The sequence below is a fragment of the Devosia sp. MC1541 genome (assembly GCF_012847305.1).
Classification (GTDB): Bacteria; Pseudomonadota; Alphaproteobacteria; order Rhizobiales; family Devosiaceae; genus Devosia.
On the sequence record NZ_JABBDZ010000018.1, the window covers coordinates 1 to 57671 of the forward strand.

Consider the following 57671-nt stretch of genomic DNA (forward strand, 5'->3'; position numbering starts at 1 on the left):
CCTGATCACCAGCCCCGCCTATGTGGTGATCAAGGCGGCCAATGAGTTCCACACCAAGACCAGCCGTCCCAACCAGATGTGGCAGACCGACTTTACCTATTTCAAGATCATCGGCTGGGGTTGGATGTATCTTTCCACGGTGCTGGATGACTATTCCCGCTATATCATCGCATGGAAACTGTGCACGACCATGCGGGCTCAGGACGTCACCGAGACGCTGGACATGGCGTTGGCCGTTTCAGGCTGCGATCAGGCGCGTGTGCAGCATCGGCCGCGCTTGCTGAGTGACAATGGCCCCAGCTACATCGCCCAGGATCTAGCCGACTATATCGCAGCCAATGACATGGATCATGTCCGAGGCGCTCCGCTTCATCCCCAGACACAGGGCAAGATCGAGCGCTGGCACCAGACGCTGAAAAACCGGATCCTTCTAGAGAACTACTTCCTGCCGGGTGACCTCGAAAGCCAGATCGAGGCCTTCATTGAGCACTACAATCATAAGCGCTATCACGAGAGCCTCGACAATGTGACACCCGCAGATGCCTACTTCGGCAGAGCACCTGCCATCATCAAAAGGCGTGAAAACATCAAGCGCAAAACAATCCAGCATCGACGCTTGATGCACCATAGGCTTGCAGCATAACATCAACCGAACGACGAGCAGTGCTCTCCGCTAATCAAGGCGCAGATCTGAGCCAAAGCATCTGACGACGGACAACTGTACTTACAATGACTTAGCTGTACGTGACATGTGCAACACAGCGGAAGACTGCCAAGTTGCGGATGAAGCATAAGTAATTGATTTCATTGAAGAAATAGATGGCTGGGGAACCTGGACTCGAACCAAGATTGACGGAGTCAGAGTCCGCTGTTCTACCATTGAACTATTCCCCAGCAGGCCCAAAGGGCTGGCAGCGTGGCTGCTGGTCAGTCGGATGAAATTCGTAAACTTCACTGTCCCGCTGATGGATGTGTCTTAAAAGCGGAGTGGGCTTTGGGTCAAGCCTTCATTGGGTAATCAGTTCGCGAGTTCGCGAAATCCTGTTGATTTCTTCTCGTGGTCCGTATCGGGAAGAGGGCCATCTCGCTTTGGGCGAGATGGCGGTTTGGGAGGCTAGAGCAGAGCCTGCTCATTTTTGCCCATCAGGCGGAACGCGATGTAGACCGCAATGCCACTGATCAACAGCAGAATGGTCGACATAGCGGCCGCCACCCCGAAGTCACCATCGAGAATGAGAACGTAAATGCGCACCGGCATGGTGATCGTCGATCCGACATAAAGCACGAGCGAGGACGATAGCTCGTTGATCGCAGTGACAAAGCTGAGCATTGCACCGGCGATGATGCCGGGAACGATCAGCGGCACGGTTACGCGTAGGAATGCCTGGAATGGGCTGTATCCCAGTGAGACCGCTGCTTCCTCAAGACTGGGCGAGATTTGGCGCAGTGCCGAACTTGTCGTGCGCACCGTATAGGGCAGCCGACGAATAAAGATCGAGAGGATGATGATGGCTGCCGTGCCAGTCAGGACGAGTGGGCCCGTGTTGAACGCGGCAATATAGGCGATACCGATAACAATGCCCGGCATCACATAGGGGATCATGAACGCCCCATCGAGCAGGGAGGTGTTGATGCTGGTGCGGCGAGCGACGAGCACGCCGATTATGGTGCCAGCGACAACGATCAAGGCCACGGCGATAGCGGAGAAGGTGAGCGAATTGCGCACGACATCGCCGAGGTTGAAGATGATGCGCTCATAGCTTTGTAGCGCGAAACCATCCTGAAACACAGGGCCGTTGGTCTTGCGCAGCGAGTAAATGACCGAAATGATCACCGGCATGGCACCGCACAGGCCGATGAAATAGACAGCGAAGTGCGCCAACCAATTGCGCCAGCCTCGGAGCTGGATTTTGATCGGCTTGTTGATCATGTTGCCGTGGTAGACGTTCTTGCGCGACATGAAGCGCTGGATCATCACAAAGGCCATAGAGACCATGATCAGCACCACCGAAATGGTGGTCGCCATGGACATGTTGGACCCAACTTCAGCCGAGTAAAGCGCATAGGCTTCGGTGGCGAGCACGTTGTAGCCACGGCCGAGCAGACGTGGCGTGCCGAAGTCCGCGATAGACTGGATGAGCGCCAGAAGACCGCCTGCCGAGAGCGCTGGCAGAACGAGCGGAAACGAGATCTTGAATGTACGCTGTAGTGGGGTCAGGCCAAGGCCTTCTGCTGCCTCTTCAAGCGAGCGGTTGACGTTCGATAGTGCGCCCGAAACCATCAGGTAGACGAAGGGATAGAACTTCAGCGCGAAGACGATGAGAATGCCGCCCAGCCCATAGATTGGAGGCATGTTGATCCCGATTTCGCGGGCCCAACTGCGGACGACACCGCCAGCGCCGAACAACACAATCCACGAGTATGCGCCGATGAAGGGCGGTGACACGAGGGCGAGGATCGCGAGGAGCGAGACGAACTTGCCGCCCTTAATCTGGAAGCGCGAGATGCAGAAGGCCATGATCGAGCCGAGCAACATGGCGCCAAAGAGTCCGCCAAAGCCCACCACGAGCGTATTCAAGAAAGCCCGCTGATAGCGGGGCTCCATAACGAACGCCAAATAGTTGGCGAGCCCGGTGTTGCCGGAACGATCGACGAAGCTCGAAATGAGTACCGAGCCGACCGGTATAATCAACAAGAGCGCAAGGATCGCCCACGTCGCGAAACTTACGATTTTCCAAAAGTCGAAACGCGCTGTCATGGTCAGCCCCCCAGTGCCACGCGCTTCTTATCTGCGTCGAACGCCATAAGGTGCTCGCGAGCAATAAGAATACGGACGGCATCGCCTGGAGTGTAGATTTGCTTCAGTTCGGCGGCGCCGAGCTGAACGGTGATCTCGCCCGCGGGTGTCTTCACGAGAATATGGGCTTCGCGGCCGAGGTAGGTGTATTTGACGATCTCGCCGTCAACAGCCACAGCGCCTAAACCGGCGGCCTCATCTGCTGCCAGAAGACGCATGCTTTCTGGGCGGATGGCCCAAGTTGTTGCGTTTGCGGCCACAAGGTTGAGCTGACTGAGAAGCTGCGTGAGCCCCGCCGAGTCAGAGAACGTATTCAGTGTCCCGACGAAGTTCGCGACGAACAGGGTCTGCGGATTTCCGTAGATTTCCTGAGGGGTGCCGATCTGTTCGATCTGGCCCGCGCTCATCACACAAATGCGGTCGGAGATCGCCAGCGCTTCTTCTTGGTCGTGCGTAACATAGATCGTCGCGATATTGACGCGCTTCTGAATGTCACGAATTTCTTCACGCAACTCGATACGCAGCTTGGCGTCGAGGTTGGAAAGCGGTTCATCCATAAGCAGAAGGCATGGATTGATGACCATGGCGCGAGCGAGGCCGATGCGCTGTTGCTGCCCGCCAGACATGGCGGCCGGAAGGCGTTCGGCTAGCGCGCCCAAATGCACGGCGTCGAGAGCCGCAGCGACGCGGGTTTTGATTTCTGCGGCAGGAACCTTGCGGGGCTTGAGGCCAAAAGCGACGTTATCAAACACGCTCAAATGCGGAAAAACGGCGTAGTCTTGGAAGACCATGCCGATATCACGCTGGTGAGGGGGCTGCGCGCGCAGGTCTTTGCCCGCCAATGTGATGCTGCCCGACGTCAGATCGTTAAATCCGGCGATGGCACGCAGAAGGGTGGTTTTCCCGCAACCAGACGGTCCCAGCAGCGTGAAGAATTCCCCTTCCTCCACTGAAATCGAAACGCCATTGAGCGCGCGGAAGCCCACGAACTGCTTCACCCCGTCGGTGACTGTCAAATAAGCCATTCCAGCCCCTCATTTCCCTCGTTCTCTGTGCGTTGAAAGCAAACACAATTTTCGTATTGCAACAAGTGCAATGTCGCTCCATGATCAGAAACGATCATAAGTTTGATCAAAAGGGAACAGGAGGAACAAATGAGTGTTGCAAAACGGACATTGGTCGGATTTGCCTTCGCACTAGCAGCAACGACTGCAATGAGCCCCGCAATGGCAGCCGAAGGCTCGGTTGTCGTGTACACTGCGCACAAGTCATCCATCGTGGACCGCCTTCTGCCAGTATTTGAGGCTGACACAGGCCTTAAGGCCGAAGTTATTCAGCTCGGTTCGGGCGACATCTTCCGCCGCGCACGCGCTGAAGCAGGCGCACCAGCAGCAGACGTTATCTGGTCGGTGACCGGTAGCTTGCTGACCGAAAATGCTGATTTGCTCGAGCCTTATCAGGTTAAGGATCACGCAGCGCTCAACGCTGAGTTCGTTCGGAGCGATGCTTGGACCCCGTACACTGCGGTTGTTTATGTCCTCGCCGTGAATACCGACATGGTCTCGCTCGAAGACGCACCTAAGAACTGGGCTGACCTGGTCGATCCTAAGTGGCACGGCCAGATCGCATCTGCTCGCGCAGATAACTCGGGTTCGGCTGTGCAGCAGCTTCAGACCGCGCTCACCGTTTTCGGTGATGACGGTTGGGCCAAGTACACAGAAATGGCGAAGAACTTCGTCTTCACCGATAGCTCGGGTGCCGTTCCACGTTTCATCGCTGACGGCGAAACCTCGATGGGCTTGACCCTCGAAGACAATGCCATCGAATACCGCAATGGCGGCGCGCCAATGGCTGTCGTACTTCTCGCTGACGGCACAGTCGCGGCGCCAGATGGTATCGCGCTCGTCAAGGGTGGGCCAAACCCAGATGGCGGTAAGGTCTTCCTCGACTGGGCAATGTCCAAGTCGACCCAAGAACTCCTCGCCAATGAGATCGGCCGTCGTGCAATCCGCACCGACGTTGCTCCACCTCCAGGTGCACCAGACCTGAACACCGTCAAACTGATTGAGATCAAGTCGCTCGACGATCTTGGTGGCACCGAAGAAGTGCTCGCCAAGTGGCGCACGGCAATCGGCGAATAATCTGACTATCTATAAGACTGACGGGATTTGTTTGAATGAAGCACATGGAAGCCTTTTCGCTCGGCAAGAAGTTCGCCGATCCAGGGGCCAATGAAGATAGTCTCGTCATTCTACCAAATAGGGGTTACGCCGTTATCGACGGCGTAACCGACCGCAATGGGACGCGGTATAACGGCATGTTGTCGGGCCAGTTTGCCTCACGCACCGTCCAAGCGGCCATTGAGAAGTTCCTTCTGGCACAGGGCGATGCTCGCCAGCCGAACCTGCAATTTGCAGGGGCCGAGCATTTCATCGACTACCTCGGGCAGGCGATATTCGCCGAATATGAGAAGGCCGGCGCTGTCGACGCCGTTACAGCGGACTGGAAGCTGCGTGGCGGTTGTACCGTCATCGCCGCGCTGATCATCGGTGATCGCCTAGAGATCATCGCTGTTGGCGACAGTGGCGTGCGCATTAATGGCGAAGATGTTCTGCAGGTCCTCAAGCCTTTGGACGATGTTACGGCCATCATGCGCCGCGAAACGTGGAGCCATTTCCGCGCTCTGGGGTACGATAGCGTGCGTGCAGATGCGCTAGCAGCCAACATCACGTGGCGCGGCACCAAGCATCAGGAAGCTGGTACAGACACGGCCGATCCTCAGTTCCTCGCTGACATCGAGCAACGCGCGCTGGCGGCGTGCACGGCGCATTTGCCGAATGTTCCTGAGGCTGAAATTCAGGCGCTCATTCATGGTGGTATCTGTTTCGCGCAGGGCGATTTCCAGAACGTAACCGACTTGGTGCTGGGCTACGGCGGGCTCGACGGTTTTGCTGTGCCTTCACGCTACATCGAAACCCGTAGCTATGCCCTCAAGGATGTTCACACCATCGAGCTGTTCTCCGATGGCTACTTCAAACTTGGCGATCGTTTTGGCGTAGCCTCATGGGAGGCCGGTCACGAAGAGGTGGAGGCAGAAGACTTCCACAAAATCGCCCGCTATATGAGCACAAAGGGTACGACTGATACCCAACTCACCGATGATAGAACCTATCTAGGGATAAAGCTCTAATGAGTGGCCGGACGCGTGTTGAAGGATTGTTGTCTCAGCGCGCGGACTCTCCGGCCGCTTCTAACGGCCTGAATGAGCGGCAAGAGCGAATTCTTGTCGCCATTGGTGCCAATGGCGCAGCATCTGTTTCTGAACTTGCTGAGCAGTTTAACGTCACCACCCAGACTATTCGGCGGGACTTAAAACTGCTCAACGAACGGGGCCTGCTGGTCAAAGGTTTTGGCGGCGCTTTCGCGGCCCCGGGTGTCGCGCGATACACTTATAATGAGCGCGGTAGCACCGAAGTCGACATCAAACGCCAGCTCGTCAATGCGCTCAAGCCGATCCTGTTTGACGGCGCCACGGTCTTCGTGGGCCTAGGGACGACCTTCCATGGCCTCCATCAAGTTGTTGCCGAATTTCCTGGCATGCTCTTGGCGTCGCCCAATCTGGAAGTGATCTATAGCTGCGCGATGAATACCGACGCCACCGTCTATGTTTACGGCGGCTATGTGCGCAATAAGGACACTTCCATCCTCACCCTCGCCGACACTAGTCGACAAAAGTTCAAGTTTGATATCGCCATCATCGGCGCAAGCGCGATTGATCGGGAGGGCTCTGTGCTGGAGTTCGATCCGATGGAGGTCGATCTGGTGCGTGACGTTCTCGCTTTGAGTCGGCGGGTCGTACTCGTCGCTCATGACGGAAAATTCAGCCAGAACGCGCCCCATGTGGTCACGCATCTCTCCGAAGTCGATGTGCTTGTCACAAACGGTGATCCCGCCACATATTTTGACGACGCTACGACCTTGAAAGGTCTCGATATCATCCGCGTGTGAGGATGAGGCGGATGCTTTTGATTGCGCTGGGGCATGCCATGCTCTACCTTAGTCTCAACAACGCAACAAAGGTGCGTTCGGGCGCGGCCGGCTTTCCGGCCTTGGCGACCGCGCACTAAGGAGACATCCCGTGGCCGATCTTACTCGGTCCGCCGCTGTTTCGGTCTTAAAAGCCGAGGCAGGGGCCGGTGTATCTTCCGGTCAAAGCCGGAAGGATAGGGCAGCCATTGCGCCGCCCGGATCGCCGGATCCGCGGACCCTAAACGCCCCGAATCCCCGTCGACACCGCGGCGCCATTTACGCTGCGCTCGATTTGGGAACGAACAATTGCCGTCTTCTTATTGCCAGACCCCATGAAAGGGGTTTTCGCGTTTTAGATGGCTACACACGCATTGTCCGACTAGGCGAGGGCGTTTCTGTCACCGGTCGTTTGGCTGATGGCGCGATGGAACGCACCATGGACGCGCTGCGGATGTGCCGTAACAAGTTGCGCGAGCATCAGCCGACGCGCATGCGTTTGATCGCAACCGAAGCCTGCCGCGCCGCTGAAAATGGTCCTGCATTTTTGGCCCGTGTGAAGAGCGAGCTCGGGATCGAACTTGAGATCGTTGATCGTCGCACTGAGGCCGAATTGGCCGTTACCGGTTGCGCCGATCTGATTGATACTCAGGCGCAAGGCGCGCTGATGTTTGATATCGGCGGGGGTTCCTCGGAGCTGGCTTGGCTCGACTTCCGTGGCGGTCGCCCGCGTTCGCAGGGGCGGATGTCTGCTTCTATTCGGTCGTGGCAGTCCATGCCGGTTGGCGTGGTCTCGATTGCCGAAAAATTCGGCGGTGTGAATGTCACGCGCGAGACGTTTGAAGACATGGTCTCCTACGTTTCTGAGCACCTCCGTCAGTTCCGTGGCCGCGAAAAGCTGCGTCAGATGATTGCCGAACATCCAGTCCATTTGATTGGCACGTCAGGTACGGTGACGACGCTTGCGGGTTTACATCTCGGCCTGGAACGCTATGAGCGTCTGAAAGTTGACGGCCTTTGGATGCGGCGCGATCAGGTTGATGAAACCATGCGCGTTCTGCTGAACATGCCGTTTGAGCGCCGTGTCGCGCATGCTTGCATAGGCAAGGATCGCGCCGATCTCGTGCTTCCCGGTTGTGCTATTTTTGAGGCCATCCGTCGTGAATGGCCTACGGATCGCGTTCGGGTTGCCGATCGTGGTCTTCGTGAAGGTATTTTGATTTCCCTTATGGACGCTGATCGCTCCCAGAAGCGTCCAATTCGACATCCAAGGAGGGCGGGCAATGGCCAATAGTAAAGCCCTGGGCACAGGCGGTCGTAAGTCCGACAGAGACTTTAAAATTCGCGTTAAATCGGCCAAGGGCCGTAAAGTCGCGTCGACGAAGTGGCTTGAGCGTCAGCTCAACGACCCCTATGTGGCGCGCGCACGCTCTGAAGGGTATCGCTCTCGAGCTGCCTTCAAAATCAAAGAGATGGACGAAAAGCACAAGTTCTTCAAAAAGGGCATGCGCGTCGTCGATCTTGGTGCAGCGCCGGGCGGCTGGTCGCAGGTAGCGGCGACCGCTGTTGGCTCAACGCCGGACAACGTGCTCGTCATCGGTATCGACTATATCGAAATGGACGACATCCCCGGTGTGAACCTGCTGCGCAAGGATTTCACCGAGGATGATGCTCCGGGCATGTTGATCGACATGCTGGGTGGCCACAAGGCCGACGTCGTCATGTCCGATATGGCGTGGCCGACGACAGGCCACCGTCCGACTGACCACCTTCGTATCGTTCACCTGATCGAGATCGCGGCAGACTTCGCCATTGAGGTCCTCAAGCCCGGCGGCACGTTTGTGGCAAAGGTTTTCCAAGGCGGCACCGAGCATGAGCTGTTGCACATGCTCAAGCGTCACTTTGATACGACCTTCCACTCCAAGCCTCCCTCAAGCCGCAAAGACTCCGCAGAGGCTTATCTCGTGGCGAAGGGGTTCAAAGGCCTGGATTTCCGGCATGAACACAACAACGATCACGACGAATAGTCAGCCGCGAGACTGAACCATAAGACCGCCCTTCGAGGCGGTCTTTTCGTTTCATCTTGGTGCGCGTCAGCCTTTAGCGCGGCCCTTATGCCCCGACACGTCGCTGCCCGCGTTTGCGGGCAGGGTGAAATAGACCAATCCACCGAGGGCGCTGAGGGTGCCGACCGCGAAGAATGCGATCTGGAAGTTTATCAGCGTCAGCGCGCCACCGGTGAAATGGCGCGTGATCTCGATCACGGCACCCGCCACGGCAACACCGAAGGCGACCGACAACTGCTGGGATACCGCCACGATGGCGGTGGCTTGGCTGGCTTCTTCATCGGAAATGTCTGCGTAGCCCAGGGCGTTCGACCCCGTGAAAAAGATCGAGCGGAGTACGCCGCCGAATACGATTACGCCCATCATGACCGCCGCCGCTGTTTCGGCTGTGAACAGACCCTGCGCGCCGATGAGAAGGCCGCCTAACACCGCCGAGACGCCCAGGACGCGCGGGAAACCCCAGCGGGCGTAGACACGTTCGGCGATGAACTTGCTCCCCATCGCGCCGAGCGCCGACACGAATGTGATGGCGCCACTTTCAAATGGGGTCATGCCAAAGCCGAGTTGCAGCATCAGCGGGAGGAGAAACGGAACAGCTCCCACACCGATGCGAAACACCGAGCCGCCCGTTATCGAGGATCGGAAAAGCTTGTGGCGCAACAGCTTGGGATCGAGCAGGGGATAGGTCACCCGGCGCGCGTGAAGCACGTAAAGGGCAGCAGCAACAAGCCCAATCGCCAGTGTTAGATAGCCATACGTGATGGGAACGGCTGGAAGGCTGATCACAGACAGGCCGAATACCGTGCCCGAGAAGGCGACGGCGGCGATGAGAAATCCGACCAAATCGATAGGGCGCGGTGCGCGCTCATCCGGCACTTTGAGGTAGATGCCCGAAAAGATGATCCCGGCGATACCAATCGGGATGTTGATCCAGAAGATCCAATGCCAGCTGAGATATGTTGTCACAAAACCGCCGATAAGCGGGCCTGTCACAGGAGCAATCAGCGCGGGGACTGTGAGCCAAGCCATGGCTGACACGAGTTCATTTCTGGGTGTTGAGCGCACGAGTAGTAAGCGTCCGACGGGTGTCATCATGGACGACCCTATGCCTTGGAAAAAGCGCGATGCCACAAAGGTCTCGAGCGAATTGGCAAAGGAACATGCCAGAGACCCCAGCATGAAAACGAAGATCGCCAGACGGAAGATGTTCTTCGCTCCGAAACGGTCGGCCATCCACCCGCTAATAGGGATAAAAATCGCCAGCGCCACGAAGTAAGCCGTCAGCGCCAACTTTAGGGCGATGGGCTCAGAGCCGATATCGGCTGCAATTGCAGGTAGGCTGGTGGCGATGACAGTCGAGTCCATCTGTTCCATGAACAGAGCGACCGCCAAAATGAGCGGGGTGACGCGGATCACAAAGCTAACCAATGAGTCTATGGAAAGGGTAGGCAGAAGCGGAAGCAATTATGGTGGGTTTGACCTCCTGCGGCCAGCCCGATCCATCTTAAATCGTTCGTTCTATCGAACTCTATTCTTACCTTCGCTTTTAGCGACCGACAATTTCGCGTCGGCGCGACGAATAAGTGTCTCAGGCGTGTCCTCTGCCTCAAGCTCTGCAACGCCTACGCTGATGGTAATGGCGACGGGGACCCCACCAAGCATAAACGCGTCGCTGGCCACGGCTGCACGCAATCGCTCGGCCATGATGTGCGCTGCCAATATCTCTGTTCTGGGCAGGATGACGTAGAATTCGGCGTCGCCCATGCGGCCAATGACGTCTTGACGTCTCAATAGGCTTTGGCATCGCTCAACCAGCATGGCGAGGACTTTATCGCCCGCAGCATAGCCATATTGAAGGTTAATCTTCTTGAAGCTGTCGATGTCCAAGATCATGACAGCAAGAAAATTCTTGTTGTGGAGCGCGCGATTGAACTCGCTGCGAATGATCGCTGCACCATGTTCGCGGGTGAATACTTCAGTAATCGCGTCAGATTGTTCGACGATAGTGACTTCCCGTGCTACTCGGGAAATCTCGAAAAGCAGAAAGACAATGATCGTGCAGGCCACAATTATGGCCATCAGGACCAGTGCATGGTCGGCGAAGGGGAAAGCATCAGGAATATGGTCAGACCAGCGTTGGGCCTGTGAAACTTGGTGAAGCGCAAAAACGATGATGCTCAACATCGCGATTGTGCGCAGGAAACCTAAGCGCGCTGCGGCCGATCGAAAAGCATTGGTAATTCGGGAGATAGCGCGAATTCTCAAGCTGATCTCCTGAAACCGAAACCCATGTTGGGCTGCATACTAGTTCCCCATCGGAAGACTATGCATAGTGCCAATAGCTATTTACTAAGTGATTTAAGTTTGTCGCGCTATTACATCAAATGTGTCGATGAGCTTCTGATTGTGTCCCCTTATCAATCAGACGCACTCAGGCACTAGGCAAGTCGCCACTCCGGTGGTATGCACCATCGCCAACCTGAACCCGCGACGATCTCCGCGCCGGTTCACATTCCAACATCTCTGTACTGACAGTAGGCAGGAAGGTTCTGGCCTTGGCAAAGATTATTACCACTATCACTGGCGATGCCGCGCTCACGTTTGACGACGTGCTCCTCCAGCCTGCGCGCTCTGACATTCTGCCGACCGAAACCGACATTTCGACCTACGTGACCAAGGATATCGCGCTCAAGCTGCCGATCCTTTCCTCGGCCATGGATACCGTTACCGAAGCGAACATGGCGATTGCTATGGCGCAGGCCGGTGGCATGGGTGTTATTCATAAGAACCTGACCGCTACTGAGCAGGCGGAACAGGTTCGCATGGTCAAGTCGTTTGAAAGCGGCATGGTCGTAAACCCGATCACCATTGGTCCCGATGCGACCTTGGCGGATGCGCTCTCGCTCATGCAGAAGAGCCGTATCTCGGGTATTCCTGTTGTCGAAAACGGCGGTAAGGGCGGTCGTTTGACTGGCAAGCTGGTTGGTATCCTCACGAACCGCGACGTGCGTTTCGCAAAGAGCCCAGCACAGCCGATTTCCGAACTGATGACCCATCAGAACCTGATCACGGTCCGTGAAGGCGTTTCGAAGGAAGAAGCGCAGGTTCTGCTGCATCGTCACCGTATCGAGAAACTGCTGGTCGTCGATGAAGACTACCGCTGCATCGGTCTGATCACGGTTAAGGACATGGAGAAAGCTCAGCTCCACCCGAACGCCGTCAAGGACGAGCAGGGGCGCTTGCGCGTGGCTGCGGCCTCGACCGTCGGTGACAATGGTTACGAACGCTCGCAAGCCCTGATCGACGCTGGTGTTGACCTGCTGGTCATCGACACCGCCCACGGTCACTCGGTCCGCGTTGCCGAAGCTGTCGAGCGCATCAAGCGCGAAAACAATAATGTCCGCATTGTAGCGGGCAATGTTGCGACTGCGGAAGCTACCAAGGCCCTCATCGATGCTGGCGCTGACGCCGTTAAGGTCGGCATTGGCCCGGGCTCGATCTGCACGACCCGCATCGTTGCTGGCGTTGGCGTTCCGCAGCTTGCGGCCGTTATGGCCTGTGCCGAAGAAGGCGCAAAGGCCGGCATTCCTGTCATCGCAGACGGCGGCATCAAGTTCTCGGGCGACATGGCCAAGGCACTTGCTGGCGGTGCGGCCTGCGTTATGGTTGGCTCGCTGCTCGCAGGGACTGACGAAGCTCCGGGCGAAGTGTTCCTCTACCAGGGGCGTTCGTACAAGTCTTACCGTGGCATGGGCTCGGTCGGCGCAATGGGGGCCGGTTCGGCTGACCGTTACTTCCAGCAGGACGTGCGCGATCAGATGAAGCTGGTTCCTGAAGGCATTGAAGGTCAGGTTCCGTATAAGGGCCCGGCTGGCGCGGTTCTCCACCAGCTCGCTGGCGGTCTGCGTGCATCCATGGGCTATACCGGCGCGCACAATCTCAAGGACTTCCGCGAGAACTCTGTGTTCGTCAAGATTTCTGGCGCTGCACTGAGCGAAAGCCACGTCCACGACGTGACCATCACCCGCGAAGCGCCGAACTACCGCTCCGGCCGCTAAGGTTTGTAGCCGGTTCAAATTGAGGGCCTCTCCCGCACGGGAGGGGCCTTTTTGCTTTGGGAGATTTGCCGGTTATCGCTGGGGGCTTTGGTGCTTAAAATCACAGTTTTGGAGGGAGCCTATGCAGTCTGATGTAAAACACGAACAGATCAAGCTTGCCGCGAATGCACTTAATGGGATCGGTGTTGGCACGATATTATCTTCAGTCGTTGCGCCCTATATCGGGATTGCGATCGGCTCATTAAGGCCAGAGGTGGATTGGCTGAACCTTGCCGGAGTGAGTGCATTTGGTCTACTCTTGGGTGTCATCTGTCTCTTTGAGGCGCAGCGGCGTCTAGAAAAATTGGAGTTGGCAGAATGAATGAAACTCTCTTTCTCTGGCTTTGGGCACCTTTCGCGATCGGCTTTGTAATCGTGGCGGTCCGTCTGATGGAATTTTGGGCCGACAGGCGCCATCGCAAGCGCCACCATCCGGCTGAATAAACACTGTCGGCCGAAACATCCTATCTTTCTGCGCGTTAGCCCCGCATCCCGACTCTCTTCCAGAGCTTTGCCAAATGCCGCTAACTGCGAAAATTCTGCTATTTGCCGTTGTCGCTCAAGTGATCCTCACGCTCGTCATCTTGGTTTTGATGGGGCGGGAGCGGGTGCCGCGCATTGCACGCGGTGAAATCCGCATGGCGGATGTTGCGGTTGATCGAACCGCCTATCCGCTGAAAGCGCGTTTGCTTTCAAACTCCTTCGACAATCAATTCCAGCTCCCCGTGCTGTTCTATGTGGCCGTTGTGCTGTCGCTACAGATTGGCGCGGTCGGGTGGATTGAAGCGGCGCTGGGCTGGCTTTTCGTGGCGTCTCGCTATATCCACGCTGGCATACACGTCACTACCAATAATCTGCCAAAGCGGTTCGTGGTCTATTGCACCGGCCTTGTCGTGCTCGCCCTGTTCTGGCTATGGCTCCTCATTCGCATTCTCTTAGCCTGAGTATTTGTCCATGCGTCTTCCCGGCCGTATCGCCGCCGCCATTGTAGTTCTGTCCGATGTGGAGCAGCGCAAGCGCCCGGTTTCAGAAGCGCTCAAGGCTTGGGGTATCAACAACCGTTTCGCTGGCGCAGGTGACCGCGCCGCTATCGGCAATATCGTCTACGACGCATTGCGTTCGCGGTCCTCACTCGCGGCTGCCATGGGCGCAGACACCCCGCGCGCCCTTGTGTTGGGCGTTATCCTGCGAGGCTGGGGCGAAAGCCCGGAGGCGCTCAACGAGCTGTTTGCTGCGGATAGCCATGCGCCAGAAGCGCTGAGCGCTGAAGAAATCGCTGGCGCGACCGCCGATCTTTCGAGCGCGCCGGAACACGTCCAGGCCGATTTGCCCGAATGGCTCGTACCGTCACTCAAGCGCGCTTTTGGCGATGATTTTATTGCCGAAGGTCATGCCATGACTGGCCGTCCGTCGCTCGATATTCGTGCCAACGCGCTGAAGGCGACATCGCAAAAGGTCGCAAAATCGCTGGCGCGTTTTACCCCTGAAGAAACAGCTATTGCGCCATTCGGTCTGACCATGCCGGCCGGTCCACGCGATGCGCGGACGCCCAATGTCACAACCGACGAAGGCTACCTTAAGGGTTGGTTTGAAGTTCAAGATCAGGGCAGCCAGATCGTTTCGGCTTTGGCTGGCGCCAAGGAAGGCGAACAGGTTCTCGATCTTTGCGCTGGGGCAGGGGGCAAGACCCTCGCGCTGGCCGCGACCATGGGCAACACCGGGCAGATCTTCGCCTATGACAGCGACCGCTCGCGTCTGGCGCCGATCTATGACCGCCTCAAGCGCAATGGCGTGCGCAACGCACAGGTTCGCGCTCCGAACCCTGGCGCGCTCGACGAGTTGATCGGCAAGATCGACCGCGTCGTTGTTGATGCGCCCTGCACCGGTACGGGTACTTGGCGCCGTCGCCCAGACACCAAGTGGAAGCTCACTCCAGAGCTGATCGCTTTGCGTCAGTCTGAACAGGCTGCCCTCTTGGAACAAGCTCTGACCTTCCTGAAGGTGGGCGGAACGTTGGTTTATATTACCTGCTCCGTTCTCCCCGAGGAGAACGATGATCAAGTCGTTGATTTCGTTAAGAGCCACGCCAATGTCGAAACCGTCCCGATGGCAACAGCTTGGCGCAAGGCTTTGATCTCGGACTTGCCTGAAGGTTTGGAGACCCCAGCCGGTGGCTTGATGCTAACGCCAGCACGCACCAACACCGACGGTTTCTACATCCACCTGCTGCGCAAAAAGGCATAAACCGCCCTCCGCATTGAACTTTAGGACAAACTCGGCGTTCTCCTCCCAAATGGGCCTGGAGAACGCTAATGTCCGCCGCGACAACTGACTACCGCACGCCACAATCCTGGATTGTCCTCGCTGTCTTCATCGTCGCTGTCGTGGGGATCGGTAGCTTTATCGGCACCCAAACCCCTCCCGGTCCTTGGTTCGAGAGCTTGGCTAAGCCCTCGTGGAACCCGCCGGGTGCAGTGTTTGCCCCCGTCTGGACCATACTTTATGTCATGATCGCTATCGCTGGTTGGCGCGTGGTTATGGACAATCCAAAATCCAAATCCATGATGCTGTGGTATGCCCAGATGGTGCTGAACTTTCTGTGGTCGCCCGTGTGGTTCGGGGCGGAAATGCCGTGGCTCGCCTTCGGCATTATTGTGGTGCTCTGGGTAACAATCGTTGCCTTCATTTTAACCGTGCGCCATCGCGATACGCTCGCGGCGTGGCTGTTTGTGCCCTATCTGGCGTGGGTGAGTTTTGCGACTGTCCTCTGCGGCACAATCGCCGCGATGAACAGCTAAGCCTTGTGAAACTGAGGGAGCGATCCGCTCCCTCGATTTTGCAACGCAAGTCTGCGCATCACTGGTCTTGCGGAATCCCGAAACTGGCTGTAAAGCCCGGCCATGCAGCACCCAGACACCGCCCCCACCGACACCATCCTCATTGTCGACTATGGCTCGCAGGTCACCCAGCTGATCGCGCGTCGTATCCGCGAGACTGGTGTTTACTGCGAAATCCACCCGTTCCAGTCCGCTGACGCCGCCTTTGCGGCGATGAACCCCAAAGGCGTGATCCTTTCGGGCTCCCCAGCGTCGACGCTCGATGAGAACGCTCCCCACATTCCAGAAGTCATCTTGACCTCTGGCCTGCCAATCTTCGGCATTTGCTACGGTCAGCAGGCCCTCTGCATGGCGCTCGGTGGCAAGGTCGAAGCCGGTCACCACCGTGAATTCGGTCGCGCCGAAGTTGTCGTTTCCAAGCCTAGCGCGCTTTACGAAGGCGTCTGGGATGACGGTGCCGCTCACCAAGTTTGGATGAGCCACGGCGACCGCGTCGTTTCCTTGCCGGAAGGTTTTGAAGTCGTTGGGACGTCGCCGAATGCGCCGTTCGCGATGATTGCGAACGAAGAGAAGAAAATCTGGGGCGTTCAGTTCCACCCTGAAGTGGTTCACACTCCAGATGGCGCTAAGCTCTTCCAGAACTTCGTGCATAAGATTTGCGGCCTCCAGTCCAACTGGACCATGCAGGCTTACCGCCAGAAGATGATCGACAAGATCCGCGAACAGGTCGGTTCCGGTCGCGTTATCTGCGGGCTCTCCGGCGGCGTTGACTCCTCTGTTGCCGCGGTCCTGATCCACGAAGCCATTGGCGATCAGCTCACCTGCATCTACGTCGACCACGGTCTGATGCGTATGAACGAAAGCGAACAGGTCGTGACCATGTTCCGCGATCAGTTCAACATTCCGCTGGTTCACGTCGACGTTTCCGACAAGTTCATTGGCGAACTTGAAGGTCAGGTCGATCCTGAAACCAAGCGCAAGATCATTGGTCGTCTCTTCATCGAAACTTTCGAAGAAGAAGCCAAAAAGCTCGGCGGCGCAGAGTTCCTCGCTCAGGGCACGCTTTATCCAGACGTCATCGAATCCGTGTCGTTCACCGGTGGCCCGTCGGTCACCATCAAGTCGCACCACAATGTGGGTGGCTTGCCAGAACGCATGAACATGAAGCTGGTCGAGCCGCTGCGCGAGCTGTTCAAGGACGAAGTCCGCCAGCTTGGTCGCGATCTCGGTATTCCGGATAGCTTCATTGGCCGTCACCCATTCCCGGGTCCAGGCCTTGCGATCCGTTGCCCGGGCGGCATCACCCGCGAAAAGCTCGACATTCTGCGCAAGGCAGATGCGATCTATCTCGACGAAATCCGCAAGTCTGGTCAGTACGACAAGATTTGGCAGGCATTCGCCGTACTGCTGCCGGTTCAGACCGTTGGCGTGATGGGCGATGGTCGCACCTATGAATTCGTTTGTGCTCTGCGCGCCGTGACCTCGGTCGATGGTATGACGGCTGACTTCTATCAATTCGACATGAATTTCCTCGGCAAGACCGCGACCCGTATCATCAATGAAGTCCGTGGCATCAATCGCGTCGTCTACGACGTGACATCCAAGCCACCCGGCACCATTGAGTGGGAATGATCTCCCGCACCTGATTTGAAAGTGCCGGTAGAGCGATCTACCGGCACTTTTTGTTTGTTGTCGTTGGTTTGCAACTCCGCCTCCGGTCGACGCGTTATTATGGTGCCAATAAGGCAAAAAGTGTCGGTTGGCGTCAGTGCCGGTTGAAGAGTTCCTTTACTGCAGCAGAGTCTGTGATTTCAGATTTGCAGCCGTTTTTGCGACACTCTTTCGACGGCGGGCGCCGATAGGGGGTTAAGCGAAGTGACGAACCATCTCTCCATTGTGTCATTGCAGGCTGGGCCTCCTCCCAACAAGACCGACACGCAGTCCCGCTTACCAGTCGGTGATTTGGCGTCTACTATTGTCTCTGCCTTGCCTTCGCCGGCTGCTGTGTTGAACCGACAGGGTCTAGTCTCGGCGATCAACGCTCAATGGCAGGACGTCAACACTCAGGCTGAAACCACAAGCATTGGAAATTCCTGGCTGAACCTTGTCGAGCCGGGGGATCGCTATGTGGCGCTTTCGTGCTTTTCTGAGGCAGCTGCCAATGCCCGCACCTCGATTGAATTGCGCCTGCTCACCCGGTCTGGATCATCCCGGTGGCATGTGGTCACATTGAGCCCACTGACCGCCGACACCGTGCTCTGCTTGGCCACGGACATCGATGCCATTCGCCGCCGTGAGGCTTTGCTCGAGACGAAAGCGTCGATGCAAACACAGATGCTCGATATCTCGCTCGATTGCATCAAGCTCATCACGCCGGACGGCATGGTCTTGCATATGAACAAGTCTGGTTCTCGCGCGCTGGGGGTGCCAGAAGGCTCATCCTTTGGAATGCCCTGGTTGGATCTTTTGCCCGACGATGTCCGCGAGGCCGGTCGAGCGGCCATTGAAGCTGCGCGCAATAGCAACATTGGTCGTTTCGCGGGTCGAAGCGTCATTCCCGGGCAGGCGCCGCAGCACTGGGACAATAGTTTGACGCCGGTTTTGGATGCCAATGGGCAAACCACTGCGATCCTGGTGGTCTCGCGTGAGGTCACCGCACAGCACATGGCAAATCAATCTCTCAGGCAGAGTGACGAGCGGCTGAGCATGGCAGCCAATGTTGGTGGCCTAGGGATTTGGGACTATGACATTCGCGCCGACAAAATGGTTTGCGATGATAACTGGTATCGCATCGTCGGTCGTGACCCCGCGCAGCCGATCTCGTCGGTGGCCGAATTTGGACCGATGATCCATCCCGAGGATGTGCAGATCGCCACGGAGGTGCGCCACACAGCCGAAGAACTGCTCGCCACAGGTGAAGACTACCGGATCGTCTTCCGCGTGGTGCATCCAGACGGTGAAGTCCGTTGGGTGCGCTCGGCAGCGGCGATACAAACGCAAGACGGGCAGGCGGTGCGGGCGACCGGGTTCATGGTTGATGTCACTGAGAGCGTGTTGCGGGAGCAGGCCCTGCAGGAGCAAAATCAGCGTTTGCTGATTGAGCGCGAATCTCTGGCGCTGTTGAGTTCTCAAGATGCGCTAACGGGCGTTGCCAACCGTCGTGAACTTGATGATCGGCTCGGTAAGCTCTGGGCGGACGCCAAATCGACCGGAATTCCATTGGCGATTGTTATGGTCGATGTCGACCACTTCAAAGAATTCAACGACCATTATGGCCACCTAGCGGGAGACGCTGTACTCAAGCGGGTAGCCGAAGCACTGCTCTCGCTGACCCGGAGCACGGACCTTGTCGCCCGTTACGGGGGCGAAGAGTTTTTGATGGCTCTACCGGGCGTTATTCGGCCTGTTACTGTGCTCAACCGCATCAACGAAGTGGTCCGCGAGTTGGATGTCAATCACATCTCCTCGCACACAGGGCGCCTAACAGTTAGCGCCGGATGCGCCGTTGGAGAGAATGTTGAAGGATATGTCGAACACTTAATCGCGCGGGCCGATGAGGCGCTTTATCAAGCCAAACAGCAGGGCCGCGACAGATATGTGATCAACACCGCGGGGGAAGCCTAGAATAGTCCAACGAGACGCAGCCTATGGATGTTTGCAATCCGGGGACCTCATGCTAAAGCTGCCGGGAAATTTCGAACCAATTCAGGTTGCCAATGTCTCAGGACAATATCTTCCGCGAAATCGATGAAGAACTGCGCACAGACCGTATTCGGTCCATGTGGAAGCGGTATGCTCCTTTTGTCATTGGCGGTGCCGTCGCGATCGTCGCTCTGGTAGCGGTCAACGAAGGGTGGAGCTGGTATACGAAATCACAGTCGGCAGCGGCATCAGAAGAACTCTATTTGGCCTATGATGCGGCCGAAAACGGTGATCTTGAAGCGGCTCGCGCTCAGCTCGAAGCCATCTCGGCTAAGGGCGGCGGCTACGCTGTTTTGGCGCAGTTCCGCGCTGCAGCACTTCTGGGCGAACAGGGCGACTCGACAGCCGCCGTTGCCGCCTATGATGGTGTCGCCAACACCCAGTCCAACCCGCGCCTGCGTGAGCTGGCTCTCTTGTCGGCCGCTCAATTGCTGGTCGACACGGGCACCCTGGCCGATGTTGAAGCGCGCATTGCAACGCTGGCAACTGACGACAATCCACTGCGCCGTGTGGCGCGCGAACTGCTGGGCCTGGCTCAGTATAAGGCTGGCGAAGGCGAAGCGGCTCAGGCCAGCTTCGAAGCGGTTCTGAATGATCCGCTCGCTGCTCAGTCTACGCGCAGCCGCATGTCGTTCTATCTTGCACAAATGCTCTCGGAAGGCGTTGTCACTGCTGACGCGCCTGCCGCTGATGAGGCTCCAGCCGCTGACGAAGCGCCTGCGGCTGAAGAAGCCCCGGCAGCTGAATAACATACCCCTTGAAGGGACGCCGCCATGACGGTTACCGTTGCCATTGTCGGCCGCCCAAACGTAGGCAAGTCGACCCTATTCAACCGGCTCGTTGGTCGTAAGATCGCGCTGGTTGACGACACCCCCGGCGTCACGCGTGACCGCCGTGAAGCTGAAGGTCATATTGCCGATCTTACCTTCCGTGTTCTTGACACGGCAGGTTATGAAGACGTTCGTGACGGCAGCCTAGAAGATCGCATGCGCCAGCAGACTGAGCTGGCAATCAATGAAGCCGACGTCATTCTGTTCATGATCGACGCGCGCGCTGGCGTTGTGCCGCTCGACGAACGCTTTGCGCAGGTTCTGCGTAAGGCGGGCAAGCATGTTCACCTCGTGGGCAACAAGGCCGAAGCCAAGGCTTCGGAGCATGGCCTCGTGGAAGCGTTCAAGCTCGGCTTTGGCGAGCCGATCGCGCTTTCGGCAGAACATGGTCTTGGTCTTTCTGAACTCTACTCCATCGTTTCGGCTGCCATTGATAAGGCTGCTGAAAAGAAGGCGCAGGAAGAAGCTGACGCTGCAGCTGGCGAGCAGTCCGATCTCGACTTCCTGCCTGAAGTTGACGTCGATATCACTCCCGACATGCTCGAAGGCGAAGGCGACGACGCAACACTGCGTTGGAACCCGAAGCGCTATTTGAACGTCGCCATCGTCGGTCGCCCGAATGCGGGTAAGTCGACTTTGGTCAACCGCATGGTTGGCGAAGAACGCGTTCTGGTCGGCCCGGAAGCCGGCATCACCCGCGACAGCATTCTCGTTCCATGGGAATGGGAAGGCCGCACGATCAACCTCGTTGATACTGCTGGTATTCGTCGTCGTTCGCGCGTTCAGGAAAAGCTTGAGAAGCTGGCCGTGGGCGACAGCCTGCGCTCGCTGCAATACGCGGAAGTCGTTGTGCTTATGCTAGACGCGACAATTCCGTTTGAAAAGCAGGATTTGGCTCTGGCCGATCTTGTGGAACGTGAAGGCCGCGCCATGGTCATCGCGCTCAACAAGTGGGACCTGATCGAAGACAAGAACAAGACGCTCACCGAGCTGCGTGAAGAATGCGAACGCCTGCTGCCGCAGGTGCGCGGTATTCCGCTCGTGACGCTTTCTGGCCTCACCGGCAAGAATATCGACCGTCTGATGGAAGCGATTTTCGAGGTGGAGCGTTCCTGGAATGCTCACGTTTCGACCTCGCGCCTCAACCGTTGGCTTTCGGGCATGATCGAGAGCCATCCACCTCCGGCAGTTGCTGGTCGTCGTCTCAAGATGCGTTACATGACGCAGGCCAAGACCCGTCCGCCTTCGTACATCATTTTCGCTTCGCGTCCCGAAGTCGTCCCGATGAGCTATCAACGCTATCTTGTGAACGGCCTTCGTGAAGCCTTTGGTATTAAGGGATCGCCTATCCGTATTTGGCTACGCGGCGGCAAAAACCCCTACGCGCCAAAAGACTAAGCGTTTCGGTTCGGAGCTAGCTCCAAAAGTAAAGAGGGGGACGAGGGATTGTAAGGCAAACTTACTCCCTCGCCCCCTATTCACATCTGAACCGTGATCCCTATACTGGCGCGGTCGTAACAGCCCGTCATTGGTCACGGCCTGCCAATTTTGCACTTTGTTGCTTACAGAGATCCTCATCGTCGTCGTTCTGATTCTCGTGAACGGCGCCTTGGCCATGTCAGAACTGGCCGTCGTTTCTTCCCGTCCCGCGCGCCTCAAGGTCATGGCTGACCAAGGCAATAAAGGCGCAGCTACCGCGATGCGTCTCGCGGAAGAGCCTGGGAAGTTCCTTTCATCCGTCCAGATCGGTATTACGCTGGTCGGCATCCTTTCGGGTGCCTTCTCCGGTGCAACGCTCGGTGCGCGCTTAACCGTCTGGCTTTACTCCGTTGGCGTGCCGACCAACATCGCCGATGTCGCTGGTGTTGGTGTCGTTGTCGTCCTGATCACCTACGGCTCGCTGATTTTGGGTGAGTTGGTGCCCAAGCAAGTGGCGCTGCGTAATCCCGAACTGGTCGCGTCGCGCGTCGCCCAGCCCATGTATATCTTGGCTAAGGTCGGTACGCCGATCGTTTGGCTCCTCGATATTTCGGGCAAGCTGGTGCTGCGCCTGCTCGGTCAGAGCGGTCAGAGCGAAGAAGTTGTGACGGAAGAAGAAGTCCGCACAATCATCGCTGAAGCGACCACTGCCGGTGTTCTTGAAACCGAAGAGCATTCGATGATTTCGGGCGTTATGCGCCTCGCGGATCGTTCTGCTCGCGGCATCATGACCCCACGTCCTGACGTGGTGACGATCGATATTCGCGACCCGTACGAGGTCAGCTTGCAGACGATTCTGTCGACGAACCACACCAAGGTCCTCGTTGCCGATGGCGACGAAGATTCGATCATGGGTGTGATCTCGCTCTCAGACCTGCTGCCTGCAATGGCGACCGGACAGCAGCCCGATCTGCGCAAGCTCGTGCGCTCGATGCCAGTGGTCATGGAACACGCTGATGCCTTCGACGTCGTGGAGGCTATCCGTAACTCTTCGGCCCAAATGGCGCTCGTTGTCGACGAATATGGTCACTTTGAAGGTATCGTCACCTATGGCGATATTCTCGAAGTCATTACAGGCGTTTACAACGAAGAGCCGGGCGACGAACCCGCTATCGCTCAGCGCGATGACGGCTCGTGGCTGGTTGCCGGTTGGATGCCTGTCGATGACCTGTCGGAGCGCTTCAAGCTCAACATCCCCAAGGATGCGCGCTACGAAACCCTCGCCGGTTACATCCTCTCGATACTCAATCACCTGCCAAAGCTGGGTGAGAGTTTTGAACGGGACGGTTGGCGGTTTGAGGTGATCGACCTTGATGGTCACCGCATCGATAAGGTGCTGGTGACAGCGGTCGCCCCCGCGGCTTGAGACGATCAAACAGAATAAGAAAAGGGCCCGTACCGGAATGGTGCGGGCCCTTTTGAGTTGCAGTGTCTGCTGCGATTAGATCGCTTCGAATGCCTTGGTTTCGATATTGAAAACCTTGCCGTTTTCCGTGACCGAGGCGCTCAGCAGATCGACAATTGCCGGAGCAATGTCAGACGGTTGGGGCAGGGTGTTTGCATCTTCGCCCGGCATAGCCTTGGCGCGCATCGCTGTGCGGACAGCACCCGGATAGAACACATTGGCGCGCACATTGGTGGTGCTGATTTCACCCGAATACGACTTCACCAGCGCCTCAAGTGCAGCCTTGCTGGCTGCATAAAGGCCCCAGAAAGGCTTTGCGGAGCGCGCTGACGAGGAAGAGACGAAAACCGCACGACCGGCATCGGCCTGGCGCAAAAGGACGTCCAGCGAGCGCAGCAGGCGATAATTGGCAGTGACGTTGACCGAGAAGACCTTGTCGAACTCGTCTGGCTTTAAATGCGCTACCGGGCTCAACACGCCTAGAAGGCCCGCATTGGCAACGAGACCGTCCAGCTTGCCCCAGCGCTCGTATATGGCCGCGCCAATGCGATCAATGGCGTCGCCATCGCGCAGGTCGAGCGGAACGAGGGTCGTTGAGCCGCCAATCGCCTGAATGGCGTCGTCTAGCTCTTCAAGGCCGCCCACCGTGCGGGCGATGGCAATAACATGTGCGCCGCGTCGAGCAGCCTCGAGGGCAGTGGCGTAGCCAATGCCGCGCGAGGCCCCGGTGACGACAATGACCTTGCCAGCAAGTTCAGTATTCTCAGACATTAACCAGCCACCTTCAGAAGCGAAGCTTTGTGTGGGTCGTGCTTAGACGTACCATTCATGTCCGTCAAAGCCGTTGGGTAATCGCCTGTGAAATAGTGGTCGGTGAACTGTGGAGCTTCTGGGTTCCGCTTTTCGCCACCAACGGCCTCGTACAGGCCATCGATGGAGATGAACTCCAGCGAATCCGCGCCGATGAATTCACACATCTGCTGCAGTGTTTCGTACTGATTGGCGATCAGCGTTTCTGGGTCCGGAGTGGCAATGCCATAGTAATCCGAGTGATAAATCATCGGGCTCGCCACGCGGAGGTGAACCTCAGTGGCACCCGCATCACGGATCATCTGCACGATTTTGACCGAGGTGGTGCCGCGCACGATAGAATCGTCCACCAGTACGACGCGCTTGCCAGCAATGACTGCGCGGTTGGCCGAATGCTTGAGCTTGACGCCGAACGCACGGATTTGCTGGGTCGGCTCGATAAAGGTGCGGCCCACGTAGTGGTTGCGGATAATGCCAAGTTCGAAGGGAATGCCGCTCTGCTGGGCATAGCCAATCGCAGCTGGGGTACCGCCATCGGGGACGGGCACGACAACGTCGGCGACGACGGGCGCTTCCTTGGCCAGGTTCGCGCCCATGTTTTTGCGGGCTGTATAAACACTACGGCCCGAGACCATGGAGTCCGGGCGCGCGAAATAGACATATTCAAAGAGGCACGGGCGTTCCGGCTGGGTATCGCGCGGCTTGCGGGCGTCGATGGTCACAGTGCCATCGGGCTGCAATTCGCAGATGATCACTTCGCCATTTTCGACGTCGCGGACATAGGTCGCGCCGATGATGTCGAGGGCGCAAGTCTCAGAGGCAAAGATTGGTTTGCCGTCGAGATCGCCCATGACCAGCGGGCGAATGCCGACCGGGTCACGCGCGGCCATCAGCTTGGTGCGGGTCAGCGCCAACATGGCGTAGCCGCCTTCCATCTGGCGAACGGCATCGATGAAGCGGTCGGTCGAGGAGGTCTGGCGGGAGCGGGCGATGAGGTGGAGAACGACTTCAGTGTCGGAGGTCGACTGGCAGATTGCGCCGGTCGCGATGATCTGGCGACGCAGGGTCAAGCCATTGGTGAAATTGCCATTGTGGGCAACGGCAATGCCACCGGCATCAAGTTCTGCAAAGAGTGGCTGAACATTGCGCAGGGCAACTTCGCCAGTGGTGGAATAGCGGGTGTGGCCGATGGCCATGGGGCCGGGGAGACCGGCGAGAACGGCTGGGTCGGTATAGTGATCACCCACGAGGCCCATGCGTTTTTCCTGATGGAAACGCTCGCCGTCGAAGGAAACGATACCGGCCGCTTCTTGGCCGCGGTGCTGGAGAGCATGCAAGCCGAGCGCCGTCAGGGTGGCAGCTTCAGGGTGTCCTAAAATGCCAAACACCCCGCACTCTTCATGCAGGGTGTCTCCATCAAGGTCGAAAGCGTCATCTGCGAGATGGGTCACCTTGGGTCTCCTTGCAGTTGGACCGAGCTATTCCATAACAGGAATGGGGCTCGTTTACGCCAGCTGTTGAGCCCCGCCAATAGCCCATTTTGCTATGGCTAGCAAAATGACAGTTTCGTTCGCCCGCCTAAGCGGTTGAGGCGAATGATTCTTAGTTCTGCGGTGTCGCTGGCAATGTGGTGATTGACGGCGAAGCGGCTGGCGCAGGCGCGACAGTGCCATTGCCGACAGCTTCGGGTGGAAGAGCCACAGGCGCTTCCGTATCGTCGGTCAGATTGCCGCCGCCGCCACGCAGAATGTCGGTGACCTGAGCTTCAAGCCCATCTGGCAGCATGGAAATCAGGGTGGTGCCCATGTTTTGCAGATGTGGGCGAGTCTGAGCCTTGTCGGCCCATTCCGGCAGGTTTGTTCCCAAGAGCCACACACCGAAGATGGTGATGACAATCGAAATCAGAATGCCGCGCAACACGCCAAAGACGAAGCCAAGCGTACGGTCGATCGGCCCAATGCGGCTATCGATGACAAAGTCAGCAATGCGCATGGTCAAAAGGTGGAGCACAATCAACGAGATGATGAAGCTCAGGACAACTGTGGCAATGTCCGCGACAACCGGCTCAGCAATGTAGCCGCGCGCGATTTCGGGGTGGTACTGCCACATATAGACAGCGATAGCGGCAGAGCCAGCCCATGTCGCCAGCGAGAGAACCTCGCGTGTAAGGCCTCGTGCGGTCGCTAAAATAGCGGAAATGAGCACCAGTACACCAACACCAACGTCAAATGCAGTTAGCATATGTTCTCGCCTACTTGTCCGAGCCGACAGTCAATTGAGGCAGCTTTAACGGAGTTAGTAGGGCCTGCCAAGGCTGTGTAAAAGCCAGCATGCAAAAGTCCACGAAAACCGTTTGTTTACCATCCCTCCGCCTCTGGCTCGGGAATGGCACGCTGCCCCTTGGCTGCAATGGCGCTCACCATGTCGGCCAATTGCGCATATTCAGTGACCATGAGGTTTTTGCTCTTATCGGCCTTGCCCAATTTGCCTGTCGCAACGGAGCCAAACCCCAGCTTTTCTGCCTCTCTCAGGCGTAGTCCAGCATGGGAAACCGGGCGGACGCCGCCCGCCAAAGAGATCTCGCCAAAATAGGCAGCGTCTTGCGGAAGGGGGGAATTGGTGAGGGAAGAAATAAGCGCTGCGGCGACGGCGAGGTCAGCAGCAGGCTCGTTGATTTTGAGGCCACCCGCGACGTTGAGATAGATGTCATTGGCGCCGATACGGACGCCGCAGCGGGTTTCGAGAACCGCTAACACCATGGAAAGACGTTGCGAATCCCAGCCAACGACAGCGCGGCGTGGGGTGCCGAGGGGGGAGGGCGCGACGAGCGCTTGGATTTCGATGAGCAGGGGGCGGGTGCCCTCCATGCCAGCAAAGACAGCTGAACCGGCGGAGTTTTTATCGCGCTGATCAAGGAAAAGTGCTGATGGATTAGCGACTTGCTCGAGACCGCCCTGGGTCATGGTGAAGACGCCGATTTCGTCAGTTGCGCCGTAACGGTTTTTCACGCCACGCAAAATGCGGAAGGTGTGGCTGGCGTCGCCTTCAAAATAGAGAACGGCGTCAACCATGTGCTCGACCACGCGGGGCCCGGCAATGGAGCCATCCTTGGTGACGTGGCCAACCAGAACGACAGCAGCGCCAGTTTTCTTGGCGACGCGGGTCAGAGCTTGCGCCGAGGTGCGGACCTGCGTGACGGTGCCGGGAGCGGAATCAACCCGGTCGGTCCATAGGGTCTGGATCGAATCGATGATCACGAGATCGGCTGGCGGGCCCTCTTCGAGAGTGGCGAGGATGATTTCGACATTGGTTTCCGCCGCCAGCAGTACACCTGTGTCCGCAAGGCCAAGTCTTTGAGCACGCAAGCGAACTTGCGCGACCGCTTCTTCACCCGAAACGTAGATAACGCGTTTCCCCTGGCGGGCGAGGGCGGCAGCGGACTGGAGGAGCAGGGTCGATTTCCCGATCCCTGGATCGCCGCCAACGAGGAGGGCCGAGCCTTTGACAAAGCCGCCGCCGGTCACCCGATCGAGTTCGGCAATGCCGCTCACCACACGGGCTGCGCCTTCGGTTTCACCGGCGAGAGACACCAGCGTTGTGGCGCGGCCACCGGCCTTGGCGGATTTGGGGCCCGCACCGACGCCAGAATCGACAACTTCTTCGACAATGGTGTTCCACTCACCACACGCGTCGCACCGCCCCTGCCAACGGCTCGAAACCGCGCCACATGCCTGACACAAGAACGAAGATTTCAGTTTAGCCAAGGTGGGTACTTTCCTCTGGGGCGCGGCTGGGCAGATAGGTGGCTTCTGGCTGGCATTCTCTGGCTTCTCGACGGGCACGCCATTGGCCTTTTGGGGCCTCAGTGCCAACAAAGAAGGGAGCGCCAAAACGGCAAAACCACCTGCTATTGGGCCGGAGCCTAACAGCAAGTGGTTTCAAAAAACAAGAACAAAGGCGGAACTTTGTAATCAGCCCTGTGGGTGGGGCTGAGACGGCTGGCTTGGTGGCAGCGCGCCATCACCAATGTAGATGCGATTATAGCGCCCTTTTAGGGCGGTGAGGATTTCATAGCCGATGGTGCCCGCTGCGTCGGCCTGATCGTCGATTGGAACATTGGCGCCGAGCACTTCAACGCCTTCGCCCGGCGTGGGGAGATCGGAGCCAAGCTCGGTGATGTCGACGATGGTCAGGTCCATCGAGATTTTGCCCACGATCGGGCAGAGGCGACCGCGCACGAACACCTTGCCGCCCGGACGCTGATTGGTGCCTGAGAGGGAGCGGAACAGACCATCGGCATAGCCGTGACCGATGACGGCGAGGCGCGACGGGCGATTGAGCGTATAGGACGCGCCGTAGCCTACGGTTTCACCCGTGCGACCTTCAATGACCGACAGAATCGGAACATGGAGCGTCACGACATTGGCCATTGGGTTCTTGCGACCAGCAACGGCTCGGCCGCCGTAAAGAGAGATGCCGGGGCGAACCATTTGGAAATGGTAGTCGCGGCCGCTCATCAGCCCGGCCGAATTGGCCAGCGAAGCAGGGATGCCGGGGAATTGCTGCATAACCGAGCCAAAGAGCGCCAGCTGGGTGCGGTTCTTCTCGTGGTTCGGTTGATCGGCACAAGCCAAATGGCTCATGATCATCTGCGGGGCAAAGCCGAGCTTTTCGATCTTTTCGCGCACGGCACTGGCTTCACTGAGGCGGAAGCCCAATCGGTTGATGCCGGTGTCGAAATGGAAGGCGGCTGGATAGGCCTCATTGCGTTCGACGCACTTGGCGAGCCATTCCTCGAGCATTGGCATAGAGCCAAGGACGGGCATGAGGTTCTGGCGAATGTAAAGGTTCGCCGCCCCCGGATAGAGCCCGTACAGCACGAAGATATGCGCTTCTGGAACGGCGGCGCGAACTGCCAATCCCTCATCGGGCGTGGCCACGAAGAAGAAGCGCGCGCCAGAGGCGTAAAGCGCCTTGCTCGCAGCTTCCGTCCCGGTGCCATAGGCATCGGCTTTGACGACGGCAGCCGTCAATGCACCCGCGCTCACCTTGTCGAGCGCGCGCCAATTACGGGCAAGAGCGCCCAAATCAATGCTCAGTTGGCCGCCAAGGCCGGAGGTCAGAGTCATACCTATTCCATGCGTTCGGGCAGATAGTCTGCCCGAGCAAGATTACCAAAGCGGGTAAATTGCGCCTCGAAGCTGAGCTGAACAGTGCCGGTGGGGCCGTGACGCTGCTTGGCGACGATAACTTCCGCCTTGCCGTGCACTTGCTCCATTTCCGCCTGCCAAGTCAGGTGTTCGGGCGTCCCCTCTTTGGGCTCCTTGTTCTTGAGATAGTATTCTTCGCGGTACACGAACATTACAACGTCCGCGTCCTGCTCGATAGAACCCGATTCGCGAAGGTCGGAAAGCTGCGGATGCTTGTCATCGCGCGTTTCAACCTGACGGGAGAGCTGGGACAAGGCGATCACTGGGCACTCCAGCTCCTTCGCCATGGCCTTGAGCGTCGTGGTGATTTCCGTCAGTTCCTGCACGCGGTTCTGCTGGGAGGCTTTTGACGAGCCCGAGAGCAGCTGCAAGTAGTCGACGATGAGGAGGTCGAGCCCCTTCTGGCGCTTCAAACGGCGGGCGCGCGCGGCGAGCTGGGCGACCGAGATACCGCCGGTATCGTCGATGTAGAGCGGCACCTTGCTCATCATATTGGACACGTCGACCAGCTTAGCAAACTGCTCGTCGTGAATACGACCGCGGCGAATGTCGGAAGACGAGACTTCCGCCTGCTCGGCCAGAATACGCGTTGCGAGCTGTTCGCTACTCATTTCGAGCGAGAAGAAGCCAACAACACCGCCATTGACGGTTTTCAGATTGCCGTCGGCCTGCACTTCGGCGCGATAGGCGCTGGCGACGTTGTAGGCGATATTGGTCACCAGCGAGGTTTTACCCATCGCCGGACGTCCTGCCAGAACGATCAAGTCGGAGCGCTGAAGGCCACCCATTTGTTTGTCGAGGTCGTGCAGAGCCGTCGCGACACCCGATAGACCACCGTCACGGGCAAAGGCTTCGCCTGCCATCTGGATCGATGCACTCAGCGCGGCGCCAAAGGCCTGGAAGCCACCTTCCGCACGCCCCTTTTCAGCGAGCTGGAAGAGTTCGCCTTCGACCTTTTCGATCTGCTTGGTTGGCGTGGTTTCAATGTCCGCGTCATAGGCGGTCTGCACCATTTCTTCGCCAACCTGGATGAGGCTGCGGCGAATGGCGAGGTCATAGATAGCCTGACCGTAATCAAGCGCGTTCAGAACCGTCGTCGCCTCTGCCGCCAAACGCGACAGATATTGCATCATGGTGACGTCGGGGAGCAGCTGATCGGGCAGGTGGGTTTTGAGCGTCGCCGGCTCCGCAGCCTTACCGGCGCGGATGATTTTACCGGCGAGTTCATAGATCTCGCGGTGAATGGGCTCGTAAAAATGTTCGGCCAGCAGAAAATCGGAAACGCGGTAAAACGCGTCGTTATTGATCAGGATCGCGCCCAGCAGCGCCTGCTCAACATCGACGTTATGCGGTGCGACGCGGAACGATTTTTCTTCTGCTGTGGGATGTAGACGGGCGATCTCAGCCAAAGCGCACTCCTGATGTTCACCGTATCAATGTCAGGCGAGTTTGCAGTGAGTCTGGCTTACGTCCCTAGGGTTAACGTCTCTGACCATGCTCTCGAATAACCCAATGTGAAGACTGGGAACAATGGGGATAACTTAGGTACGAATTTAGCTAAGTCTATGGCCGAACGTGTCAACGGACAAAAGAAAAAGCCGGGCATGAAGCCCGGCTTTTCCAAAGGGGTCGTCGCGTACCGAAGATTAGTCTTCGAAACGGTCGTCCTGTTCTGCGTCCTTCTGGCCAGCAGCGAAATCGCCGTTGTCTTCCAGATCGAACGAGTGAACGGTGACGTCTTCGCCAGCTGCCTGACGCTCAGCTTCGTCAGCCGAACGAGCGATGTTGACGGTGATCTTAACAGCAACGTCCGAGTGCAGGTTCAGCGGAACGGTGTGAACGCCAACGGTCTTGAGAGCGTCTGGCAGATCAACCTGGTTGCGCTGGATAACAAAGCCGTCAGCTGCGAGAGCTTCGACGATGTCACGCGATGCAACCGAACCGTACAGCAGGCCGGTTTCGCCAGCCTGGCGAACCATAACGATGCTGTGGCCGTTGAGGCCTTCAGCAATGCCAGCAGCTGCGGTGCGGCGTTCTTCGTTGCGCTGTTCGATGTGAGCACGCTCAGCTTCGAACTTCTTGCGGTTTGCTTCGGTTGCGCGCAGTGCCTTGCCCTGTGGGAGCAGGAAGTTACGTGCAAAGCCGTCCTTTACGGTGACTTCGTCGCCGATGGTGCCGGTGCGGCCGATGCGTTCGAGCAGAATGACCTTCATGTCATTTATCCTTTTGGCTGTCCCGTTTCCGAGAAACGGTTAGGAGCCGCGGACCATCCGCGACCCCAACAATGAGTTTTCGAAAGACGGTTAGGTCTTACGATACGACGTATGGCATCAGGCCGATGAAGCGCGCGCGCTTGATGGCACGAGCCAGTTCACGCTGCTTCTTCGCCGAAACGGCGGTGATGCGCGAAGGAACGATCTTGCCGCGTTCCGAAACGTAACGGGACAGCAGACGAACGTCCTTGAAGTCGATCTTTGGCGCGCCTTCACCCGAGAATGGGCAGGTCTTACGACGGCGCTGGAACGGACGGCGAGCCTGGGAAGTGGTCAGGTCTTTAATAGACATTGTTCTCGTTCCTTATATCTTAGAAGCGGCGTGGGCGACGTTCGCCCGAGAAGCCACCACGATCACCGCCACGGGCGTTGTCGCGGTCATCACGATCGCGCTTCTGCATCATTGCCGATGGGCCTTCTTCAAGCTCTTCAACAGCGATGGTCATGAAGCGCAGGATGTCTTCATTGATGCGCATCTGGCGTTCCATTTCAGCAACGGCAGCCGGAGTGGCGTCGATGTTGAGCAGGGTGTAGTGAGCCTTGCGGTTCTTCTTGATACGGTACGCGAGACCCTTGAGGCCCCAGTATTCGTTCTTGGTGACCTTGCCACCGTTCTGGCCGAGGATTTCGGTCAGCGCAGCGGTCAGTTCTTCAACCTGCTGCTGAGAAACGTCCTGGCGAGCCAGGTAAATGTGTTCGTAAAGGGCCATGGATGCGCCTTCCTTTGGATTTGAACCAAGCATTCTTCTGGCGCGGAGCCCCTTCGAAGCCGGAAAGGCATCAAAGCAGTCTTGCAAAGAGCGGGAACACGGGAGGCCGGACTTTTTGACGGTCCTATCTTGTCCTTATGGGCAAGAGCCCAAACGGCAAAACCCTCCGTTCAGCCCCCGGCCAAACGAATTGCTGGGTGGGCTATAGGAGGTTCATGGGGGAATATCAAGCAGAAACGCTGTGGTTTGGGTCTGCGGCGACAGCTTTGTGACGGGGAGCAGTAGCCGCTTTTGCCCCCCGGCGCTGTCGCTGAATTAGCGGTTGTGACGCCGGTCGGGAACAGGGGAGTTGACCATCTGCTTGATCTCTTCGGTGAAGGCGACCACGCGGTCACGCCCAGTGCGCTTGGCGAGATAGAGGGCGTTATCGGCACGACGCAGCATTTCAACGCTGTCAGCGCCAGGGCCGAATTCGGCGACGCCAAAGCTCATGGTGAAGGGCACGGGTTTCTCGACCGCGTCAAACACCTCTACGCCCAACAGACGTTTGCGAATGCTCTCAGCATGGCGCACGGCATTTTCCAAAGTGCCGTTGATAACGATGGCAAATTCTTCGCCCCCGATTCGTCCTGCGCCTTCGTTGCGGCCCAGGCCCTCGCGCAGCTCGAAGCCGACGTTGCGCAACACGTCATCACCGACATTGTGGCCGAAGGTGTCGTTGATGGTTTTGAAGTGGTCGATATCGCCCATGATTAGGCAGAACGGGGTGGCGCGATAAACGGCATTATTGAGGACTTCGATCGTGCCGCCACGATTGAGGAGGCCTGTGAGCGAATCTTGGTTGGCAAGCTGCTCTAGATTGTGGTGGGCGGTGCGCCAGCCGGAATTGATGATGGTGATGGCCAGAGTGCCAATCGCGATCATGGCGATAGACAGGCGGAAGGAGGTCAGTGCGTCCGCATCGGTGAGGTCATAGCCAAGATCGATACCGCCGAGGGGAGCTGCGATCAGCATAAAGGTAATAATGATCGCGCTGATTGCGGCGGCGGCAAAGGCGCGGAACACAATCGCGCACCAGATTAGGCCCGGAATGACGTAATTGGGCGAGCCGGGCCCGCCAATGAGCACCATGAAGCCAACGAGCAGGAACGCGCAGGCGAGCGCTGCATATTGATTATTGCGTTGGTTCGCATTGGCCGAAAAGAAGCGGAGGCGGCGCGTCGTGCCAATGTTGGCGGCCAGCAGTACGGGCAGATAGATAGCGTAATTGACCAGCTCGGCCGCGAGCCACACCATAAAGGAGTGGGAGGCATCCATATTAAAGTGCGTCGGGCCAATGATTGCCCCTGCCATCGCTGTGGCGACGGAGGCGCAGGTCATAATGAAGATGATGATGATGGCGTCGTCGGGGCGGGCGAGGGTCAAGGTTTCGCGTGTCAGGACACGCGCAAGGGTTGCGCCGACGAGAACGCCCACCATATTCGCCCCATTTAAGATGAGGGCGAGATTGACCGGCGCGCCGGTTGTGAGATCTGCAATCACATAGGCCGCTGCGGCGACAATCCACGTTAGCGCCGTGACGGCTTGTGCGCGCAGGAGCACAAAAGACAGCAAGATCGCGTTCGCTGGCCATATGCTGGCCAAGGAAAAAATCATCCGAGACTGAATGCCGACGTAGCACGCCAGCAAAATAACGATGCCCAAGAATAGGTTATCGAGGACCCAAGGCCTGACGAGAGGGGCGGCACTCAATCTTTTCGATAACCACTGCATAACTTATGGTGCTCTTAAACTTTGTCGTTGCGGAACAGCTCCACGTGGTTCTGTGGGCTTTGGTGATACGCGCGACGCCTTGACTCCGCCGCATGTAGGTTGCAAAGCCCGTTTTACCGGCGACTTACCTTATCGCCACCTTCCAACGAATTCGTTACCGGGGAATTCATAATGTCGAGCACAGCATTCACCTTTCCAGGTCAGGGCAGCCAGGCCGTTGGCATGGGCAAGGACCTCGCTGACGCGTTCCCTGAGGCACGCGCAGTCTTTGAAGAAGTCGATAGCGCGCTGAACGAGAATTTCACCGCCATCATGTTTGAAGGCCCGGAAGACGTACTCCGTCTGACCGAAAATGCCCAGCCAGCACTGATGGCTGTGTCGATGGCCGTTGTCCGCGTGCTGGAAGCCAAGGGCGTCAAGCTTGCCGATCATGCCGCTTTTGTTGCTGGCCATTCGCTGGGCGAATATTCCGCGCTTTGCGCTGCGGGCACCTTCTCCATCGGTGATGCGGCGCGTCTGCTGCGTACCCGTGGTCAGGCGATGCAGAAGGCCGTTCCGGTCGGGCATGGCGCTATGGCCGCTCTGCTGGGCCTTGATCTCGACACCGCACGCGCTGTGGCTGAAGAAGCCGCACAGGGCGACGTCTGTCAGGTCGCAAACGACAATGCGCCAGGGCAGGTGGTTGTCTCTGGCGCCACAGCTGCCATTGAACGCGCGCTGGAACTGGCCAAGGCCAAGGGCGCCAAGCGCGCCCTGTTGCTTCCTGTGAGCGCACCTTTCCACTGCGCGCTGATGCAGCCTGCGGCGGAAGCCATGCAGGCGGCGCTTGCCGACGTGGCGATGCACAATCCAGTTGTCCCCGTGATTTCCAACGTCCTCGCGGCGCCGATCACCGATGCGATTGAGATTCGTCAGCGCCTCGTTGAGCAGGTCACCGGCGTTGTTCGCTGGACCGAGAGCGTCACCTGGTTGGCCAATGAAGGCGGCGTAACCAAGCTGGTGGAAGCCGGTGCGGGCAAGGTGCTTACAGGCCTGGCCAAGCGCATCGCTCCGGAGCTGGCAGCACAGGCTATCAACACTCCAGCCGATATCGACGCATTCGTCGCCTCGCTGAACGCATAATTTGGGCTTAAAAGCCCCATCTGAGATACATCCCCGAAAGAGGACACCCATGTTTGATCTTACCGGTAAGCGCGCGCTCGTAACGGGTGCCAGCGGCGGCATTGGTCGTGAAATCGCCAAGGCCCTCGCTGCTGCAGGCGCAACTGTTGCCCTCTCTGGGACCCGCGTTGCAGCTCTGGAAGAGACCGCCCATGCAATCGGCAAGGATTGCCCGATTCTTCCAGCGAATCTGTCCAAGCTCGAAGAGGTCGATGCGCTCGTTCCAGCGGCTGAAGCCGCTATGGGCGGCGTCGATATCCTCGTGAACAACGCTGGTCTGACTCGCGACAATCTCTTTATGCGCATGAAAGATGCGGAATGGGATGAAGTGATTGCAGTGAATTTAACTGCGGCATTCCATCTCAACCGCGCCGTCCTGCGCGGCATGATGAAGGCCCGTTGGGGTCGCATCATCGGTATTTCTTCGGTTGTCGGTGTCACCGGCAACGCGGGTCAGGGCAATTACGCAGCCTCTAAGGCTGGCCTGATCGGCATGAACAAGGCACTCGCCTACGAAGTTGCAAGCCGAAATATCACTGTAAACTCAATCGCTCCCGGCTTTATTGCATCGGCAATGACGGATGAATTGAACGAAAAGCAGCGTGAATCCATTCTCGCTTCTGTTCCAGCTGGTCGCCTCGGCACCGGTCAGGAAATTGCAGCATGTGCCGTCTTTTTGGCGAGCGATGCTGCAGCCTATATCACCGGTCACACACTGAACGTGAACGGCGGTATGGCGATGATCTAAGGCTTCTAGCCTTGGATAGAGGTGTATTCGCGGCTGGCCTTGCCTGGGGAAACGTGTTACCCCGCGCCGCGTTTACCCATGCCGTCGGCTTGCGGGCGCACAATATGCCGCCTACATTGCCGCCGAGCTAGTCAACAGCATGCTTGATGTATTGGCTTGCCGCCAATAAGAAGCGAATACGAAACGTCGATTTCAAAAAGGAAGTCAAACATGAGCGATGTCGCTGATCGGGTCCGCAAGATCGTTGTAGAACACCTCAATGTGGATGCGGAAAAGGTCGTAGAAAAGGCCAGCTTCATTGACGATCTGGGTGCAGACTCGCTCGATCAGGTTGAGCTGGTTATGGCTTTTGAAGAAGAATTCTCGGTCGAGATCCCGGACGACGCAGCTGAGTCGATCCAGACCTTCGGCGATGCCGTTGCGTTCTTGACCAAGGCTACCAGCTAATATTGGCTGGCCACACCATGGAACTACGTCGAGTCGTCGTAACCGGACTGGGTCTAGTCACGCCTCTTGGCTGTGGTGTTGAGGCTACATGGTCCAACATCCTGGCTGGGAAGAGTGGCGCCAAGCGTATCGACGGCTTCCAAGTCGACGATATTGCCTGCCAGATCGCCCACCTAGTTCCTCGCGGGGCATATGCCGATGGCATGTACAACCCCGACGAGTGGATGGAGGTCAAAGAGCAGCGCAAGGTCGACGAGTTTATCGTCTACGCCATGGCTGCGGCCACTCAGGCTATCCAGGATGCGGGCGTTGAGCCCAAAACCCAAGAAGAGCAGGAACGCACTGGCGTTCTGATCGGATCGGGTATCGGCGGTATCGGCGGCATCTATGATGCCTCCGTTACGCTGCACGAGAAGGGCCCACGTCGGATCAGCCCCTTCTTCATCCCAGGTCGTCTGATTAACTTGGCCTCTGGCCATGTTTCAATCCGTTTCGGTCTCAAGGGGCCGAACCATTCCGTCGTAACCGCTTGCTCCACCGGTGCGCACGCCATTGGCGATGCGGCCCGTCTGATTTCGTTCGGCGATGCAGACGTTATGGTTGCGGGTGGTACGGAAGCTTGCGTCAATCGTTTGTCGCTGGCCGGCTTTGCGGCTGCCCGCGCACTTTCGACTGGCTTTAACGACAACCCAACCGCAGCGTCGCGTCCTTATGACAAGGATCGTGATGGCTTCGTGATGGGCGAAGGCGCTGGCATTGTCGTGCTCGAAGAATACGAGCGCGCTAAGGCTCGCGGCGCCAAGATTTATGGCGAAGTGATCGGTTATGGCCTTTCCGGCGATGCTTATCACATCACTGCACCAGCACCGGAAGGTGAAGGTGGGTTCCGCGCAATGAGTGCTGCAGTCAAGCGCGCAGGCATTTCTGCCTCCGAGATTGACTACATCAACGCTCATGGCACTTCGACGCCACTCGGCGACGAACTGGAACTGAGCGCAGTGACGCGTGTTCTTGGCGATGCTGCGAACAAAGCAGTTATGAGCTCGACCAAGTCGGCTATCGGTCACCTTCTGGGTGCTGCTGGTTCGGTTGAAGCGATTTTCTGTCTGCTCGCCATGCGCGATGGAATCGTGCCGCCGACCCTCAATCTCGACAATCCTTCCGTCGAGACCGCCATCAATCTTGTTCCCCACAAGGCGATCAAGAAAGAGATCAACGTGGCGCTTTCCAACAGCTTCGGCTTCGGTGGCACCAACGCTACTCTGGTGATGCGCAAGGTCTAAGCGCTTTTTTCCAATATTTTGCGAGGGGCTCTGCGCTTTCCAGCGCGGAGCCCCTTGTCTTTAATCGGTCTTCGCCACAGTTTGGCACTAGAAGACTGACAAAAGGCCACCTCAAGGCCCGGAGAGAGTTGATAGATGAACGAGCACAGAAAACGCCGCCGCAAACGCTCAGGTAACGGGCTGATTGACGTTCTCAATGGCCTTCTTACACTGCTCGTAATCGGGCTGGTTGTTGTGGGCGGTGCAGGTTTTTATATCGCTTCCCAGTATTATGGTGATGGCCCAACGCAGGAAGACCGCGTGTTTCGCGTTGAGTCCGGCAATACGCTGAGCACCACTGCGAACCGTTTGGAAGAACAGGGGTTCATTTCCAATTCGCTGATCTTCACCCAATTTGGATCGCGCGTTGAGCAAAGTGCTGTCGTCAAGGCTGGTGATTTCAACATCCCTGCTGGCTCCAGCATGTCCAAGATTTTGCAAGAGCTGACGCTGGGCGACCCCATGCGCTATGCTGTGACCATTCCAGAAGGCTGGACGGTCTGGCAGGCCGTGCAGCGCATCAATGCCGATGATCGCCTGACGGGTGACATTAGCCAGCTGCCGCCAGAGGGTTCGATCCTGCCGGGCAGCTATGACTATGTGCCGGGCGACTCGCGCCAGACTGTCCTCGAAAAAATGCAGGCGGCGATGACGCAGGCTTTGGCCGAAGTCTGGGACAGCCGTCAGCCAGATCTGCCACTACAGTCGCCAGCGGAGATGCTGACACTCGCCTCTATCGTCGAACGCGAAACCGGCGTTGCCTTGGAACGTCCGCAGATCGCAGCGGTGTTCGTCAATCGTCTGCGCACCGGCATGCGTCTGCAGTCTGACCCGACGATCATCTATGGCATTACGCTGGGTCAATCGACGCTCGACCGCGGCATTCGCCGCTCGGAAATCGAAGCCAAGACCCTGTATAATACCTATCAGATCGACGGTCTGCCGCCGACGCCAATTGCCAACCCTGGCATTGAAGCGCTCCGCGCTGTCGCCAACCCAGATAGCCACAACTATCTCTACTTCGTGGCCAAGGGTGCAACTCCTCGCGAAGGTCACGTCTTTGCGGAGACCTATGACGAGCATCGTCAGAACGTCGCCCGCTACCGTGAAATTGAGCGTGAAGCGGCAGCTCAGGCAGAGGCAGAAGCCGAGGCTGCACGGCAGGCGCTAGAGGCCGAAGAAGCCGAAGACGCGCCACAATAAGGTGAGATTGAGGGCAGGGCAGTGCGTAAAGCCTGCCTTGCCCTTGACCATTTTGGGGGGATGTCGCAACAAACGCGACAAGAGTTTTACGATAAGAGAACCGACAATGGACTTTCAGCGCCGCGGCGTCATGCTGGTGATTGCATCTCCCTCAGGAGCAGGCAAATCCTCGATTTCGCGAGCCCTGTTTGGTGATGATCCAAACATCCGCCTGTCTGTCTCTGTGACGACGCGTGAGCGCCGGAGCGATGAAATCGACGGCAAGCACTATCACTTCATCGACGTCGAGACGTTCAAGAAGATGCAGGCTGCGGGCGATCTGCTCGAGTCCGCTGAAGTGCATGGCAATTTCTACGGCACGCCGCGCTCCAAGGTTGAAGAGCAGCTGGTCGCGGGCCACGATATTCTCTTTGATATCGATTATCAGGGTACGCTGCAGCTCTATGAAAACGCGCGCGCCGATATGGTGACCGTGTTCATTCTGCCGCCGTCGATTAAGGAGCTGCGCTCCCGTCTTGAGCGTCGCGCGCAGGACAGCGTCGGCACGATCGAGAAGCGCCTCAAGAACGCAAAAATCGAGATGGACCACTTTGCTGAGTACGACTACGTGATCGTCAACGAGGACTTGGAACAGTCGGTGGCGCGCGTCCGGGCCATTTTGGCCTCAGCACGTCTTGCGAGCCGTCGTCAGGTGAACCTTGAAGGTTTTGTCCGCGAGCTGCAGGGCCAAATCGAAGGCTGATTTTTGGTCTTATTGGATGGTAAAGCCTCGGCGTGAGCCGGGGCTTTTTTGTTGGTTCTTACCCCGACCCTAAAGACTTGTGGCGGCGCTTAACCCTGGCGCAGGCCGGGGAGCGCGCGGGCCATGGCGAGGAAGCTTTCGACGGGAAGGACTTCAGCGCGTTCGTCGCCCTTCAAATCAGCCGCCGCGAGGAGGGCCTCAACCGGCACGCCAAGCGATTTGAGCGACTGGCGGATCATCTTGCGGCGCTGGCCAAAGGCGGCCTTGGTAATCTGCTCGACATGCTTGACCGCAAGACCTTCTTCCACGGGCTTGGGCACCAGATGGACGACAGCCGAGGTGACGGCCGGGGCCGGGACAAAAGCCTGCCGCGGCACATTGAAGGCAATGCGCGTGTGGCAGCGCCAATTGGCGAGAACGGCCAAGCGGCCATAGTGATTGTCGCCCGGCTGGGCGCAAATGCGTTCGGCCACTTCGCGCTGGAACATCAGCGTCAGGCTGTCAAAGAACGGTGGCCAAGGATCAGTCGTCAGCCAGCCAATAAGCAGCGGGGTGCCGATATTGTAAGGCAGGTTGGCGATGAGGCGCGTCGGACCAGTGGTTGAGGCGAGGGAGCGATAGTCCATCTCCATCGCGTCGCCGCTGATGACGGTGAGGCGGCCATTGTAGTGATCGGAGACTTCGGCAAGGGCGGGCAGAGCGCGGGCATCGCGTTCGATGGCGATGACTTCGTGAGCGCCTTCTGCCAGCAAAGCGCGCGTCAGACCACCGGGGCCGGGGCCAACTTCAATAACGCGAACCCCTTCGAGCGAACCCGCAACGCGGGCAATGCGGGCCGTGAGATTGAGATCGAATAGAAAATTCTGACCCAGCTCTTTTTTGGCGCGCAGATCGTGGGCGGCGATGACGTCGCGCAGCGGCGGGAGATTGTCGATTTGGCTCATGACTTATTGGCCGTCATTTGGTGCGCCATGGCAATGGCCGCAGCGAAACTGGAAGGGGAAGCTTTGCCGGTGCCGGCAAGAGCATAAGCGGTGCCGTGGTCGGGCGAGGTGCGCACGATGGGCAAGCCCAAGGTGACATTGACCCCAGCGTCGAAGGCCACGGTTTTGATCGGGATCAGGGCCTGATCATGATACATCGCCAACACCGCATCATACTGACGCCAGTGGGGCGGGAAAAACAGCGTATCGCCGGGCAGCGGGCCGATGGCGTTTATGCCTTCGGCGCGCGCGGCCTCAAGAGCGGGCACGATGATTTCTACGTCCTCGCGGCCGATGGTGCCGTTTTCCCCCGCGTGCGGGTTTAGCCCAGCCACAGCGATCTTTGGCGCAGCGATGCCGTAGCGCGCGGTGAGATCGCGCGCCATGACGCGCAGGGTCTCGACGATGAGATCGTGGGTGATGAGCCCCGGCACGTCCTTGATGGGGACGTGGATCGTCAGCGGAACGGTACGCAGGTCTTCATGCGCCAGCATCATCACCGGGAGAGGCACAATGCCGTTTTCGGCGCAGAGTTCTGCAAGATATTCGGTGTGGCCAGGATGCGCGAAGCCGACCTCATAGAGCGCAGCTTTGTTGATCGGGGCGGTTACCACGGCGCTGGTGCGCCCGGCGCGTGTATCGGCCACAGCGCGGGCGATAGCCTCAATCACCACTTTGCCGGTTCCCGCAACGGACTGACCCGGCGTGTCGGGCACGTCACCGGGTAGCGAGAGCACGGGCAGGGCGTTCGGAAACTGTGAAGTTGCCGTCTCTGGCGTCGCCTCAACTATAGAAATGGAAAGTCCGAGACGCTGGGCGCGTTGGCGAAGAAATTCGGCGTGGCCATAAACGAGAAAAGCGGGCAGGGCCCGCGCATCACGCTCAGCGTAGAGTTGGAGGATGAGGTCCGGGCCGATGCCGGCCGGTTCGCCCATGGTCACAGCCAATGGAGCAGTCATTCTGGCTCTCATAAATCATGCGGCCGCAAAACTGCGGCCGCTGGGATTGGTCCAATCAGCTGCGCTGAAGATCAGTTGTAGATGACCTTAGCGTTGGTGCGCAGCGTTTCCATATAGTCCTTGGCTGCCTGCTCGTATTGGCTCTGGCCAACTTCGTCACGCAGACCGCCCTTCACAAAGGTCAGATCCTGCGCCTGAACCTTTTCGCACACGGCGAGCATGGAGAGGCCGTTTTCGACAGCGCGAGGCTTGGTGACGCCGCCGACATTGAGAGCTGCGAGCTCCTTAGCGAGGGCATCTGGGAACTGGGTGGCGTGACGACGACCAACGTCAATCACAGCAACGTCGTTATACGCGAGTGAGAGATCAACTGCGGTATCGCAACCGGCAAAGCTCGAGCGGTACTTATTGGCCTGGCCGGAACGACCGCCACCACCAACGAAGATGACTTCCTTGAGGATGTAATCAAAGCTTTGGAAATCAGCCAGCTGCGAAGCGGCGCGCTGATCGAGTTCAAGGTCGGAAATCTGGACCTGCGAAGCCACTGCCGACTGCTGAATGCCGTTCCAGGCGATAGCAGCGCGCAGACGATCCTGCAGGGTTTGGGCGGAAACGCCGCCCTGCTGAAGAACCTGCATTAGGCGATCTCGGCTGAGCTGAAGATTGCGCGCGACCTGAAGGAAAGCGTCATCGACCTGAGCATTGGACACAGTGATGCCGATGCGCTTGGCTTCCTGCATCTGAATGGCTTCATCGACGAGCTGCTTGAGCGCGCCCTGACGGCCAGTCTTATTGCCTTCCATCTGGAAGAGACGCAGGCGCTGATCGACCTGCACGTCGGTAACAGGCTCGCCGTTCACTGTGGCAACCGTGGCAGCAAAAGCTGAGGTCGCACCGCCAGCAACGAGCATAAGGCTCACGAAGATTGCGCTCAAACCGCGCCGAAGGTTGACAAGAGTCATAGTTCGCGTCCGCTCATTCATTTGCCGCCTTCAATGCGGCGTCCGCACAGGACTGTCAATTGCTTGATGATTACGGCCAAAATCCGAATGGGACTGTTGGCAGGGTTAAGTCCAACCATCTTCGCGCCGTAACAATACGGTCACCCCAATGATAATGGCAACGAGGGCCGGTGAAATAGCGGCGACCAGAGGATCAATTGCGCCGGTCGAGCCTGCACGATCCGCCATCTCGGTGATCACAAAAACTAAGAAGCCCAGCACCATGCCATAGAGTACTGAAGGGCCGATTTGCATGCGGCGGCTGTAGCCTGCCGTGAAGGCAAACGCGATGAACAGCGAGCCGACGAGAACCAGAGGCAACGCGAGGAGCTTGATCAGGCGCATCGCCGTGGCCGAGGCGACCATTGGGTCAGCGATGCCCTTTTGCATCAGTGTCGCCAACTCGAAGAAGGTCAAATCGTCGGTTGAGGAGGTTTTGAGGCTGATTTCGGAGGGCGTCGAAATGGTCGAGAGGCGCACCGAAGGCAAAGTTTTGGCGACGGCGTCGGCACGACGGCCAATAGCATCGCTCAGAACCCAATAGCCTTGCTGGAGCACGGCCGTCGGCGCTTCATAGCGCGCGTAATCGGCTTCCTGGAGGTTAAAGACCGTGACATCGGTCAGCTGTTCGCCGCCCGGCGACATGGCGCGTGCCATCAGCACGTAGTGGCTGTCCTCGCCATATTGCTCCAGCCAGATTTCGCCCGCTGGGGTGAGCTGCGCCGTTTGACCCGGGGGAATGGGATAAAGATCGCGATTGATCTGCGTGCTGACGGTTTCTGCGCCAATGGCGATGACGAGGCTTGCAGCGGCGAGCACCAGAGTGGGCGCGCGCAACACGCGCCAAATGGAGATGCCGCTGGCCTTGATGACGGTCAGCTCGTGGCGCATCTTGAGGTCAACCAGCCCCAGAATGGCCCCCATCAATACGGTGACGGGCAGGGTTTTGATGGTCCAGCGCACAGCGCTCATGGCAACCATGAGAAGGGCCATGAAGAAGCCGCGTTCGCTCTCAACAACCGAAAAGCGCCAGGTGTCGAGTGACTCGACCAGCGCAATCAGGCCGTAGAAGATGAAGACGGTGACGCCGATACGGGAGGCGAGGCGGCCGAGGACGAGACGATCTATCTGGTTCATGCTGCAACCCCATCCCGCGTAATGCGCCGGGGCCAGATCTTAAAGGCAAAGACAAGAATGCCGACCACAAAGAGCACGACGCCACCTGTGCCGGGGCCCCAGGGAGAATAAGCGCTCATGCCGCGCTCGCCAAAGGCGATGAGCATAACGACCGCTTCCATCGGCAGCTTGAACCGGGTGCGCTTACCGCTTGGGAAGCCAGAGATAGCGACAACGAGAACGCAAAGGCCGATGACCCGCAGGCCTTCGGCGGAGCGGTTCGATAGGTGGCGCAAGATTTCGCTGTGCCAATTGCCCGTCTCGAGCGCTTCGCGGACCATGGAGATGGAATCCATGGAGGCGTATTTGTCGACGTAAACGCTTTGCTGGCTCAGCGTGTCGATGCCCAGCTCATATCGGGCAAAGCGCACTTCGGAATAGCGACCATTGGCGTCGAGGTTCTCGATTTTGCCGTCGCGCAATTCGAGGAAGTAGTTTTCGCCGTCGCCCATAACGCGTGCAGTTTCGGCGATATAGGTGCGGCGCATGCCGGGATCGCGTCGATCATCGGCATAGAATTCGTTGATCAGCCCGCTGCCTTCGCGTCCTCCAATGAGCAGCACGACGCCCGGCGTCGCCTGCGTGAAGCGATTGGGCTTGAGGGTGGAGCTGACGAGGTCGGCGGCGACCGCAGCTTGCAGCTCATAGGATTTGCGGTTGGCCATCGGCTCAAGGATATGAGCGAGGAACATCACCGCAATAACCGAGAGCGTGCACACGAAAATCGTTGCCCGGAACAGCGACTTCAGACCGCCGCTCGAATGGATAATGTGCAACTCGTGGCTGTTTTGCAGCGCTGCGAGCGCGCGCACAATCCCAATGCCGATACAGATGTAGAAGAAGGCGAGTGCCAGAGGCGGCATGGTATAAAGCGCTTGGACAGCGAGGGTGCCAAACCCTTGCCCCTTGACGGACACCACGTCGAACTGGCGCAAACAGTTCACCAGCCACAACAAAAAGCAGGCGATCACAAACAGGATCACCGCGTCTGTGGCGAATAATCGCGAAATATAGGCTGTCAGCTTCTTCATCGGCTGCACCATGCTTGAATTCGCCCCGGCAAACAATCTGTTAGGCGACAGAACCAGCGCTTGTCTTGTGCTAGCGCGCCGATTTGAAGCGCGATAAGGTCGCTTTCATGGCCGAAATCCTCTTCTATCACCTCGAAGCGCGTCCGCTGGAAGCTGTTATCCCGCAACTTCTTGAGAAGACCGCAGAACGCGGTTGGCGTGCGGTTGTCGAAGTGGGGAGCCAAGAGAAAGCGGAAGCGCTTGATTCTCTGCTCTGGACCTTCCGAGATGACTCGTTTGTGGCCCATGGTTTGGCCGGTGACGAGCTGGACAGCCAACAGCCTATTCTGATCACCACTGGCCAGGAAAACCCCAATCAGGCGACGGTGCGGTTCTTCGTCGATGGCGCAGTGCCGCAATCGGCAGAGGGTTATAATCGCCTCGTCTTCATGTTTTCTGGCCATGATGAGAACGCCGTGGCGCAAGCGCGTGTCGCTTGGAAAGCGCTGCGTACGGGCAATGAAGTGACGTATTGGCAGCAAGAGCCGACTGGACGCTGGGTCAAAAAGGCATGACGCACGATCTTCTAACGCCGAGCCGGCACAATCTTGCCGAAGACATTTTTGCTATTTTCATCGGCACGACACTGGTCGCCCTCGGCATTGCCTTCTACGCCGAAGCCCAATTGGCGACGGGCAGTACGGCGGGCCTGGCTCTGCTTTTACAATACGCCACGGGCATTCCGTTCGGCTGGCTGTTCTTTGCGATCAACCTGCCGTTTTATGCGCTGGCCTTCATGCGCATGGGCGTGCCTTTTGGCCTCAAAACCATGTTTAGCGTGGCACTGGTGTCGTTGTTCTCGGCCCAGATTCCGGTGTGGATCGATATCCAAACCATCAACCCGCTCTTTGCAGCGCTGGTGGGTGGCGGGCTCATTGGGCTCGGGGTGCTCTCGCTGTTCCGCCACAAAGCCAGCGTCGGTGGGATCAATATTCTCTCGCTCTACCTGCAAGAGAATTTCAACATCCGCGCGGGCTATTTCCAATTGGCAGTGGACGCCGCCATTCTGGTCGCCGCCTTCTTCGTCCTGCCCCTCGACCGCGTCTTCTATTCGGTGCTCGGGGCGCTGGTGATGAACATGATTGTTGCGCTCAACCACCGCCCCGGCCGTTACGTCGGGTTTAGCTAATTGGCCGTGTCGCCCCATCCCATGATGTCATAGACATAGAGGGTGCGCATGGCGTCGGCCAGTTCGTAGCAGTAAACCACTTCCCCTTCTGCCGGGTAGTAATAGGCATTGGCTTCGCCGCACTGCATCACGCGGAACGTTACCTTGCGGGGGAGGGTGAATGTTGTGGCAATCGATGCTGCCGCGATGTCGATAATGGCGCGTGACTTGAGTTCATCGGCGATGTCCTGATACTCGCCAGCATCCTCGTAAATCACCTCATAATCTGAAACCGCATCGCTCTCGGTGATGTGTGGTTCGAGCAGGCGCATCCAGCTTCGGAAGGCGTCACTATAAGTGCTCTCGCAGCTCTCCTGACGGTCACTGTCGATGTCGTAGTCATCCGCCGTATCGCCAAACACCGACTGGTCTTTGCCAACCATGTAGCAGACCATGGCATAAGCTCGGTGGAGGTCGAGCGTGTGGTCGGCGGAATAGGAGAGATCTTCAAATGTGCTGGTGTCGGCCTTTAGCGCGTTGAAATACCAGCCATCAGCGGCGCTAACCAAAGCGTCGTAGCTATCCTCGGCTTCGTCAAACTCCAGCAGCCAGATCGTACCCAAAGCGTCGGCGGCATCTTCTTCCTTGCCCAGAACTGGCAGATCGAGCTCGCCAATGAGCAGATGCGCGACTTCGTGGTAAATGGTGAAGCTGGCATCGTGCATGGCGAAGGTCATGGCATCGCTCATGATGTCGCCTGCGTCTTCTGGCAGTTCGGCTGGCGCCTCGTCCGATGCGGCTTCCCGCGTGATGCTGTGGGACGAATAGGTGGCAAAGCCGTTAAAGCCTTCCCCTTCATCCAGCGGCCCGTCTTTGGCCAAAGCCGTGCCTGCAGACAAAACAAAACTAAGGGCCACCAGACTGGCCCCTAAACCTCTGCGCATGAGAAATCCCCCGATACGTGATCCCTCGATCACGTCACAATTTTCTAGCGCTGATTTACTGCAGTGGGAAGGTCCGCGGAATAGCTCTGGAGAAACTCTTCCATCAGTTCGTAGCAAAAAATGATTTCGCTGGTCGTGGTGTCATAAAAGGCGTTGGGCTCGTCGCAGACGCGCACCGTCATCAGCACCCGACCGGGGATTTTGAAGTTGGTGCGCAGCTCGTCGGCGACCTTTTCAATGACGCCACTCCGCCGCAAAGCGCGCTCGGCGAGGCGCAGCGAGCGCCCGGCGGGAAAGTATTTCACATCAACGCGCGAAGGGCCTGTCTGCTTGCTCAAAAGCGAGGAGACGCTTTGATAGGCCTGCTCATAAACGAAGGCGCATTCGTGTTGGCGGCCAGAGGCTAAGCCGTGGCTATTGGCAAACTTGCGGAACGCTGCGCCATCGGCACCCACCATCAGGCACATGATCTGATAGGCGCGGTGGCGATCTGGGCTATAGCCTGCCGTATAGTCCTCGATATTGAACGCCGCCTGATAATTGCGTGCCGTGGTGAGCCACCCCTCAGCCGCATCCTGCAAGGCGCGGTTCATGTCGGGGGATTTTTTCTCCAGCATCACATAGGTCGCGATCGTGTCCGCTGCGTCTTCCTCGCGCCCCAGAACGGGCAGGTTGAGCTTGTCGATCAGTAGGTGGGCCGTCTCATGATAGAGCGTGAAGAGGCTGTTGTTTGCGGCATAGCGCAGGGCGTCAGCGCGCTGGTGCTTTGGCAGATCCCCGAAATCGGCAGCTGCGGCAGGCACAATTGCCATCAACGCGACGGTGAGCAGCAGCCAAATTTTACGCATCAACACGCCCCTTGTTGCCGGCATGAAAGAAGACCCATGGCGTGGTGTCAATCTGGGCGTGTGAATTTGGTGAAGAGGCTGCCAAAGTTCGCTGTTCTGGCGCTTGTCATTGGGTCCCATGGGTGCTTAGCTCGATCAAGAGTTTTTTTAAGCCGTTTGAGTAGTTATGAGTATCTCGGTTTTGATGGCCCCTAGAGCTCGGGGGCGGGCACCCAATTGCGGGGCGCGGAGCAGATTCACATCCGCGTGTGTGATGGAACAGAGCGTGCGCTCGACCATTGCCGGACATTGCTATGTGAGACCGGCATTATGTATTTCATTTTAGGCTGCCTGCTGCTGGGCGGATTTTATTACGCTGAGCTTTGGTTCGTTGCTGCAATTATCGCGGCTTATTTGTTTTTCACCAGCCCTGCGTTTCGCCACGGTCCGGTCGAAGCCAAATTGATCCATATGGTGCAGCAGCACCAGAATTATGCGCAATTCTCAGATCTGGGGTTCGACCGCGCAAAGCGCTTTGCTGTCGATAAGGGCTCAAAGCGAGCCGATCAGCAGACGGCGTTTGTCGCCATTCTGCTGCACGATGTTGGCTATGCGGTGAGTTTCACCCGCGTGCCCGATGGTGGCACGGCGATATTGCTCGAAAAACTGTCAGATCTACGCCGCCAGTTCCAATATGCTCGGGCACAGCGCCGCTGAAAGGCGAAAGAAGGCTTATTCCTTCTCCGCCTCTTCCAGCTCGGCTGACAGCATCAACCAGCTTTCCTCGAGGGTTTCGAGCTCGCTGCCGAAGCGGGACTTGTCCCTCCCCAGCGCGATAATCTTGTCCGAGGGGCCGTTGTAAATGGCCGGGTCGGCAAGCTGGGCGTCGATCTTGTCGAGCTCTGTCTTGAGCCGCGCCATCTTCTTTTCAGCGTCAGTGATCTTCTTCTTGAGCGGCGCAAGCTCAGCGCGACGGGCCGCGGCTTCCTGACGACCAAGTTTGCGCTCACCCTTGGCGTCAGAGCCATTGCCCTTGGTGTCTTTGCCGGAGGTAATGCTGCGCTGATAGCTATCGAGGTCTTCGTCCAGCTCGCGGATCGTGCCGTTTTCGGCAATCCAGAGCGTGTCGCAAGTGGCTTCGATCAAGTGACGATCGTGCGAGATGATGAACACTGCGCCCTGATAGTCATTGAGCGCATGCACCAGCGCATCGCGGCTGTCGATGTCGAGGTGGTTGGTCGGTTCGTCGAGGATCATCATCGACGGACCACCAAAGGTGATCAGGCCCATGAGCAGGCGTGCGCGTTCGCCACCTGAAAGGTGCTTGGCCTTGGTGTCCATGCGGCTGGTGGTGAGGCCCATCTGCGCCAGACGGCTGCGGCGCTTGGCTTCCGTGTCATAGGGCGTGAGATCGACCACGTGCTCAAGCGGCGTCCACTCGGGGTTGAGCTTGTCCATCTGGTGTTGGGCAAAGTGGGCGATTTCGAGCTTTTTATGCATCTTCATCGCGCCATCGATCACCGGGATGTCGCCCGCGAGCAGCTTGGCAAAGGTCGACTTACCATTGCCGTTGACCCCGATCAGCGCGATGCGCGCGTCTGGGTCAATACGCTGGGTGATATTGCGCAAAATGACCTTGTCGCCATAGCCGGTGGACACCCGATCCAGGGTGATCATCGGCGTGGGCAGGTCGATCTTTGGCTGCTGGAAGGTGAAGGGCGAGGAGTGCTCGTCAAACATCGCTTCAGGCGGGCGCAGCTTTTCGATCATCTTGACGCGAGCCTGCGCCTGCTTGGCCTTGGTGGCCTTTGCCTTGAAGCGATCCACGAACTTTTGCAGATGCGCGATCTGGTCGAGCGTCTTCTCGCGGCTCTTGTTGTTGAGCTCCATCTGCATGCGACGGGTCTGCTCGAAGGTGTCGTAATTGCCCTTGTAGAAAGTCAGCTTACGGTGCTCGAGGTGAACGATCGAATTGACGGCCTTATTCAGGAGGTCACGATCGTGCGAGATGAGGAAGACGGTATAGGGATAGGTCGAGAGATATTTCTCGAGCCACAACGTGCCTTCCAGATCGAGATAGTTGGTCGGTTCGTCGAGGAGCAGCAGGTCAGGCTGGCTGAACAGCACGGCCGCGAGCGCCACACGCATGCGCCAACCACCGGAAAGCTCGCGGGTAGGGGAGTTTTGACGATCCTGCGCAAAACCCAAGCCATTGAGAATAGTGGACGCGCGCGCCTCAGCTGTGTGGGCCTCAATGTCGGCAAGGCGGGTGTAGATTTCGCCAATACGATCTGGGTCGGTGGCCGTTTCTGCTTCCGCCATGAGCGCGGTGCGCTCCTTATCGGCGGCGAGCACAACGTCGAGCACGGTTTCGTCGCCAGCAGGGGCTTCCTGCGCTACGGCGCCAAGCTTGGCTTTTTTGTTGATCTCATACGAGCCGGCATCAGCGTTGATGTGACCCTGAATGATATGGAACAGCGTGGTTTTACCGGTACCGTTCTTGCCCACGAACCCAACTTTGGCACCATCGGGCAGAACCAGCGACGCATCTTCAAAGAGCTCGCGCCCTTGGATGCGGTAGGTCAGATTGTTGATGGTCAGCATGGGCCAAGTCGATCCGCTAGTCAGCGCCAGCTTGCACCGGCGCTTTAGAAAAAATGATTGGTGCTGGATTAGGGGCTAAGCGCTGCGTTGGCAACCGCTGGGCGAATATCATGGGACAAGAGGGGGAGCGAAATCCTCGCTTGGCCATTGACGAGGACCAACTCCGAAGAGGACCGAACCATGATGAAGACCACTCTAGCTCTAGCCCTCGTCGCTGCAACCACACTGGCAACGCCTGTCTTTGCGCAGGAAGCGGCCAATGCGCTGCGCTTTGCGGACATTGATGCCGAACGCGTCAATGCTACGCAGGTCGAGTTCGACATCGAATATAAGAATGGCGGGTGTGACCAGATCGGTGTGCCAACTCTGGGTGCGCTGACCAATGGCGTGCTTGAGGTGCAACTGGCCGTTTCTGGCGAGAGCCCAAACTGCACAACCCGCGATAAAGAAGGCGATGTGACCTATGTCATTGAAGCGGATGAGACGATCACCCAGCTCAACGTCACCCTGACCAGCGCCGACGGCAAGGTTTTGGGCAGTGAAGTGGTCACCATCGACCGCTAAGGGAAAAGGCAGACCGGCTCGCGGCGCCGGGCTGTCACTTTTTGTGTGTGCTCGGCGATGAAGTCTCATCCGAGCGCGCACACCGTCTTGCGCCTGTAACAAGGCTCCGCTAAAAGGCCCCACCTTTCTCCACGCAACAGGATTTGACCGCCATGGCGCTCGAACGTACTTTCTCCATCATCAAGCCAGATGCCGTCCGTCGTAACCTCATCGGCAAGATCGCTGCCAAGTTCGAAGACGCTGGCCTTCGCATTGTTGCGATGAAGAAGATCCACATGACCCGCGAACAGGCCGAAGGCTTCTACGCAGTTCACAAGGAACGTCCATTCTACGGTGAACTCGTAGAACAGATGTCGGCTTCGCCGGTTGTTGTTCAGGTTCTGGAAGGCGAAGGCGCAATCCTCAAGAACCGTGAAGTCATGGGCGCGACCAACCCAGCACAGGCTGCTGAAGGCACCATCCGTAAGGAATTCGCTCTTTCGATCGGCGAAAACTCCGTACACGGTTCGGACGCTCCAGAAACCGCTGCTGAAGAAATCAAGTACTTCTTCACCGACGCAGAAATCGTTGGCTAAGTGCCGATGACAGAGCTCATTCCGATAACGGGATAAGCTCTAGAGATTGGAAGGGCGGGCCAAAACGGTTCGCCCTTTCCCTTTAAATGCCCCTCTGTCGCACGGTCCATAGTGACGCACCATGCCTGTGGGGCAACCTGTCTCTGGTATTTTGCTCCAGTCCTCGTTACTGAGAGACTCATGGGGCTGCCCGCTAGAGGCGGCCTTTTTGCTTGTTTGTGCTATAGACAACAAACCTCCGGGTTCCCTAGCCCCCTGTGGAACCCAAATTATGCAGAAGCTTTATTGGTCATCCGTTCCTTCTTTGTCGGAACCGGCAACCGCCAAGCATGCTGCATCGCATGAAAGAACGTGATGACCCTGCCTGAAAACATCCTCGCTCCAATCGCCCGCGCGCTGACCGCAAAGGGCTACGACAGCCTCACTCCTGTGCAGGCTGCGATGATCGAGGACAACACCGAAGGACGCGACCTGCTCGTGTCCGCACAGACCGGCTCCGGTAAGACCGTGGCCTTTGGTATGGCGATTGCGCCAACCCTTCTCGGCGAAGACGATCGCCTGCCGCCTCCGGGCGCACCGCTTGCCCTCTGCATTGCTCCGACCCGTGAACTCGCTATGCAGGTTCAGCGCGAATTGACCTGGCTCTATGCCGAAACTGGCGCGGTTACCGCTGCTGGCGTCGGCGGCATGGATCAGCGCGCCGAACGTCGTGTGCTCGATCGTGGTGCTCACATCGTTGTGGGTACACCGGGTCGTCTGCGTGACCACATCACCCGTGGCGCGCTCGACATGAGCCAGCTGCGTGCCGTTGTGCTCGACGAAGCAGACGAAATGCTCGACCTTGGTTTCCGCGAAGACCTCGAGTTCATTCTCGACGCCGCTCCGGAAGATCGTCGCACCCTGCTGTTCTCGGCAACTGTTCCTAAGCAGATTGCTGAACTGGCCAAGACCTTCCAGAAGAACGCACTGCGCATCACCGCCACCAGCTCGGGCCAGCAGCACGCTGACATCGAATACAAGCTGATGTCGGTTTCCGCATCCGAACGCGAAAACGCGGTGATCAACACGCTGCTCTGGTACGAAAGCACCAACACCATCGTGTTCGCCTCGACCCGTGAAGCGGTAAAGCACCTCTCGGCTCGCCTTGCCAACCGTGGCTTCGCCGTGGTGACCCTGTCGGGCGAACTCTCGCAGGCCGAACGTACCAATGCGCTGCAGTCGATGCGCGATGGCCGCGCTCGTATCTGCGTTGCAACCGACGTTGCGGCTCGCGGTATCGACCTTCCAGGCCTCGATCTCGTGATCCACGCCGATCTGCCGATGAACTCGGAAACCCTGTTGCACCGTTCGGGCCGTACTGGCCGCGCGGGCCGCAAGGGCACCTGCGTTGTTATCGCTCCTGCACACCGCAAGCGCGTTGCGCTGTCGATCCTGCGTGGCGCAAAGATCGACCCAGAAAACATCAACCCGCCGACCGCAGACGAGATCGATGCGCGCTATCGCGAGCAGATGCTCTCGGCAGAAATGCTGAGCAATGCGGCTTCGGAAGATGAAGCACCATTGGTGGCAGAACTGCTGGAGCGTCACGCGCCAGAAGCCATTGCGGCCGCTTACATCCGTCTGCAGCTGGCAGCACGTCCGGTTCCAGAAGATGTGAGCCCATCCTCGGGCGACGACTTCAACTCCCGCGAACGTCCATCGCGTGACGCCTTCAATGGCGGCGCATGGTTCAAGGTCTCGGTTGGTCGCAAGCAGCGCGCTGAGCCGCGTTGGTTGTTGCCAATGATCTGTAAGGCTGGTGGCGTTGGCAAATCTGCCGTCGGCTCGATCCGCATCTTTGAAACGGAAACCGTTTTTGAAGTAGCTGCTGACAAGGTTGACGCCTTCAAGAAGGCTGTCGGCAAGGGCGGCACGCTCGAAAAGGGTGTCTACATCTCCGAGACCGAAGCTCCAGCAGCGCGCTCCAACGAGCGTCCGCAGGGCAACCGTCGTCCAACTGGTCCATCGAGCTACGATCCGATGGCGCCACGTGAAGACCGTAAGGCACGTTACCCCAAGAAGGCACGTTCTGACGACTTCGGTGGCGGTGAGCGCCCAGCCAAGAGCTGGGATGACAAGCCAAAGACCTGGGACGACAAGCCACGCGCCGAACGTCCTCGCGCTGACAAGCCAAAGTTCGACAAGGACAAAGGCAAGCCAGCTTGGTCCAAGCCAGCAACTGAAGGCGATTTCTTCGTGAAGAAGCCTAAGGTCAAGGACCACAAGAAGAAGCGCACTGAATAAGAGCGCAGAGTTTTAAAAGAGCCGGGGGGAAACCTCCGGCTTTTTTGTTTGTGGGCAGGGAGGCCGTACCTTGTATGCCGCGGGTTGTTCTTCCTTCTCCCTCCCCCTTGAGGGCAGGGCCGGGGTGGGGGTACTCCGCGCCTATCCCTCATTCACCGGCAAAAGCCGCAGCCGCTTCACATTTGCCCCGACCATAATGACCACGCCGAGAACCGCCACGCCCGCACCAACCATCAGCGCAAACCGATAATCGCCGCCGCTGGTCAGCACCCCGAAAGCCGTCGCACCCATCAGATTGGCGGAAATGGCGATGACATCGAGCAGCGAGGTCGAGAGCCCGACACGGCCTTTGATCGCTTCCTGCACATAGGAAATATTGAGCCCCATCAGTGCTGCAGTCGCAAAGCCGTTGAGGATGAGCAGCCAATACAGCATCGGCAGCGACTGGCTCATCGCCGCACTCAGCATAAACAACGCGAGGATAACGCCCGCGCTGGCGAGCAGGATCTCTTTGGTAAAGCGCATGCCCAGCCACCCCCAGATCAGCAGGCTGGGAACCTCAATCGCCGCGGTAATGGCGGCGTAAAAACCCACGTCTGGCAGAGAGCCACCCAAATTGGTGACAATGAGCAGGGGCACCGTGAAGGTGAGAATGCGCGCTGCGGCAGTCATCACGGCAAGGCTGATGAGCCCCCCAAGGGTGCTGAGCGGTAGTGCGAAGGTGGAGAGAAGCGACGCGCCTTCGGCCCGAACCGGCGGCGGCATTTGGACCGCGGTGGTCGGATCAACCATCATCAGCGCGAAAATCGCGCCAATGACCACATAGGCCAAAGCGGCCATGAGGTAGACGTTGAAGATCGAAAACTCAGCCGCCACCCAACCCGCAAGCGGGGGGACGATCACCCAGGCCGCCGTAAACACCGAGCGTAGCGTCGTGACCATGACGTCGGCGCGAGCGAGCGCGTTCTTGGCGTAAAAGACGCGGATATAGGCAAAGCACTGCGAAAAACTCGCGCCCGCCAGCGGCATGAGCACTATGGCCGAAAAGGCAAATCCGAATTGGGTGGGAACGGCATAGACCGTGAAATTGGCAGCAACCCCGGCAAGGGCCGACAAAAGCAGCAGACCACGCCGATCTTTGATCTTGTCGGAAATATAGCCCAGAAACAGCGACACCAATGTGCCGACGACCCCGCCGATGGCCATGATGGTTGCGAACACTCCGGGGCTCATGCCCAGCGTGTCGACACCCACGAGCGAGGCATAGGGGATGGTCGCCGCATAGGTGATGCCCGAAAAGAACATCGAAGTGGCCAGCATTGGTGTAACCGGCATTCGAAGCGTTCTGGCCATAGTGTCCTCCCTCAAGGCGGCAAAGGGGTAAGGGGTTAAATCGATTTCGTCTAATGAAAAGCGCTAATTTGAGCCATCTCGGATGCTGATCGGCCTAGGCCGAGCGGAGACGGCCTAGGCGTTTGAAATTGCTACCCGCCATAGAGAGCGCCCCAATGAGGGAGAACCCGGCCGCACAAGCGATGGCGAGGCGATAGTCGTTCAAGCCCATCAGCACAGCAAATGCTGCGGCCGATAGAAGGTTTGTCGCGATCCCCATTAGGTCGATCAGCGAGGTGGACAACCCAACGCGCCCCTTAATCGCATCCTGCGCATAGGCGATGTTCTGTGTCTGGATGAGCGCGACGCCGACAGCGTTAATGACGAGAAGGCAGTAGATCACAAGGATGGAGGGCGCGAGGCTCACGCTGGCGAGAAACACCGCGAGGCACAGGCCGGCAATTGCAAGCAGCGTTTCCTTGCTGACCTTGGTGGTCAGCCACGCAATAGCAAACATGGTCGGCGCTTCAATGGCAGCATTGATGCCCGAATAAATACCTGCATTGGCAAGCGTGCCGTCCAGTTCTTTGACGATAAACAGCGGCACGATATAGCTCGCCGTCCGCGCGCCGGTCCACATCAGGACGATTGAACAGAGGCCAAATACCTTGGGCCGCTCAATCGCAAAGGTTGAGAGCAATGATGCCCCTTCCGCTCTTTCGATGCGTGGCGATTGCACCGCGGTGTCGCGGTTTCGCAGCAAGGCGAGGAATATGGCGCCAATGGCCAAATAGCTCAGTGAAGAGAGCAGATAGACCAGAAAAACGTTGTATGCCGAAGCGATCCATCCCACCAGCGGGGGGACGATCACCCAGGCCAGGGTGAACATCATGCGCATAATGGTCATGATGAAGTCGGCCCTGTCCGGCCGATGGTGCACGAAGTATACGCGCATAAAGCCTAGGCATTGGGAAAAACACCCCAAGCCCAAAGGCATGATCACGGCCGTGGCGATGATGAAGGTGAGGGGCGATTGACCCCAGAATATCAGTGCGTGGCCTGTCATGCCCGCAAAGGCCGTCAGTATGACAAGCCAGCGGCGATCTTTGATCCGGTCCGAGAGCAGACCCAGCCCGACAGCACTGATCAGGCCGATCAACGAACCAATGGCCATCACCGTTGCGAAAACGCTTGGTGCCATGCCCAGTGCGTCGACGCCAACCAGCGACGCATAGGGAGCGGTGGCTGCATAGGTGATGCCGGAAAAGAACATGGATGTTCCCAGCATCGGCGTCACCGGCATGCGGACTGAATGCCCCATTGTTTCCTCCCAAACGGCAGGAGGACGGGTAAGGGGGTAAATCGTTTCCGTCTAATGAAAAACGACAATTTCTGAAATCAAACTGAGTGATGATGGAGAAAGCAAGTCTCTCAATAGGCCTGATTGGGCTCAATTGATCAGGTCAATTCTGTGAGGGCTGCGAGACACACCCCCAGCAAGAAGTGCTGACATTCCTGCGAGCCGCAAAATTGTGAATAGCCAAAACAAGTTTCCTGCTGCGATGTAGGCGAAATTACTGCCGTTTGCGTCGCGGCCTATTTCTGGAGACAAAAGCGTGCCTTTGCGTTGGCAAGAAGTGGCTCTGCCGCTCGTTATTATTACTGTCCTGATCGCCCTCAAATATGTACCGGCGTTCAGTCAGTTGCCCCTTTCACGAGCAGCGGGTGTTGTTGCCTTCGGCTATGCCGCCTTCCTCGCATTGCGATTGATGCAGCCCGAGGTCGCCCTTGTGACAGAGGACGGATGGAGCGAATTGCGGCCCTCGCTGGTCGAATATTTTGCCTGTTACGGCGCTGCGGCCCTGTCGCTGGTGCTGCTGTTGGGTGTGATCACCTTGGGTCATAATGCCGATCTGCTGGAAGTCTTTGCCACCTATCTGGCCGCGCTCTTATTGCTGGTCGGGGCTGCCGGTATCGGGCTGGTTGGCCTCTTTACCAACACCCGTTGGGATCACCGCCGTCTGGTGCATCGCTCGGCCTTGGGGCGTACCACCACAATCGAATGGAGCAAGGTGCACAAAGTCATGCCCAATTGGCGTGGCGTTACCGTGGTTGCCTCGACCGGCGCGATTACTTTTTCTCAGTTTCACGCTGGTGCAGCGCAGCTGGTGAGCCACGCCGCCATGCGCGCGCGGCGCAATTCAGAAACCGCCACAAGCGCTTTCGGTCTCTAAGTCATCAACGGGATTGATCCGAGCTATCGCAATTCTGCGTTTGCTCGGGTTAGGCCTTGGGGGTAGTTTTCGCCTATGAACGCACAAGCCCCCAGCCGCACCATCCGCTCTGTATGCCCGCATGATTGCCCATCGGTCTGCGCGCTGGACGTCGACATTTTGCCAGATGGCAAGGTGGGACGCGTGCGCGGGGCGAAGGACGACCCATACACAGCCGGTGTGATTTGCGAGAAAGTGGCGCGTTATGCCGAGCGTATTCATCACGCTGAGCGCTTAACCCATCCGATGCGCCGTGTCGGTCCCAAGGGGGCAGGGCAGTGGGAGCGCATCACTTGGGACGAGGCGCTCAACGAGATTGCGACCCGCTTTCTCG

Annotated in this window: 55 protein-coding genes and 1 tRNA gene (1 of these 56 running past the window's edge); 31 read left to right on the forward strand and 25 right to left on the reverse strand. The window is 58.0% G+C overall.

Features of this window, described 5'->3' with window-relative positions; all coding sequences use genetic code 11:
• Window positions 1–643: DDE-type integrase/transposase/recombinase (locus HKD40_RS15375; RefSeq protein WP_169196670.1), on the forward strand; the 643-nt coding region annotated here is incomplete at its 5' end.
• A gap of 177 nt (window positions 644–820) precedes the next feature.
• Here HKD40_RS15375 and HKD40_RS15380 read toward each other — a convergent pair.
• The 3 genes from HKD40_RS15380 to HKD40_RS15390 all read right to left on the reverse strand — a co-directional run bounded on the left by HKD40_RS15380 (window position 821) and on the right by HKD40_RS15390 (window position 3822).
• Window positions 821–894, reverse strand: a tRNA-Gln gene (locus tag HKD40_RS15380).
• Between the two features lie 220 nt (window positions 895–1114).
• Window positions 1115–2758 (reverse strand): iron ABC transporter permease, encoded by a 1644-nt coding sequence (locus HKD40_RS15385; RefSeq protein WP_169196671.1) that lies wholly within the window; start codon window positions 2756–2758, stop codon window positions 1115–1117.
• Between the two features lie 2 nt (window positions 2759–2760).
• A complete protein-coding gene (locus HKD40_RS15390; RefSeq protein ID WP_169196672.1) occupies window positions 2761–3822 on the reverse strand; it encodes an ABC transporter ATP-binding protein in 1062 nt (353 codons plus the stop codon).
• 129 nt (window positions 3823–3951) lie between these two features.
• Here HKD40_RS15390 and HKD40_RS15395 point away from each other — a divergent pair, with 129 nt between their 5' ends.
• From HKD40_RS15395 to HKD40_RS15415, 5 genes are all read left to right on the forward strand, one after another.
• The gene (locus tag HKD40_RS15395) at window positions 3952–4938 is read left to right on the forward strand and encodes an extracellular solute-binding protein (RefSeq protein ID WP_169196673.1); all 987 of its coding nucleotides are present in this window, start codon (window positions 3952–3954) and stop codon (window positions 4936–4938) included.
• Window positions 4939–4973: 35 nt separating this feature from the next.
• A complete protein-coding gene (locus HKD40_RS15400) occupies window positions 4974–5987 on the forward strand; it encodes a hypothetical protein (protein WP_169196674.1) in 1014 nt (337 codons plus the stop codon).
• Window positions 5987–6805, forward strand: coding sequence for a DeoR/GlpR family DNA-binding transcription regulator (locus HKD40_RS15405; RefSeq protein WP_169196675.1), 819 nt, complete (start codon window positions 5987–5989; stop codon window positions 6803–6805). The genes HKD40_RS15400 and HKD40_RS15405 overlap by 1 nt, the downstream gene beginning before the upstream one ends.
• Window positions 6806–6935: 130 nt before the next feature.
• The gene (locus tag HKD40_RS15410; RefSeq protein ID WP_248306564.1) at window positions 6936–8117 is read left to right on the forward strand and encodes a Ppx/GppA phosphatase family protein; all 1182 of its coding nucleotides are present in this window, start codon (window positions 6936–6938) and stop codon (window positions 8115–8117) included.
• The gene (locus HKD40_RS15415) at window positions 8107–8850 is read left to right on the forward strand and encodes an RlmE family RNA methyltransferase (protein ID WP_169196676.1); all 744 of its coding nucleotides are present in this window, start codon (window positions 8107–8109) and stop codon (window positions 8848–8850) included. The genes HKD40_RS15410 and HKD40_RS15415 overlap by 11 nt, the downstream gene beginning before the upstream one ends.
• A 66-nt stretch (window positions 8851–8916) precedes the next feature.
• Here the strand turns inward: HKD40_RS15415 and HKD40_RS15420 are convergent, their stop codons facing one another.
• Together HKD40_RS15420 and HKD40_RS15425 are read right to left on the reverse strand one after the other, a co-directional pair.
• The gene (locus HKD40_RS15420; RefSeq protein ID WP_169196677.1) at window positions 8917–10305 is read right to left on the reverse strand and encodes an MFS transporter; all 1389 of its coding nucleotides are present in this window, start codon (window positions 10303–10305) and stop codon (window positions 8917–8919) included.
• A 102-nt stretch (window positions 10306–10407) separates the two neighbouring features.
• The gene (locus HKD40_RS15425) at window positions 10408–11154 is read right to left on the reverse strand and encodes a GGDEF domain-containing protein (RefSeq protein ID WP_169196678.1); all 747 of its coding nucleotides are present in this window, start codon (window positions 11152–11154) and stop codon (window positions 10408–10410) included.
• Between the two features lie 290 nt (window positions 11155–11444).
• On the opposite strand from HKD40_RS15425, the gene guaB reads away from it, so the two are divergent.
• The 11 genes from guaB to HKD40_RS15475 all read left to right on the forward strand — a co-directional run bounded on the left by guaB (window position 11445) and on the right by HKD40_RS15475 (window position 23200).
• Complete coding sequence (gene guaB, locus HKD40_RS15430; RefSeq protein ID WP_169196679.1) at window positions 11445–12947, forward strand: IMP dehydrogenase; 1503 nt, start codon at window positions 11445–11447, stop codon at window positions 12945–12947.
• A 121-nt stretch (window positions 12948–13068) separates the two neighbouring features.
• Window positions 13069–13308: a hypothetical protein gene (locus HKD40_RS15435; RefSeq protein WP_169196680.1), complete on the forward strand. Its 240-nt coding sequence runs from the start codon at window positions 13069–13071 to the stop codon at window positions 13306–13308.
• Complete coding sequence (locus HKD40_RS18085) at window positions 13305–13430, forward strand: hypothetical protein (RefSeq protein ID WP_282567620.1); 126 nt, start codon at window positions 13305–13307, stop codon at window positions 13428–13430. The genes HKD40_RS15435 and HKD40_RS18085 overlap by 4 nt, the downstream gene beginning before the upstream one ends.
• Window positions 13431–13504: 74 nt before the next feature.
• Entirely contained in the window at window positions 13505–13930 is a 426-nt protein-coding gene (locus tag HKD40_RS15440) for an MAPEG family protein (RefSeq protein ID WP_169196681.1), read from the forward strand.
• Between the two features lie 10 nt (window positions 13931–13940).
• Complete coding sequence (locus tag HKD40_RS15445) at window positions 13941–15230, forward strand: RsmB/NOP family class I SAM-dependent RNA methyltransferase (protein WP_169196682.1); 1290 nt, start codon at window positions 13941–13943, stop codon at window positions 15228–15230.
• A gap of 68 nt (window positions 15231–15298) precedes the next feature.
• Complete coding sequence (locus tag HKD40_RS15450) at window positions 15299–15784, forward strand: TspO/MBR family protein (RefSeq protein WP_169196683.1); 486 nt, start codon at window positions 15299–15301, stop codon at window positions 15782–15784.
• A gap of 102 nt (window positions 15785–15886) precedes the next feature.
• Window positions 15887–17455 carry a glutamine-hydrolyzing GMP synthase gene (gene guaA, locus HKD40_RS15455; RefSeq protein ID WP_169196684.1) on the forward strand — a complete coding sequence of 523 codons (1569 nt, stop codon included), beginning with the start codon at window positions 15887–15889 and terminating at the stop codon, window positions 17453–17455.
• A gap of 243 nt (window positions 17456–17698) precedes the next feature.
• Window positions 17699–19447, forward strand: coding sequence for a diguanylate cyclase (locus HKD40_RS15460; RefSeq protein ID WP_169196685.1), 1749 nt, complete (start codon window positions 17699–17701; stop codon window positions 19445–19447).
• Window positions 19448–19539: 92 nt separating this feature from the next.
• Window positions 19540–20274 (forward strand): tetratricopeptide repeat protein, encoded by a 735-nt coding sequence (locus HKD40_RS15465; protein ID WP_169196686.1) that lies wholly within the window; start codon window positions 19540–19542, stop codon window positions 20272–20274.
• A gap of 24 nt (window positions 20275–20298) precedes the next feature.
• The gene (der, locus tag HKD40_RS15470; RefSeq protein ID WP_169196687.1) at window positions 20299–21753 is read left to right on the forward strand and encodes a ribosome biogenesis GTPase Der; all 1455 of its coding nucleotides are present in this window, start codon (window positions 20299–20301) and stop codon (window positions 21751–21753) included.
• Window positions 21754–21913: 160 nt separating this feature from the next.
• Window positions 21914–23200, forward strand: a complete 1287-nt coding sequence (locus HKD40_RS15475) for a hemolysin family protein (protein WP_169196688.1) — start codon at window positions 21914–21916, stop codon at window positions 23198–23200.
• Between the two features lie 75 nt (window positions 23201–23275).
• On the opposite strand, the gene HKD40_RS15480 is transcribed toward HKD40_RS15475, so the two are convergent.
• The 10 genes from HKD40_RS15480 to HKD40_RS15525 all read right to left on the reverse strand — a co-directional run bounded on the left by HKD40_RS15480 (window position 23276) and on the right by HKD40_RS15525 (window position 33946).
• The gene (locus HKD40_RS15480; RefSeq protein WP_169196689.1) at window positions 23276–24010 is read right to left on the reverse strand and encodes an SDR family NAD(P)-dependent oxidoreductase; all 735 of its coding nucleotides are present in this window, start codon (window positions 24008–24010) and stop codon (window positions 23276–23278) included.
• A complete protein-coding gene (purF, locus tag HKD40_RS15485; protein ID WP_169196690.1) occupies window positions 24010–25500 on the reverse strand; it encodes an amidophosphoribosyltransferase in 1491 nt (496 codons plus the stop codon). Before purF ends, HKD40_RS15480 begins: the two co-directional genes overlap by 1 nt.
• Before the next feature lie 151 nt (window positions 25501–25651).
• Entirely contained in the window at window positions 25652–26290 is a 639-nt protein-coding gene (locus HKD40_RS15490; protein ID WP_169196691.1) for a CvpA family protein, read from the reverse strand.
• A 116-nt stretch (window positions 26291–26406) separates the two neighbouring features.
• Window positions 26407–27813, reverse strand: coding sequence for a DNA repair protein RadA (gene radA, locus HKD40_RS15495; RefSeq protein ID WP_169196692.1), 1407 nt, complete (start codon window positions 27811–27813; stop codon window positions 26407–26409).
• Window positions 27814–28020: 207 nt separating this feature from the next.
• A complete protein-coding gene (gene alr / locus HKD40_RS15500) occupies window positions 28021–29178 on the reverse strand; it encodes an alanine racemase (RefSeq protein ID WP_169196693.1) in 1158 nt (385 codons plus the stop codon).
• A 2-nt stretch (window positions 29179–29180) separates the two neighbouring features.
• Entirely contained in the window at window positions 29181–30668 is a 1488-nt protein-coding gene (locus HKD40_RS15505; protein WP_169196694.1) for a replicative DNA helicase, read from the reverse strand.
• Between the two features lie 237 nt (window positions 30669–30905).
• Window positions 30906–31472 carry a 50S ribosomal protein L9 gene (rplI, locus tag HKD40_RS15510; RefSeq protein ID WP_169196695.1) on the reverse strand — a complete coding sequence of 189 codons (567 nt, stop codon included), beginning with the start codon at window positions 31470–31472 and terminating at the stop codon, window positions 30906–30908.
• Between the two features lie 97 nt (window positions 31473–31569).
• The gene (rpsR, locus tag HKD40_RS15515) at window positions 31570–31818 is read right to left on the reverse strand and encodes a 30S ribosomal protein S18 (protein ID WP_182395940.1); all 249 of its coding nucleotides are present in this window, start codon (window positions 31816–31818) and stop codon (window positions 31570–31572) included.
• Window positions 31819–31843: 25 nt separating this feature from the next.
• Window positions 31844–32242 (reverse strand): 30S ribosomal protein S6, encoded by a 399-nt coding sequence (gene rpsF, locus HKD40_RS15520; RefSeq protein ID WP_169196697.1) that lies wholly within the window; start codon window positions 32240–32242, stop codon window positions 31844–31846.
• A gap of 315 nt (window positions 32243–32557) precedes the next feature.
• A complete protein-coding gene (locus HKD40_RS15525; RefSeq protein ID WP_169196698.1) occupies window positions 32558–33946 on the reverse strand; it encodes a GGDEF domain-containing protein in 1389 nt (462 codons plus the stop codon).
• A gap of 240 nt (window positions 33947–34186) precedes the next feature.
• On the opposite strand from HKD40_RS15525, the gene fabD reads away from it, so the two are divergent.
• From fabD to gmk, 6 genes are all read left to right on the forward strand, one after another.
• On the forward strand, window positions 34187–35137 hold the full coding sequence (gene fabD, locus HKD40_RS15530) for an ACP S-malonyltransferase (RefSeq protein ID WP_169196699.1): 951 nt from the start codon (window positions 34187–34189) through the stop codon (window positions 35135–35137).
• A gap of 49 nt (window positions 35138–35186) precedes the next feature.
• Window positions 35187–35924 (forward strand): 3-oxoacyl-[acyl-carrier-protein] reductase, encoded by a 738-nt coding sequence (gene fabG, locus HKD40_RS15535; protein WP_169196700.1) that lies wholly within the window; start codon window positions 35187–35189, stop codon window positions 35922–35924.
• Window positions 35925–36134: 210 nt separating this feature from the next.
• A complete protein-coding gene (locus HKD40_RS15540) occupies window positions 36135–36371 on the forward strand; it encodes an acyl carrier protein (RefSeq protein ID WP_169196701.1) in 237 nt (78 codons plus the stop codon).
• A 17-nt stretch (window positions 36372–36388) separates the two neighbouring features.
• Complete coding sequence (gene fabF, locus HKD40_RS15545) at window positions 36389–37654, forward strand: beta-ketoacyl-ACP synthase II (RefSeq protein WP_169196702.1); 1266 nt, start codon at window positions 36389–36391, stop codon at window positions 37652–37654.
• A gap of 135 nt (window positions 37655–37789) precedes the next feature.
• Window positions 37790–38896 carry an endolytic transglycosylase MltG gene (gene mltG, locus HKD40_RS15550; protein ID WP_169196703.1) on the forward strand — a complete coding sequence of 369 codons (1107 nt, stop codon included), beginning with the start codon at window positions 37790–37792 and terminating at the stop codon, window positions 38894–38896.
• Between the two features lie 106 nt (window positions 38897–39002).
• Window positions 39003–39638 carry a guanylate kinase gene (gmk, locus tag HKD40_RS15555; RefSeq protein WP_169196704.1) on the forward strand — a complete coding sequence of 212 codons (636 nt, stop codon included), beginning with the start codon at window positions 39003–39005 and terminating at the stop codon, window positions 39636–39638.
• 89 nt (window positions 39639–39727) lie between these two features.
• On the opposite strand, the gene rsmA is transcribed toward gmk, so the two are convergent.
• From rsmA to HKD40_RS15580, 5 genes are all read right to left on the reverse strand, one after another.
• Window positions 39728–40582, reverse strand: a complete 855-nt coding sequence (rsmA, locus tag HKD40_RS15560) for a 16S rRNA (adenine(1518)-N(6)/adenine(1519)-N(6))-dimethyltransferase RsmA (protein WP_169196705.1) — start codon at window positions 40580–40582, stop codon at window positions 39728–39730.
• Window positions 40579–41580, reverse strand: a complete 1002-nt coding sequence (pdxA, locus tag HKD40_RS15565) for a 4-hydroxythreonine-4-phosphate dehydrogenase PdxA (protein WP_169196706.1) — start codon at window positions 41578–41580, stop codon at window positions 40579–40581. Before pdxA ends, rsmA begins: the two co-directional genes overlap by 4 nt.
• 71 nt (window positions 41581–41651) lie before the next feature.
• Window positions 41652–42542 (reverse strand): SurA N-terminal domain-containing protein, encoded by an 891-nt coding sequence (locus HKD40_RS15570; protein WP_169196707.1) that lies wholly within the window; start codon window positions 42540–42542, stop codon window positions 41652–41654.
• A gap of 105 nt (window positions 42543–42647) precedes the next feature.
• Window positions 42648–43718: an LptF/LptG family permease gene (locus tag HKD40_RS15575; RefSeq protein ID WP_169196708.1), complete on the reverse strand. Its 1071-nt coding sequence runs from the start codon at window positions 43716–43718 to the stop codon at window positions 42648–42650.
• Window positions 43715–44788 carry an LptF/LptG family permease gene (locus HKD40_RS15580; protein ID WP_169196709.1) on the reverse strand — a complete coding sequence of 358 codons (1074 nt, stop codon included), beginning with the start codon at window positions 44786–44788 and terminating at the stop codon, window positions 43715–43717. The genes HKD40_RS15575 and HKD40_RS15580 overlap by 4 nt, the downstream gene beginning before the upstream one ends.
• A 107-nt stretch (window positions 44789–44895) precedes the next feature.
• Here HKD40_RS15580 and HKD40_RS15585 point away from each other — a divergent pair, with 107 nt between their 5' ends.
• The gene (locus HKD40_RS15585) at window positions 44896–45342 is read left to right on the forward strand and encodes a DNA polymerase III subunit chi (protein WP_169196710.1); all 447 of its coding nucleotides are present in this window, start codon (window positions 44896–44898) and stop codon (window positions 45340–45342) included.
• The gene (locus HKD40_RS15590; protein ID WP_169196711.1) at window positions 45339–45956 is read left to right on the forward strand and encodes a YitT family protein; all 618 of its coding nucleotides are present in this window, start codon (window positions 45339–45341) and stop codon (window positions 45954–45956) included. Before HKD40_RS15585 ends, HKD40_RS15590 begins: the two co-directional genes overlap by 4 nt.
• On the opposite strand, the gene HKD40_RS15595 is transcribed toward HKD40_RS15590, so the two are convergent.
• Window positions 45953–46852 carry a DUF4344 domain-containing metallopeptidase gene (locus tag HKD40_RS15595; RefSeq protein ID WP_169196712.1) on the reverse strand — a complete coding sequence of 300 codons (900 nt, stop codon included), beginning with the start codon at window positions 46850–46852 and terminating at the stop codon, window positions 45953–45955. The two genes, HKD40_RS15590 and HKD40_RS15595, sit on opposite strands and share 4 nt — an antisense overlap.
• Before the next feature lie 71 nt (window positions 46853–46923).
• Entirely contained in the window at window positions 46924–47727 is an 804-nt protein-coding gene (locus tag HKD40_RS15600; protein WP_169196713.1) for a DUF4344 domain-containing metallopeptidase, read from the reverse strand.
• Between the two features lie 309 nt (window positions 47728–48036).
• Here HKD40_RS15600 and HKD40_RS15605 point away from each other — a divergent pair, with 309 nt between their 5' ends.
• Window positions 48037–48423 (forward strand): hypothetical protein, encoded by a 387-nt coding sequence (locus tag HKD40_RS15605; protein ID WP_169196714.1) that lies wholly within the window; start codon window positions 48037–48039, stop codon window positions 48421–48423.
• A gap of 15 nt (window positions 48424–48438) precedes the next feature.
• Here the strand turns inward: HKD40_RS15605 and abc-f are convergent, their stop codons facing one another.
• Window positions 48439–50310, reverse strand: a complete 1872-nt coding sequence (gene abc-f, locus HKD40_RS15610; protein WP_169196715.1) for a ribosomal protection-like ABC-F family protein — start codon at window positions 50308–50310, stop codon at window positions 48439–48441.
• 180 nt (window positions 50311–50490) lie between these two features.
• On the opposite strand from abc-f, the gene HKD40_RS15615 reads away from it, so the two are divergent.
• The 3 genes from HKD40_RS15615 (at window position 50491) to HKD40_RS15625 (ending at window position 53732) form a co-directional block, all read left to right on the forward strand.
• Window positions 50491–50874: a hypothetical protein gene (locus HKD40_RS15615; protein WP_169196716.1), complete on the forward strand. Its 384-nt coding sequence runs from the start codon at window positions 50491–50493 to the stop codon at window positions 50872–50874.
• A gap of 152 nt (window positions 50875–51026) precedes the next feature.
• Entirely contained in the window at window positions 51027–51449 is a 423-nt protein-coding gene (gene ndk, locus HKD40_RS15620) for a nucleoside-diphosphate kinase (RefSeq protein ID WP_169196717.1), read from the forward strand.
• Between the two features lie 354 nt (window positions 51450–51803).
• The gene (locus HKD40_RS15625; RefSeq protein WP_169196718.1) at window positions 51804–53732 is read left to right on the forward strand and encodes a DEAD/DEAH box helicase; all 1929 of its coding nucleotides are present in this window, start codon (window positions 51804–51806) and stop codon (window positions 53730–53732) included.
• A gap of 141 nt (window positions 53733–53873) precedes the next feature.
• Here HKD40_RS15625 and HKD40_RS15630 read toward each other — a convergent pair whose 3' ends face one another.
• Both HKD40_RS15630 and HKD40_RS15635 read right to left on the reverse strand, forming a co-directional pair.
• A complete protein-coding gene (locus HKD40_RS15630) occupies window positions 53874–55085 on the reverse strand; it encodes an MFS transporter (RefSeq protein ID WP_169196719.1) in 1212 nt (403 codons plus the stop codon).
• Window positions 55086–55179: 94 nt separating this feature from the next.
• Window positions 55180–56385, reverse strand: a complete 1206-nt coding sequence (locus tag HKD40_RS15635) for an MFS transporter (protein ID WP_169196720.1) — start codon at window positions 56383–56385, stop codon at window positions 55180–55182.
• 295 nt (window positions 56386–56680) lie between these two features.
• Here HKD40_RS15635 and HKD40_RS15640 point away from each other — a divergent pair, with 295 nt between their 5' ends.
• Window positions 56681–57298: a hypothetical protein gene (locus tag HKD40_RS15640; protein WP_169196721.1), complete on the forward strand. Its 618-nt coding sequence runs from the start codon at window positions 56681–56683 to the stop codon at window positions 57296–57298.
• Window positions 57299–57373: 75 nt separating this feature from the next.
• Window positions 57374–57671 carry the start of a molybdopterin-dependent oxidoreductase gene (locus HKD40_RS15645; protein ID WP_169196722.1) on the forward strand. The gene runs 1796 nt beyond the window's last position, so 298 of the gene's 2094 nt are visible here — the first part of the coding sequence; the start codon lies at window positions 57374–57376; the stop codon falls past the right edge of the window.

Coding starts and splice junctions, on each gene's coding strand:
- HKD40_RS15395 (WP_169196673.1), top strand. CDS start 3,952: ATGAGTGTTGCAAAACGGACATTGGTCGGATTTGCCTTCGCACTAGCA.
- HKD40_RS15390 (WP_169196672.1), bottom strand. CDS start 3,822: ATGGCTTATTTGACAGTCACCGACGGGGTGAAGCAGTTCGTGGGCTTC.
- HKD40_RS15615 (WP_169196716.1), top strand. CDS start 50,491: ATGATGAAGACCACTCTAGCTCTAGCCCTCGTCGCTGCAACCACACTG.
- HKD40_RS15570 (WP_169196707.1), bottom strand. CDS start 42,542: ATGACTCTTGTCAACCTTCGGCGCGGTTTGAGCGCAATCTTCGTGAGC.
- HKD40_RS15445 (WP_169196682.1), top strand. CDS start 13,941: ATGCGTCTTCCCGGCCGTATCGCCGCCGCCATTGTAGTTCTGTCCGAT.
- ndk (WP_169196717.1), top strand. CDS start 51,027: ATGGCGCTCGAACGTACTTTCTCCATCATCAAGCCAGATGCCGTCCGT.
- rsmA (WP_169196705.1), bottom strand. CDS start 40,582: ATGAGCCAAATCGACAATCTCCCGCCGCTGCGCGACGTCATCGCCGCC.
- HKD40_RS15415 (WP_169196676.1), top strand. CDS start 8,107: ATGGCCAATAGTAAAGCCCTGGGCACAGGCGGTCGTAAGTCCGACAGA.
- HKD40_RS15490 (WP_169196691.1), bottom strand. CDS start 26,290: ATGCTAACTGCATTTGACGTTGGTGTTGGTGTACTGGTGCTCATTTCC.
- HKD40_RS15480 (WP_169196689.1), bottom strand. CDS start 24,010: ATGTCTGAGAATACTGAACTTGCTGGCAAGGTCATTGTCGTCACCGGG.
- fabG (WP_169196700.1), top strand. CDS start 35,187: ATGTTTGATCTTACCGGTAAGCGCGCGCTCGTAACGGGTGCCAGCGGC.
- HKD40_RS15585 (WP_169196710.1), top strand. CDS start 44,896: ATGGCCGAAATCCTCTTCTATCACCTCGAAGCGCGTCCGCTGGAAGCT.
- guaA (WP_169196684.1), top strand. CDS start 15,887: ATGCAGCACCCAGACACCGCCCCCACCGACACCATCCTCATTGTCGAC.
- HKD40_RS15635 (WP_169196720.1), bottom strand. CDS start 56,385: ATGGGGCATTCAGTCCGCATGCCGGTGACGCCGATGCTGGGAACATCC.
- rplI (WP_169196695.1), bottom strand. CDS start 31,472: ATGAAGGTCATTCTGCTCGAACGCATCGGCCGCACCGGCACCATCGGC.
- der (WP_169196687.1), top strand. CDS start 20,299: ATGACGGTTACCGTTGCCATTGTCGGCCGCCCAAACGTAGGCAAGTCG.
- HKD40_RS15440 (WP_169196681.1), top strand. CDS start 13,505: ATGCCGCTAACTGCGAAAATTCTGCTATTTGCCGTTGTCGCTCAAGTG.
- HKD40_RS15600 (WP_169196713.1), bottom strand. CDS start 47,727: ATGCGTAAAATTTGGCTGCTGCTCACCGTCGCGTTGATGGCAATTGTG.
- HKD40_RS15465 (WP_169196686.1), top strand. CDS start 19,540: ATGTCTCAGGACAATATCTTCCGCGAAATCGATGAAGAACTGCGCACA.
- HKD40_RS18085 (WP_282567620.1), top strand. CDS start 13,305: ATGAATGAAACTCTCTTTCTCTGGCTTTGGGCACCTTTCGCGATCGGC.
- fabD (WP_169196699.1), top strand. CDS start 34,187: ATGTCGAGCACAGCATTCACCTTTCCAGGTCAGGGCAGCCAGGCCGTT.
- HKD40_RS15630 (WP_169196719.1), bottom strand. CDS start 55,085: ATGGCCAGAACGCTTCGAATGCCGGTTACACCAATGCTGGCCACTTCG.
- HKD40_RS15405 (WP_169196675.1), top strand. CDS start 5,987: ATGAGTGGCCGGACGCGTGTTGAAGGATTGTTGTCTCAGCGCGCGGAC.
- rpsF (WP_169196697.1), bottom strand. CDS start 32,242: ATGGCCCTTTACGAACACATTTACCTGGCTCGCCAGGACGTTTCTCAG.
- HKD40_RS15605 (WP_169196714.1), top strand. CDS start 48,037: ATGTATTTCATTTTAGGCTGCCTGCTGCTGGGCGGATTTTATTACGCT.
- HKD40_RS15540 (WP_169196701.1), top strand. CDS start 36,135: ATGAGCGATGTCGCTGATCGGGTCCGCAAGATCGTTGTAGAACACCTC.
- HKD40_RS15575 (WP_169196708.1), bottom strand. CDS start 43,718: ATGAACCAGATAGATCGTCTCGTCCTCGGCCGCCTCGCCTCCCGTATC.
- fabF (WP_169196702.1), top strand. CDS start 36,389: ATGGAACTACGTCGAGTCGTCGTAACCGGACTGGGTCTAGTCACGCCT.
- abc-f (WP_169196715.1), bottom strand. CDS start 50,310: ATGCTGACCATCAACAATCTGACCTACCGCATCCAAGGGCGCGAGCTC.
- HKD40_RS15450 (WP_169196683.1), top strand. CDS start 15,299: ATGTCCGCCGCGACAACTGACTACCGCACGCCACAATCCTGGATTGTC.
- HKD40_RS15625 (WP_169196718.1), top strand. CDS start 51,804: ATGACCCTGCCTGAAAACATCCTCGCTCCAATCGCCCGCGCGCTGACC.
- HKD40_RS15435 (WP_169196680.1), top strand. CDS start 13,069: ATGCAGTCTGATGTAAAACACGAACAGATCAAGCTTGCCGCGAATGCA.
- HKD40_RS15385 (WP_169196671.1), bottom strand. CDS start 2,758: ATGACAGCGCGTTTCGACTTTTGGAAAATCGTAAGTTTCGCGACGTGG.
- HKD40_RS15580 (WP_169196709.1), bottom strand. CDS start 44,788: ATGAAGAAGCTGACAGCCTATATTTCGCGATTATTCGCCACAGACGCG.
- HKD40_RS15590 (WP_169196711.1), top strand. CDS start 45,339: ATGACGCACGATCTTCTAACGCCGAGCCGGCACAATCTTGCCGAAGAC.
- alr (WP_169196693.1), bottom strand. CDS start 29,178: ATGACTCTGACCTCCGGCCTTGGCGGCCAACTGAGCATTGATTTGGGC.
- mltG (WP_169196703.1), top strand. CDS start 37,790: ATGAACGAGCACAGAAAACGCCGCCGCAAACGCTCAGGTAACGGGCTG.
- gmk (WP_169196704.1), top strand. CDS start 39,003: ATGGACTTTCAGCGCCGCGGCGTCATGCTGGTGATTGCATCTCCCTCA.
- HKD40_RS15400 (WP_169196674.1), top strand. CDS start 4,974: ATGAAGCACATGGAAGCCTTTTCGCTCGGCAAGAAGTTCGCCGATCCA.
- pdxA (WP_169196706.1), bottom strand. CDS start 41,580: ATGACTGCTCCATTGGCTGTGACCATGGGCGAACCGGCCGGCATCGGC.